The organism is Nonomuraea sp. 10N515B (assembly GCF_052245915.1).
In the GTDB taxonomy this organism is placed as follows: Bacteria; Actinomycetota; Actinomycetes; order Streptosporangiales; family Streptosporangiaceae; genus Nonomuraea.
Map to the genome: position 1 here is coordinate 1 of NZ_JBQQBQ010000029.1, position 55,529 is coordinate 55,529.

General features: G+C 70.0%; 51 protein-coding genes and 1 pseudogene (1 of these 52 running past the window's edge). 29 read left to right on the forward strand and 23 right to left on the reverse strand.

Annotated features, from left to right (window positions below):
* Together ACTWQA_RS34235 and ACTWQA_RS34240 are read left to right on the forward strand one after the other, a co-directional pair.
* Positions 1 to 116 (forward strand): annotated as a pseudogene (locus tag ACTWQA_RS34235) (IS5/IS1182 family transposase); the annotation flags it as partial.
* Between the two features lie 131 nt (positions 117 to 247).
* Complete coding sequence (locus ACTWQA_RS34240; RefSeq protein ID WP_305919667.1) at positions 248 to 643, forward strand: cold-shock protein; 396 nt, start codon at positions 248 to 250, stop codon at positions 641 to 643.
* Positions 644 to 697: 54 nt separating this feature from the next.
* On the opposite strand, the gene ACTWQA_RS34245 is transcribed toward ACTWQA_RS34240, so the two are convergent.
* Complete coding sequence (locus ACTWQA_RS34245; RefSeq protein ID WP_443163132.1) at positions 698 to 2,215, reverse strand: MFS transporter; 1,518 nt, start codon at positions 2,213 to 2,215, stop codon at positions 698 to 700.
* 198 nt (positions 2,216 to 2,413) lie between these two features.
* Between ACTWQA_RS34245 and ACTWQA_RS34250 the strand changes: the two genes are divergently transcribed.
* Together ACTWQA_RS34250 and ACTWQA_RS34255 are read left to right on the forward strand one after the other, a co-directional pair.
* Positions 2,414 to 3,220 (forward strand): DUF3027 domain-containing protein, encoded by an 807-nt coding sequence (locus tag ACTWQA_RS34250; protein WP_327587690.1) that lies wholly within the window; start codon positions 2,414 to 2,416, stop codon positions 3,218 to 3,220.
* Between the two features lie 246 nt (positions 3,221 to 3,466).
* Positions 3,467 to 6,502, forward strand: coding sequence for a sacsin N-terminal ATP-binding-like domain-containing protein (locus ACTWQA_RS34255; protein WP_443163133.1), 3,036 nt, complete (start codon positions 3,467 to 3,469; stop codon positions 6,500 to 6,502).
* Positions 6,503 to 6,559: 57 nt separating this feature from the next.
* Here the strand turns inward: ACTWQA_RS34255 and ACTWQA_RS34260 are convergent, their stop codons facing one another.
* Positions 6,560 to 6,955: an alpha/beta hydrolase gene (locus tag ACTWQA_RS34260; RefSeq protein ID WP_443163224.1), complete on the reverse strand. Its 396-nt coding sequence runs from the start codon at positions 6,953 to 6,955 to the stop codon at positions 6,560 to 6,562.
* Positions 6,956 to 7,376: 421 nt separating this feature from the next.
* Here ACTWQA_RS34260 and ACTWQA_RS34265 point away from each other — a divergent pair, with 421 nt between their 5' ends.
* Positions 7,377 to 9,374 (forward strand): zinc ribbon domain-containing protein, encoded by a 1,998-nt coding sequence (locus ACTWQA_RS34265; protein ID WP_443163134.1) that lies wholly within the window; start codon positions 7,377 to 7,379, stop codon positions 9,372 to 9,374.
* A gap of 388 nt (positions 9,375 to 9,762) precedes the next feature.
* Here ACTWQA_RS34265 and ACTWQA_RS34270 read toward each other — a convergent pair whose 3' ends face one another.
* Entirely contained in the window at positions 9,763 to 9,972 is a 210-nt protein-coding gene (locus ACTWQA_RS34270) for a DUF2530 domain-containing protein (protein WP_443163135.1), read from the reverse strand.
* An 82-nt stretch (positions 9,973 to 10,054) separates the two neighbouring features.
* Between ACTWQA_RS34270 and ACTWQA_RS34275 the strand changes: the two genes are divergently transcribed.
* The 4 genes from ACTWQA_RS34275 (at position 10,055) to thpR (ending at position 13,895) form a co-directional block, all read left to right on the forward strand.
* A complete protein-coding gene (locus ACTWQA_RS34275) occupies positions 10,055 to 11,497 on the forward strand; it encodes an NCS2 family permease (RefSeq protein WP_443163136.1) in 1,443 nt (480 codons plus the stop codon).
* A 125-nt stretch (positions 11,498 to 11,622) separates the two neighbouring features.
* On the forward strand, positions 11,623 to 12,075 hold the full coding sequence (locus ACTWQA_RS34280) for a MarR family winged helix-turn-helix transcriptional regulator (protein ID WP_127936955.1): 453 nt from the start codon (positions 11,623 to 11,625) through the stop codon (positions 12,073 to 12,075).
* Between the two features lie 23 nt (positions 12,076 to 12,098).
* A complete protein-coding gene (locus ACTWQA_RS34285; protein WP_443163137.1) occupies positions 12,099 to 13,325 on the forward strand; it encodes an MFS transporter in 1,227 nt (408 codons plus the stop codon).
* Positions 13,326 to 13,337: 12 nt separating this feature from the next.
* On the forward strand, positions 13,338 to 13,895 hold the full coding sequence (thpR, locus tag ACTWQA_RS34290; protein WP_305919659.1) for an RNA 2',3'-cyclic phosphodiesterase: 558 nt from the start codon (positions 13,338 to 13,340) through the stop codon (positions 13,893 to 13,895).
* Positions 13,896 to 14,004: 109 nt separating this feature from the next.
* Here the strand turns inward: thpR and ACTWQA_RS34295 are convergent, their stop codons facing one another.
* On the reverse strand, positions 14,005 to 14,973 hold the full coding sequence (locus ACTWQA_RS34295; protein ID WP_327587697.1) for an aldo/keto reductase: 969 nt from the start codon (positions 14,971 to 14,973) through the stop codon (positions 14,005 to 14,007).
* 50 nt (positions 14,974 to 15,023) lie between these two features.
* On the opposite strand from ACTWQA_RS34295, the gene ACTWQA_RS34300 reads away from it, so the two are divergent.
* Entirely contained in the window at positions 15,024 to 16,322 is a 1,299-nt protein-coding gene (locus ACTWQA_RS34300; protein WP_443163138.1) for an MATE family efflux transporter, read from the forward strand.
* Positions 16,323 to 16,382: 60 nt separating this feature from the next.
* A complete protein-coding gene (locus ACTWQA_RS34305; RefSeq protein ID WP_443163225.1) occupies positions 16,383 to 17,396 on the forward strand; it encodes a hypothetical protein in 1,014 nt (337 codons plus the stop codon).
* Positions 17,397 to 17,575: 179 nt separating this feature from the next.
* On the opposite strand, the gene ACTWQA_RS34310 is transcribed toward ACTWQA_RS34305, so the two are convergent.
* Positions 17,576 to 17,944: a hypothetical protein gene (locus tag ACTWQA_RS34310; protein ID WP_305919655.1), complete on the reverse strand. Its 369-nt coding sequence runs from the start codon at positions 17,942 to 17,944 to the stop codon at positions 17,576 to 17,578.
* 108 nt (positions 17,945 to 18,052) lie between these two features.
* Between ACTWQA_RS34310 and lhgO the strand changes: the two genes are divergently transcribed.
* From lhgO to ACTWQA_RS34340, 6 genes are all read left to right on the forward strand, one after another.
* On the forward strand, positions 18,053 to 19,243 hold the full coding sequence (lhgO, locus tag ACTWQA_RS34315; RefSeq protein WP_443163139.1) for an L-2-hydroxyglutarate oxidase: 1,191 nt from the start codon (positions 18,053 to 18,055) through the stop codon (positions 19,241 to 19,243).
* A 17-nt stretch (positions 19,244 to 19,260) separates the two neighbouring features.
* Positions 19,261 to 19,953: a response regulator transcription factor gene (locus ACTWQA_RS34320; RefSeq protein WP_127936947.1), complete on the forward strand. Its 693-nt coding sequence runs from the start codon at positions 19,261 to 19,263 to the stop codon at positions 19,951 to 19,953.
* Positions 19,954 to 19,961: 8 nt separating this feature from the next.
* The gene (locus ACTWQA_RS34325; protein ID WP_443163140.1) at positions 19,962 to 21,365 is read left to right on the forward strand and encodes a sensor histidine kinase; all 1,404 of its coding nucleotides are present in this window, start codon (positions 19,962 to 19,964) and stop codon (positions 21,363 to 21,365) included.
* A gap of 44 nt (positions 21,366 to 21,409) precedes the next feature.
* Positions 21,410 to 22,096 carry a response regulator transcription factor gene (locus ACTWQA_RS34330; RefSeq protein ID WP_327590969.1) on the forward strand — a complete coding sequence of 229 codons (687 nt, stop codon included), beginning with the start codon at positions 21,410 to 21,412 and terminating at the stop codon, positions 22,094 to 22,096.
* 75 nt (positions 22,097 to 22,171) lie between these two features.
* Positions 22,172 to 23,914, forward strand: a complete 1,743-nt coding sequence (locus ACTWQA_RS34335; RefSeq protein ID WP_443163141.1) for an ABC transporter — start codon at positions 22,172 to 22,174, stop codon at positions 23,912 to 23,914.
* Entirely contained in the window at positions 23,911 to 25,698 is a 1,788-nt protein-coding gene (locus tag ACTWQA_RS34340) for a YfjP family GTPase (RefSeq protein ID WP_443163142.1), read from the forward strand. The genes ACTWQA_RS34335 and ACTWQA_RS34340 overlap by 4 nt, the downstream gene beginning before the upstream one ends.
* On the opposite strand, the gene ACTWQA_RS34345 is transcribed toward ACTWQA_RS34340, so the two are convergent.
* The 6 genes from ACTWQA_RS34345 to tdh form a co-directional block, all read right to left on the reverse strand.
* On the reverse strand, positions 25,679 to 26,842 hold the full coding sequence (locus ACTWQA_RS34345; RefSeq protein WP_443163143.1) for an MFS transporter: 1,164 nt from the start codon (positions 26,840 to 26,842) through the stop codon (positions 25,679 to 25,681). The two genes, ACTWQA_RS34340 and ACTWQA_RS34345, sit on opposite strands and share 20 nt — an antisense overlap.
* A gap of 22 nt (positions 26,843 to 26,864) precedes the next feature.
* Positions 26,865 to 27,725, reverse strand: coding sequence for a hypothetical protein (locus ACTWQA_RS34350; RefSeq protein ID WP_443163144.1), 861 nt, complete (start codon positions 27,723 to 27,725; stop codon positions 26,865 to 26,867).
* Positions 27,722 to 28,267 (reverse strand): RNA polymerase sigma factor, encoded by a 546-nt coding sequence (locus tag ACTWQA_RS34355; RefSeq protein WP_443163145.1) that lies wholly within the window; start codon positions 28,265 to 28,267, stop codon positions 27,722 to 27,724. Before ACTWQA_RS34355 ends, ACTWQA_RS34350 begins: the two co-directional genes overlap by 4 nt.
* A 60-nt stretch (positions 28,268 to 28,327) precedes the next feature.
* Positions 28,328 to 29,230 (reverse strand): LysR family transcriptional regulator, encoded by a 903-nt coding sequence (locus ACTWQA_RS34360; protein WP_443163146.1) that lies wholly within the window; start codon positions 29,228 to 29,230, stop codon positions 28,328 to 28,330.
* A 92-nt stretch (positions 29,231 to 29,322) separates the two neighbouring features.
* Positions 29,323 to 30,492, reverse strand: a complete 1,170-nt coding sequence (locus ACTWQA_RS34365; protein ID WP_327587712.1) for a glycine C-acetyltransferase — start codon at positions 30,490 to 30,492, stop codon at positions 29,323 to 29,325.
* Positions 30,492 to 31,592 (reverse strand): L-threonine 3-dehydrogenase, encoded by a 1,101-nt coding sequence (tdh, locus tag ACTWQA_RS34370; protein WP_443163147.1) that lies wholly within the window; start codon positions 31,590 to 31,592, stop codon positions 30,492 to 30,494. Before tdh ends, ACTWQA_RS34365 begins: the two co-directional genes overlap by 1 nt.
* Before the next feature lie 239 nt (positions 31,593 to 31,831).
* On the opposite strand from tdh, the gene ACTWQA_RS34375 reads away from it, so the two are divergent.
* The 6 genes from ACTWQA_RS34375 to ACTWQA_RS34400 all read left to right on the forward strand — a co-directional run bounded on the left by ACTWQA_RS34375 (position 31,832) and on the right by ACTWQA_RS34400 (position 36,211).
* Complete coding sequence (locus ACTWQA_RS34375) at positions 31,832 to 33,001, forward strand: Gfo/Idh/MocA family protein (RefSeq protein WP_443163148.1); 1,170 nt, start codon at positions 31,832 to 31,834, stop codon at positions 32,999 to 33,001.
* Positions 33,002 to 33,046: 45 nt separating this feature from the next.
* Positions 33,047 to 33,424 (forward strand): hypothetical protein, encoded by a 378-nt coding sequence (locus ACTWQA_RS34380; protein ID WP_443163149.1) that lies wholly within the window; start codon positions 33,047 to 33,049, stop codon positions 33,422 to 33,424.
* 1 nt (position 33,425) lies between these two features.
* Complete coding sequence (locus tag ACTWQA_RS34385; RefSeq protein ID WP_443163150.1) at positions 33,426 to 34,142, forward strand: nucleotidyl transferase AbiEii/AbiGii toxin family protein; 717 nt, start codon at positions 33,426 to 33,428, stop codon at positions 34,140 to 34,142.
* Between the two features lie 28 nt (positions 34,143 to 34,170).
* The gene (locus ACTWQA_RS34390) at positions 34,171 to 34,758 is read left to right on the forward strand and encodes an RNA polymerase sigma factor (protein ID WP_443163151.1); all 588 of its coding nucleotides are present in this window, start codon (positions 34,171 to 34,173) and stop codon (positions 34,756 to 34,758) included.
* Positions 34,755 to 35,333, forward strand: a complete 579-nt coding sequence (locus ACTWQA_RS34395) for a hypothetical protein (RefSeq protein WP_443163152.1) — start codon at positions 34,755 to 34,757, stop codon at positions 35,331 to 35,333. Before ACTWQA_RS34390 ends, ACTWQA_RS34395 begins: the two co-directional genes overlap by 4 nt.
* Positions 35,334 to 35,695: 362 nt before the next feature.
* Positions 35,696 to 36,211, forward strand: coding sequence for a hypothetical protein (locus ACTWQA_RS34400; protein ID WP_443163153.1), 516 nt, complete (start codon positions 35,696 to 35,698; stop codon positions 36,209 to 36,211).
* Positions 36,212 to 36,286: 75 nt separating this feature from the next.
* On the opposite strand, the gene ACTWQA_RS34405 is transcribed toward ACTWQA_RS34400, so the two are convergent.
* The 7 genes from ACTWQA_RS34405 to ACTWQA_RS34435 form a co-directional block, all read right to left on the reverse strand.
* Positions 36,287 to 37,363: an SPFH domain-containing protein gene (locus ACTWQA_RS34405; protein ID WP_443163154.1), complete on the reverse strand. Its 1,077-nt coding sequence runs from the start codon at positions 37,361 to 37,363 to the stop codon at positions 36,287 to 36,289.
* A 3-nt stretch (positions 37,364 to 37,366) separates the two neighbouring features.
* Complete coding sequence (locus ACTWQA_RS34410) at positions 37,367 to 37,798, reverse strand: NfeD family protein (protein ID WP_443163155.1); 432 nt, start codon at positions 37,796 to 37,798, stop codon at positions 37,367 to 37,369.
* 70 nt (positions 37,799 to 37,868) lie between these two features.
* The gene (locus ACTWQA_RS34415) at positions 37,869 to 39,047 is read right to left on the reverse strand and encodes an Ig-like domain-containing protein (RefSeq protein WP_443163156.1); all 1,179 of its coding nucleotides are present in this window, start codon (positions 39,045 to 39,047) and stop codon (positions 37,869 to 37,871) included.
* An 80-nt stretch (positions 39,048 to 39,127) separates the two neighbouring features.
* Positions 39,128 to 40,231, reverse strand: coding sequence for a fumarylacetoacetase (gene fahA, locus ACTWQA_RS34420; RefSeq protein ID WP_443163157.1), 1,104 nt, complete (start codon positions 40,229 to 40,231; stop codon positions 39,128 to 39,130).
* The gene (locus tag ACTWQA_RS34425) at positions 40,228 to 41,004 is read right to left on the reverse strand and encodes a hypothetical protein (RefSeq protein WP_443163158.1); all 777 of its coding nucleotides are present in this window, start codon (positions 41,002 to 41,004) and stop codon (positions 40,228 to 40,230) included. The genes fahA and ACTWQA_RS34425 overlap by 4 nt, the downstream gene beginning before the upstream one ends.
* On the reverse strand, positions 40,992 to 42,161 hold the full coding sequence (locus ACTWQA_RS34430) for a homogentisate 1,2-dioxygenase (protein WP_443163159.1): 1,170 nt from the start codon (positions 42,159 to 42,161) through the stop codon (positions 40,992 to 40,994). Before ACTWQA_RS34430 ends, ACTWQA_RS34425 begins: the two co-directional genes overlap by 13 nt.
* Positions 42,162 to 42,247: 86 nt before the next feature.
* A complete protein-coding gene (locus tag ACTWQA_RS34435; protein ID WP_305919629.1) occupies positions 42,248 to 42,877 on the reverse strand; it encodes a helix-turn-helix domain-containing protein in 630 nt (209 codons plus the stop codon).
* A 70-nt stretch (positions 42,878 to 42,947) separates the two neighbouring features.
* On the opposite strand from ACTWQA_RS34435, the gene ACTWQA_RS34440 reads away from it, so the two are divergent.
* A complete protein-coding gene (locus ACTWQA_RS34440) occupies positions 42,948 to 43,586 on the forward strand; it encodes a hypothetical protein (protein ID WP_443163160.1) in 639 nt (212 codons plus the stop codon).
* Between the two features lie 110 nt (positions 43,587 to 43,696).
* Positions 43,697 to 44,176, forward strand: coding sequence for a hypothetical protein (locus tag ACTWQA_RS34445; RefSeq protein WP_443163161.1), 480 nt, complete (start codon positions 43,697 to 43,699; stop codon positions 44,174 to 44,176).
* On the opposite strand, the gene ACTWQA_RS34450 is transcribed toward ACTWQA_RS34445, so the two are convergent.
* On the reverse strand, positions 44,158 to 45,420 hold the full coding sequence (locus tag ACTWQA_RS34450; RefSeq protein ID WP_443163162.1) for an MFS transporter: 1,263 nt from the start codon (positions 45,418 to 45,420) through the stop codon (positions 44,158 to 44,160). The two genes, ACTWQA_RS34445 and ACTWQA_RS34450, sit on opposite strands and share 19 nt — an antisense overlap.
* Positions 45,421 to 45,631: 211 nt before the next feature.
* Here ACTWQA_RS34450 and ACTWQA_RS34455 point away from each other — a divergent pair, with 211 nt between their 5' ends.
* Positions 45,632 to 48,172: an MMPL family transporter gene (locus ACTWQA_RS34455; protein WP_443163163.1), complete on the forward strand. Its 2,541-nt coding sequence runs from the start codon at positions 45,632 to 45,634 to the stop codon at positions 48,170 to 48,172.
* Positions 48,173 to 48,257: 85 nt separating this feature from the next.
* A complete protein-coding gene (locus ACTWQA_RS34460) occupies positions 48,258 to 49,538 on the forward strand; it encodes a hypothetical protein (RefSeq protein WP_443163164.1) in 1,281 nt (426 codons plus the stop codon).
* 16 nt (positions 49,539 to 49,554) lie between these two features.
* On the opposite strand, the gene ACTWQA_RS34465 is transcribed toward ACTWQA_RS34460, so the two are convergent.
* The 3 genes from ACTWQA_RS34465 to ACTWQA_RS34475 all read right to left on the reverse strand — a co-directional run bounded on the left by ACTWQA_RS34465 (position 49,555) and on the right by ACTWQA_RS34475 (position 51,912).
* A complete protein-coding gene (locus tag ACTWQA_RS34465; protein ID WP_443163165.1) occupies positions 49,555 to 50,742 on the reverse strand; it encodes a helix-turn-helix domain-containing protein in 1,188 nt (395 codons plus the stop codon).
* A gap of 64 nt (positions 50,743 to 50,806) precedes the next feature.
* Entirely contained in the window at positions 50,807 to 51,007 is a 201-nt protein-coding gene (locus tag ACTWQA_RS34470) for an EF-hand domain-containing protein (RefSeq protein ID WP_305919622.1), read from the reverse strand.
* Between the two features lie 32 nt (positions 51,008 to 51,039).
* Complete coding sequence (locus ACTWQA_RS34475; RefSeq protein ID WP_443163166.1) at positions 51,040 to 51,912, reverse strand: LysR family transcriptional regulator; 873 nt, start codon at positions 51,910 to 51,912, stop codon at positions 51,040 to 51,042.
* 387 nt (positions 51,913 to 52,299) lie between these two features.
* Here ACTWQA_RS34475 and ACTWQA_RS34480 point away from each other — a divergent pair, with 387 nt between their 5' ends.
* Positions 52,300 to 53,280, forward strand: a complete 981-nt coding sequence (locus tag ACTWQA_RS34480; RefSeq protein ID WP_443163167.1) for an aldo/keto reductase — start codon at positions 52,300 to 52,302, stop codon at positions 53,278 to 53,280.
* Here ACTWQA_RS34480 and ACTWQA_RS34485 read toward each other — a convergent pair.
* Positions 53,277 to 54,140, reverse strand: coding sequence for a helix-turn-helix domain-containing protein (locus tag ACTWQA_RS34485; protein WP_443163168.1), 864 nt, complete (start codon positions 54,138 to 54,140; stop codon positions 53,277 to 53,279). The two genes, ACTWQA_RS34480 and ACTWQA_RS34485, sit on opposite strands and share 4 nt — an antisense overlap.
* 80 nt (positions 54,141 to 54,220) lie before the next feature.
* Between ACTWQA_RS34485 and ACTWQA_RS34490 the strand changes: the two genes are divergently transcribed.
* Positions 54,221 to 55,529, forward strand: partial view of an MFS transporter gene (locus tag ACTWQA_RS34490; protein WP_443163169.1) — the 5' portion only. It continues 92 nt past the right edge of the window; the window shows 1,309 of its 1,401 coding nt (coding positions 1-1,309); the start codon lies at positions 54,221 to 54,223; its stop codon lies off the right edge, out of view.

The following is a 55,529-nucleotide window of genomic DNA, read 5'->3' on the forward strand; positions in this document are numbered from 1 at the left end:
GCGCGAATGCCGTCCTGAAGAACTGGCGCATCCTGCGCAAACTCCGCTGTTGCCCGCTACGTGCAGGTCAACTCGTCAAAGCAATCTTCGTCCTGCAAGCTCGCGAGGTGCGGTGAAAAACCTTCACCGGTTGGTCCCAGCGCGACGAACTCCGGTAATTCACCGGCCTTTATGCGCTCGCTCCAGCGCTCATCGGGGCATAACCTACATCCATCCAGCTTTTCGACTGTTTGAACGAGGTCCTCCTGTGCCGAGTGGCAAGGTCAAGTGGTACGACGCCGACAAGGGTTTCGGCTTCCTCACCCGCGACGACGGCGGTGAGGTCTTCGTGCATTCCTCCGCGCTGCCCACAGGCGCAGGCCCGCTCAAGCCCGGCCAAAAGGTCGAGTTCGGGGTGGCCGAGGGCCGCCGCGGCCAGCAGGCGCTCTCCGTCAGGATCCTGGAGCAGCCGCCGACCCTGGCCAAGCCCAAGCCCAAGGCCAAGCGGAAGAAGCCGGACGAGATGGTCGTCATCGTCGAGGATCTGATCAAGCTGCTCGATGAGATCTCGACCTCGTATCAGCGGGGCAAGCATCCGGACGCGGCGCATGCCAAGAAGATCGCGCAGGTGCTGAGGGCCGTCGCCGACGACCTCGACGCGTAAGGGCCGAACCGAGGCCGCGGGTGGGTCACCGGCCGCGGCCTGACCGCGAGTTGCTCAGCCGAAGGGGTTGGTCAGCGGTTTGGTCGAGTCCAGCGTGTCGCCTCGCCGCTGATCGTGGTCATCCGTCTCCGCCGGTCGCGGGTCGTGGTCATGCGGCTGGGGCCACCGCGGGTCCTGCTCATCCGTCTCGGCCTCGGCCCGTTGCCTGGCCAGCTTGGCCTTGGTGGCGCGTACCCGCTTCCTCCTGGCGATCAGCAGCCAGCCGAGTGCGGCGGTCAGCGCGACGGCCAGCGTGATCAGCCCGGCCAGGCTGCTCTGGGCCAGCGAGAGCACCAGCCCGACCAGGCCGCCGAACACCCAGGCGAGCTGAAGCACCGCCTCGACCACGCCGAACGTGGACGAGCGCACCTCCTCGCCGATCTCCCGCTGCACGATCGCGTCGAGCGCGAGCTTGCCCAATTCCTGTGCGAACGCCGTGACGAAGGAGATCGCCAGCGCGGCCCACAGCCCGAAGAAGATCGCGGTCACGATGGTCGTCGCGACCGTCACGGCCAGCGTGACCAGCACGATCAGCTGAGGGGCGTGGTTACGCGTCCAGTTGGCCACGGCCGCGCCCACCAGGCCACCCAGCCCCGCCGCCGCCGCCAGCAGCGCGATCGTCTTGGGGATGTCGAAGAACGGATCCTGCGCCCACGCCTGGTTCACCGCCAGCCACGGCACCGCCTTGTCCTGCACCAGGAACAGCAGGAAGAACAGCAGGAAGCCGGAGAAGACGCGGATGGCCACGTTCGCCCAGACCGCCTCGGCGACCGCGGGGCCGACGTTGAACAGGGTGCGCCAGCGGGACGGCTGGGCCCCCTCTTCCTCCAGGTCAGGGGAGTCGACGTGGCGCGGCAGGCGTACGGCGGCGACGCCGAGCAGCAGGAAGGCCACCATCGCGATGCGCAGCACCGCCGCGCTGCCCAGCCACGCGGTCATGCCCGCCCCGATGGGCACCGCGGCCCCCGCCGCGACCAGCGTGAACAGCGCCACCCGCGCGTTCGCCGACACCAGCGTGATGTCGGCGGGCAGCACGTTCGGCATGATCGCCGCCCGTGACACGTTGTACGCCTTCGACAACACCAGCACGCCCAGCGCCCCGATGAACAACGTCGGCAGGTCGCCGGGACCGACCGCCGCGGCCATCGCGAAGCACAGCAGGCCCCGCCCGAACAACGTGCCCGCCATCACATAGCGCCGCCCCGACCTGAACTTGTCGAGTATCGGCCCCACGAACGGCGCCAGCAGCGCGAACGGCAACATCGTGATGACCAGGTAGAGCGCGACCGAGCCGCGGGCCTCGCCGACGGGCACGCCGAAGAACACCGTGCTCGCCAGCGCCACCGTCACCAGCGCGTCACTGGCGCTGTTGCCGGCCGACAGCTCGATCAGCCGGCCGAGCCCGGTGCGGCCCGCGCCATTGGCGTAGGTGAGCCGGCGCGTCGCTTTGCCGACTTTATGCGCACCCTTGGCAGTGGCCTTGCCGGCCCGCGCGGTGCCGCTGGCCGTGGCTTTTCCGGCGCGCGCGGTCACGCGACCCGCGTCGGCGACTCCACGCCCTACGCGCCGCGTGATCTGACGAGCCCGCTCCCAGCCACCCTCCACGCCTACAAGTCTTACCCGATTACTCCACCGAGTCGGCGGAGGATCCCCCGTTGTGTGCCCGTCCAGGTCCGGTCATGGGTGAGAATGAAGTGTGAGCGAACAGCACCTTTCGCCGGAGGCGGCCCAATGAGCCGCACCAGGGCCCGCGTCTCCGCTCCCGACGAGGCCTGTGCGGCCGCGGTCGATCTGGCGCGCGCCGCGGCTGAGGAGCTCGCGCGCCCGGGTCGACCAGGCGAGCACCTCGGCTTCGAGAGCGAGGGCGACCGGATCGTCACCCACTATTTCGCCTGCCTCGACCGGGCCTACCACGGTTGGCGCTGGGCCGTCACGGTCACGCGTGCCTCGCGCGCCAAGAAGGTCACGGTGAGCGAGGTCGTTCTGCTGCCCGGCTCGGGAGCGCTGCTCGCCCCCGAATGGCTGCCGTGGAGCGAGCGCCTGCGTCCCGGCGACCTCGGCGTGGGTGACCTGCTGCCCACCCCGGAAGACGACGACAGACTCGCGCCCGGTTTCACCGAAGCCGGCGGCGACGCCGACCACCAGGCGGTTTTCGAGTACGGCCTGGGCCGAGCCCGTGTGCTCTCGGCCATTGGCAAGGACCGGGCAGCCAGACGCTGGCACTCGGGCGAGCACGGGCCGCACACACCGATCGCACACGCCGCTCCCGCGCAATGCTCCACCTGCGGGTTTTACTGGCTGCTCGCGGGTTCGCTGCGGCAGATGTTCGGGGTCTGCACCAATGAATACGCGCCGGACGACGGCAAGGTGGTCGCCGCCGACCACGGCTGCGGCGCCCATTCCGAGGCCGCGGTCCTGCCGCCGCCTGTGGAGCAGGCCATCCCGATCCTTGACGACCTGGGATATGACCTGATGGAGGAGGAGGAAGCGGCGGGTTCGGTCGACGAGTCGGCCTCCGAGGAGCTTGGCCACTCCTGACCCGCCCACTGCACCCATCGCCCGGACCGCCCCCGGCTCACCTCCGATCGGCGGCTCACCTCCGGTCGGCGGTTCGCGCCCGGCCGGTGGCGATGCGGGTCACAACCCGGTGCGCACGGGCGGGCGTCGTGCGGCTTGGCTGGGCAGCCCTGGATGTCCCGTTTGGGCGGGGCGAAACGGAGATCGTTGTCGGCCAGGGCCGCTAACCTACCCTGGCCCCCTACTCCTCAACACTGGACGTGATCGATGACCGACACCTTTGGCTGTGACCGGATGCGAGCCGCCGTCCTGGCCGCATGGACGGCCTCGCCGGCCAGGTTCCGCGAGGACGCCAACGCCGAGGAGGACTTCGCGCTCGGCGGCTACCGCGATCGGCTGATCGTCGAGCTCGCCCAGAACGCCGCCGACGCGGCGCTGCGGGCGGGTGTGCCAGGGGTGTTGCGGCTGACGCTGCGCGGCGACGTGCTCACGGCCGCCAACACCGGCGCCCCGCTCGACGCCACCGGCGTGCAGAGCCTGTCCACGCTGCGTGCCTCGGGCAAGCGGGACGAGAGCGGCGCGGCGGGGCGGTTCGGCGTCGGGTTCGCGGCGGTGGTCTCGGTCAGCGACGCGCCGTCCATCGGCTCGCGTGAGAGCGGCGCCGTGCGCTGGTCGCGTACGGAGACCGCCGCCCTGGTCGGCGAGATCCACGCGCTGGCGGGCGAGCTCGCCGACCGGTCCGGGCACGTGCCGCTGCTCAGGCTGCCGTTCGACGAGCCGCCCATGGTCGACATTCCCGAGGGGTTCGACACGCTCGTCCGCCTGCCGCTGCGCGACCAGGGTGCTGTCGAGGCGGTCCGGCGCATGCTGGCCGAGACCAGCCCCGCGTTGTTGCTCGGCATGCCCGCGTTGGAGGCCATCGAGATCGACCTCGACGGCTCGGTCCGCAGTGTGGGCGCCGACGGCTGGCATGTGGTGTCGGTGTCGGGCGAGTTCACCCCGGACGAGGTGAGCAGGCTGTTCGCCGACCGGCCCACGGAGGAGCGCGCCCGCCCCTACTGGTCGCTGCGCTGGGCGGTGCCCGTCACCGGCACGGGGGAGCCCGGGCCGCTGCCCGGCACGGTGCCGCCCGTTGTCCACGCGCCCACGCCCAGCGACGAGCCGCTCGACCTGCCCGCGTTGCTGATCGCGTCGTTCCCGATGGCCACCGACCGGCGGCACGTCGCCAGGGGGCCGCTCACCGACTTCCTCGTCGAACGCGCCGCGGACACCTACGTCAAGCTTCTGCGCGAGCTGCCGCGCACGCCCAAACTGCTGGACCTGGTGCCCTCCCTCATGGGCAAGGGCGAGCTCGACGCCAGGATCCGCCGGGCCGTGCTGGCCCGTTTGCCCGCCACGCCCCTGTTGCCTGCCTTGTCCGCCCCGGCGCCGGTCGTGCAGACGCCGTCGTTCGCCGACGCCGAGGTCTACGAGCCGGACGCCGAGTGGCAGGTCGAGCACCCGGCACCGGAGCCCGGGGCCGACGGGTGGGTGGTCTCCGGCCGTGAGGCGGCCGTGCTCGCGTCGGGGTCGGGGGAGCTGCTGGAGACGGTCGCCGATTTCATACCCGGTTTGCTGCCCGGGGGATGGCCGCCGCGGCATCCCGCCATCACGGCGCTCGGCGTACGCAAGGTGGAGCTGTCCGACGTGGTGGACCTGCTGTCCGGCGAGGTCGTGGAGGCGCGGGAGCCGTCGTGGTGGCGCTCGCTCTATGAGGTGCTGCCCGCCGACGACCCCGAGTCGCTCGGCGCCCTGCCGGTGCCGCTGGCGGACGGGCGGCTCGTCCGCGGGCCGCGCGGCACGCTGATCCTGACCGACGGCGGGGCGGAGCTGGACCTGACCCCGCTCGGACTGCGCATCGTGCACCAGGACGCCGCCCATCCCGCGCTGCTCAGGCTGGGCGCCGCCGAGGCCACACCGCGCACCGTCCTCGAGGACCCGCTGACCAAGGCCGCCGTCGCACAGTCGCTCGACAGCCCGGAGCCGGAGCCCGTGGCGCGGGCGGTGTTGTCCCTCGTGGACGCGGCCGGGCTGGCGCCCGGCGAGGCGCCGTGGCTGGCCGAGCTGGCCCTGCCGGGCACCGACGGCGAGCTCTACCCGGCCGGGGAGCTCATGCTGGCCGACGGGGCGCTGGCGGGGGTCCTGGAGTCCGGCACGCACCTCGGCGTGGCCGCGGCCGAGCTGGAGGAGACCTACGGCGCCCGGGTGCTGGCCGCGGCAGGGGTGCTCGACGGGTTCGCGATGGTGCAGGACGAGGACGTGCTGCTCGACCCCGACGAGTGCGACCACGATCTCGACGGCGAGGACGAGTGGCTCGAGCACGTGCTCGATCTGCTGCCCGAGCTGGACGTGCCGCCCCTGGTGCCCGAGTTCACGGCCGTGCGGGACCTGGAGCTGGTGGCCGACTGGCGGGCCGCGCTGGAGCTGCTCACCACGCCGCCGCTGCGGGCCGCCCTGCATCCGCTGCGGATCGAGGGTGTGGAGGTGCCGTCCTACACCGCCTGGTGGCTGGCCAACCATCCGGTGCTGGGCGGGCGCAAGCCTCGGGAGCTGCGGCTGCCCGGAGCCGACCCGCTCCTCCAGGGCCTCTACGCCGACGCGCCCCCTGGGTTCGACGAGGGCGCGCTGTCGATGCTGGGAGTCCGTACGACCCTGACCGAGCTGCTGGCCTCGCACGGCGGGCCGGAGGAGCTCCTGGACTTGATGGCGGACGAGTCGATGGAGGTGGACCGGGCCCAGTTGCGTGCGCTGTGGGTCGCCCTGGCCGCCGTGGATCCCTCGCGGGTGGCGCCGCCGTCCCGGGTGCGGGCCGTGCTCCGCGGGACGATCGTGGTGGCGGCGGCCGAGGACGTGGTCGTCGTGGAGGCGCCTGACCTGCTCCAGCTCGTCGTGGACCGGCCGTTGGTGCTGGCCCCTGACGATCTGGCCGAGTCCCTGTCCGAGCTGCTCGACCTGCCGCTGGCGGGGGAGCTGACCTCGGGGGAGGTCACCTCGCAGGGGGAGACACGGGAGGTGCCCGCCGAGGTGCGATCCCTGCTGCCGACGGCGCCCTCGACGTATGTGGCGCACGAGAAACTGCTGGTGGACGGGGTGGAGTGCGCGTGGCGCTACTTCGAGGGCGCCGTCCACTGCACGGGGGTCGACGGGCTGGCCCGCGGCCTGGCCTGGGCCACGGGCCAGTGGAACGACCGGCTCGCGGTGGCGGCCCTGCTCCGCGACCCTGAGTCGGTGCCGCTCCTCCTGGCGGAGGCCGACCTGTCCTGACGGCCGGCCACCTGTCCGCGCCCCTGGCGGTCCGCCTGCCCCACCGGCCGCGGCGGGTCAGGCGGGGCAGGTGCTGCTCTGGGTGGGGAGCTTGCCCTCCAGCAGGTATGCGTCCACCGCCTTCATCACGCACCCGCTCCCGCTCAGGTAAGCCCCATGCCCCTCGCCCTCGTACGTGACGAGGACCCCGGTCTTGAGCTGCCGCGTGAGCGTTTCGGCCCACTGGTAGGGCGTGGCGGGGTCACCCTTGCCGCCGATCACCACGATCGGCGCCGAGCCGGTCGCGTCGATGCGCTTGGCCGCGTCGTCCCCCGGCACCGGCCAGTGGGCGCAGACGCCGCTCGACGCCTCCGTCGCCAGGATCGGGAAGACCTCCTTGATCCGCTCGTTGATCTGGGCGGTCTCGGCGGCGGTGGGGCGTTCGGCGGTGTCGGCGCAGTTGATGGCCTGCAGGGTATGGACTGCTCGTCATATTCGCCATGAAAACCCAAGCGTCTGACCTGATCTCGTAGTGGCGCTCTTTCGGATTGGCGGTGACGGTCAGGCCCCGGGGCAGGAGCACTTTGCCCGGCCGGTGCGCGTCGGTGGGGCGCTCGCCGATCTGGTTGTCCCGCGACGCCACCGAGCCTTCACCCCCTGCGACGCGACGGGCGGTGACGGCCGGTTCTGACCAGGCGGGTCAGGGTGAGGCGGGCATCAAGTCGTTCACATGTTCTACCCGCCAGGACCAATTGTTGGTAGTCTTACGGTCACTGACGGTGAAAACCGGAGCCGGGGCGGGGGCGGGCATGCGGGTCGTCGAGCATGGCCGTATGGCGGCCGATGCCGGTGCGAGTCGTCAGCCTCGGCCTGAGCGAGGCGGGGCGGTGGGTGCATGAGTAAGCTCACCGCGACGGCGACCTGTACCGCCCATGGCGCGATCGTGGAGCAGACCGGTCAGGTCGTCTCGCAGGCGCTGCTGGCCCAGCGGGTCGCTTGGCTGACCGGCCTGGCGCGGGAGCTGGCCGCCGACCTCGTGGCCGGCCGGTGGAGTGCGGCGGATCTGGATGCCCTGGCGTCCGGGGTGGGGTTGGACGGGCGGGTGTTGCCAGCCAAGGGCTGGATGGCCGCCCGGCGGCTGGGCTGGGGCGTGAGTCCGGCGTCGGGCGTGCATGTGTGTGATCGGGTGGCGCGGTGTGCCCAGGAGCAGGCGGCCCGGCTGTTGCGGCTGGCTTTGCACCGGCGCGAGATGGTGGCGGCGATCGTGGCGACGTGGCCGCGTGACCCGGGCAGGCGCACCGACGCGGAATGGGACGCGTTGCGGGCGGTGCTGCCGGATGGGGCAGGCGCGGCGGAGGTCCGCAATCGCACCCGGCAGATCCGCGCCTACCGCGACAAGCATGACGGCGTGCTGCCGGCGGATCTCACGCAGCTGGAGGGGCCTCCCGCGTGTGCATCGCAGATCGTGCTGGCCGCGGCCGACCGGCAACTGGCCACCCTGGAACGCACCGGCGAGCGCAGCGCCCGGCTGCGGGTGAAGCTGCCCTTGACCGCCTGCCCCGCCTCCGCCAGGGACTGGGCCTGGCACGTGCTGCCGATCGCCCTGCCGCCGACCGTGCCTGCGGAGGCAAAGCTGTGCGCCCCGACCCTGCGCGTGGTCAAGGGCCGGGTGCGGGTCGATCTGCCGTTCCAGATCCCGATCGGTTTCGCGCCGGCCACCGGTCATGTGATCGGGTGCGGCTTCGACTGGGGCCTGAACGCCGTGCTGACCGGCACGATCGGGCATCTGACGGCCGACGGCCGGGTCGTCTCGGATGGGCGGCCGCTGGCCTACGACGCCGGCGGCGTGTCGGCCAAGCTGCACCGGCTGCGGGCCGAGCGTGAGCACCTGGCCGCCAAGCGCACACATCAGGAACGGTTGCTGGCGGGCCTTACGCCCGCCGATGCCCGCTTCGCCGAACTGGCCACAGCGTGGGAGGTCATCAGCGTCGAGCATGAGCGACTGTGCGCGCGCATCCGCAACCTGAACAAGGCGCTGGCCTGGTCGGCGGCCCGCTGGGCGGTCGACCAAGCGGTCGCCGCCGGGGCGACGGTGATCTATCTGGAGGACCTCGCCACCCTGGAGGCGCGCGGGCGGCGGGGACGCGCGAACGCGCGGCTGTCGGGGCAGGTGCGCGGCCAGGTCGTGGAGGCGATCCGGCACCTGGCGGCCAGGCACAGCATCGCCGTGGTCACCGTCCCGGCGCGCGGCACGTCCAAGTATTGCCCCCGCTGCGGTGACGGCACGTCGATGCTGCGGCATTGCCCGGCCCCGGACCGGCTCGCCGAGCGGGGCTGGGCGTGGGCCTGGTGCCCGGCGTGCGGGCTGTCGTGTGATCGGGACTGGGCGGCGGCCGAACGCATCCTCGCCCGCGGCCTGCTCGGCCAGCAGGCCACCCGCACCGACCGCACCACCGGGACCCGCACCATCCGGAAGGTGGTCGAGGGCAACGTGGCCCGTGCCCGCCGCCCTCGCAAGGCGACCCGGGCCGCCCGCCGCGCCCGCCGTACGCGAACCGACCTGCACCCCCGCCCGGAAGCGCGGGACAGAGCCAAGAACCGGCCCACCCCGAAACGACCCACCCGCACCCCGAAGAACAGTTCGATGACCTCCAGCCGTGTGCCCGACCGGCGCACGGTGCCCGCCCCACCCCCCAACAGGGGTGGACAGCGTCCGGCGGGCCAAGCACCCCAGACGACCCGCCCGCCCGCGGGACGCACAGGACTTGCACGCGATCCTCACCACCGGACCGGCTTCCACCGCGTCGCGGCCACCCCCGTACTCCCCCTGGGACCGTACGCAGACGGCCCGCCACGGCCACGCCCGCCCGATTTGCCCGAAATCCTCGGGTAAACACAGAGGATCGCAGACGCTCGTCATCGCCGTCGTCCCGTCCGCCTTGCGGCCGGTGTAGGAGTCGGCCAGGGTGGCGGTGCCGTTCCCCTTGATGGCGGCCGCAGCGGCCTGCTCGAGCATCGGCCAGGTGGCCTTGGCGTACAGGGGTGTGATGACGGCGAGCTGGGCCAGCCCGTACGTGAGCTCCCGGTCCCCCACCTTGAGCGGCTGGTCCTTCAGTCGGCGAGGACCGCGGCCGCCAAGAGGAATGTCGCGATGGGCTTCTTCATGCTGACAAGCATGGTCGTACAGGGATATGTCGATGTAGTGGGTGGTAACACCGCTTGAGGGTGACTTCGGGGAAGTGCCGGAGATGACGAATGTCAGCTTCGACGGCGTACGCGCGTCAGGTTCTGGGGCGGCGTACCAGCCACATGCCGAGGAAGCCGAAGCCGACCCCGGTCGCGCAGGTCCAGAGCCACCACTCGTTCTCCGGAGCGGGGCGGAAGATCAGCAGAACCACCAGGGCGACGGCCCAGAGGGCGGTGCCCACGGCGATGGCGGCCATGTCATTGGTCTTGATCGGCTCGGGGTTGGGGTGCCACTGCTGCTTCACGGATCCAGCCTAGCTTCCAATCGGGTCTCGATCTCATCACTGCCACTTTTCCGCAGTTCACGCATACTGCCACTCTTCGCGCGTGAGCGACACACGTAACTCAATAGATCGATTTTTCGCAATCTCCGCACGAGGGTCGACCTTCTCCCGTGAGATCCGGGGCGGCCTGGCCACGTTCTTCACCATGGCGTACATCGTGGTGCTGAACCCCATCATCATCGCCAACGGCAAGGACCTGACCGGCCAGCACATCGGTGACGGCGCGACGGCCAACGTCGCGCTCGTAGCCGCAGGCACGGCTTTTGTGGCGGGCGTGCTGACGATCCTCATGGGTGTCATCGGCAAGGTGCCCTTCGCCATGGCGGCGGGACTGGGCCTGAACGCCTTCGTCACCTTCAGCATCGCGTCGGTGATGACCTGGGAGGAGGCCATGGGCCTGGTCTTCCTCGAAGGTGTCATCATCGCCATCCTGGTGCTGACCGGGCTCAGGACGGCGGTGTTCCACGCCATCCCGGCCCAGCTCAAGACCGCGATCAGCGTCGGCATCGGCCTGTTCATCGCGCTGATCGGCTTCGTGGACGCCGGCTTCGTGCGCCGCGTGCCCGCCGGGCCGCCGCTGGAGATGGGCATCGCGGGCAGCCTGACCTCGTGGCCGATCTTCGTGTTCATCGTCGGGCTGCTGGCCACGGTCGTGATGGTTGCGCGCAGGGTCAAGGGCGCGATCCTCATCGGCATCATCGGCACCACGATCCTGGCGATCATCGTCGAACTGCTGGCCAAGGCCGGCAACTTCTCGGCGGAGAACCCCGGCGGCTGGCAGCTCAACCGTCCCATCGTGCCCGACGAGATCTTCGGGTTCCACAACCCGCTCACGCTGTTCACCGAGTTCGACCCGTTCGGCGCCTTCATCCGCGTCGATGTGCTGCTGGCCGGGTTGCTGGTGTTCACGCTGCTCATCACGGACTTCTTCGACACCATGGGCACGATCGTGGGCGTCGGTCGGCAGGCGAACCTGGTCCAGGAGGACGGGACGCTGCCGCGTACCCGGGAGATCCTGCTCGTGGACTCACTGGGCGCGGCGGCCGGCGGCGCGGGCTCGGTCTCCTCGAACACCACCTACATCGAGTCAGCCGCCGGCGTCGGCGAGGGCGCTCGTACTGGCCTCGCCAGCGTGGTGACCGGTCTGCTGTTCCTAGTGGCGATCTTCTTCGCGCCGCTCGTCAAGATCGTCCCGTACGAGGCCGCCGCTCCCGCGCTGGTCCTGGTCGGTTTCCTGATGATGACGGCGGTCCGCGACATCGACTGGAATGACTACGAGATCGCGATCCCGGCGTTCCTCACCATTGTGATCATGCCGTTCACCTACTCGATCTCGAATGGCATCGGCGCCGGCTTCGTCACCTTCGTGCTGATCAAGATCGTGGCGGGCAAGGCGCGGCAGATCCACCCGCTGCTGTGGGGCGTCGGCATCCTCTTCGCGCTCTACTTCGCGATCGGCCCGATCCGGGCGCTGCTGGGAATCTGAGTACGAAAGCATGCCCTGGCCGTCCCGCGCGAGCGGGGCGGCTTGCGGGTATCAAGAGGTGAGACGACCCTAACCGGATTGGGAAATATCTTGCTGTGCCCTATAGTTAGCAAAGGTAATGACTCATGCTAACCAACACCCAGCACAAGATGGACCTGCGCAGCGACGCAGGCCTGGCTTCGGCCTTGCGCGTTTCACTGGCAAGGCTGACCAGGCGCCTACGACGACAGGCGGCGGCGCACTCGCTGACGCCCACACAGTTCGCGACGCTCGCGGCCGTGGAACGCCATTCCGGGATAACCCCCGGCGAATTGGCCGAGCTCGAGAAGGTGCAGCCGCCCTCGATGACGCGCGTGATCGCCGCGCTCGAGGAGCGCGGCCTGCTCGCCCGTACCCCGCATCCGACCGACCGGCGCCAGGTGACCGTGACCGTGACCGAGGCCGCCGAGAAGCTGCTGAAGGAGGAGCGACGCCGCAAGGAGGCGTGGCTGACACAGCGGCTGAAGGAGCTCTCGCCGGAGGAGAGGTCGATCCTCAGGCAGGCCGCGCCGATTCTGGAGAAGCTCAGCAAGATATAGAGCCTGAGCAACGCAAGACCGGGATGTTCCGGTCGCTCCGTATTCGTAACTACCGCATGTTCGCCGCCGGTGGCACCGTCTCCAACGTCGGCACCTGGCTGCAGCGCACCGCCCAGGACTGGCTGGTGCTCGATCTGACCCACGGCAGCGCGGCGGCGCTCGGCACGGCGACCGCGCTGCAGTTCCTCCCGATGTTGCTGTTCGGGATGTTCGGCGGAGTCCTCGCCGACCGTTACCCCAAGCGCCCCATCCTCATCACCGCGCAGACGCTCATGGCCGCGCTGGCGCTCACCATCGGCGTCCTGACGATGACGGGCACAGCCCAGGTGTGGCACGTCTACGTGATGGCGTTCGTGCTCGGCATGATCTCCTGCGTGGAGGTGCCGACCCGGCAGGCGTTCGTGGTCGAGATGGTCGGCCGCCGGGACCTGCCGAACGCGATCGCGCTCAACAGCTCCATCTTCAACCTCGCCCGCGTGGTCGGCCCGGCGCTGGCCGGCGTGCTGATCTACGTGTTCGGCGGCACGGGGCCGCTCTTCCTGATCAACGCGCTCACGTTCGGCGGGGTCATCTCGAGCCTGATCTTCATGAGGAAGGCCGAGCTCAACCCGGCCGATCCGGTGCCGAGAGCGAAGGGACAGCTCAGGGAGGGCCTGAAGTACGTCATCCGGCGCGAGGAGCTGCTCATGCCGGTGCTGTTGATCGGGTTCGTGTCGATGTTCTCGCAGTCGTTCTCGATGTCGATCGCGCTCATGGCCCGCGAGGTGTTCAAGGCGGGCGCATCCTCGTTCGGGCTGGCCTCCAGCATGTTCGCGGTGGGCGCGCTGGGCGGTGCCCTGCTCGCGGCGCGCCGGGCCAGGCTGTCGAAGAAGGTGTTGTTCGCCGGGGCGATCGGGTTCGGGCTGTTCCAGATCGCCACCGGGCTGGCGCCCTTCTATCCGGCCTACCTGCTGCTGCTGATCCCGACCGGGATCGCGCTGATCACCATCAACACGGCCGCGAACGCCAGCGTCCAGCTCGCCACGTCCCCCGAGATGCGGGGCCGGGTCATGGGGATCTACATGCTGGTGTTCACCGGTGGCGCGCCGCTCGGCGCACCGCTCATCGGCTGGTTGTCCGAGCTGGGCGGGCCGCGCGCGGGCGTGATCCTGTCCGGCGTGCTGGTGCTGGCCGGCACTGGGCTGGCGGTGCTCATGACACGCCTGATCGGCCGCCGGGTCGGGAGGAAGCCCGTTCTCGCCATGGCGTGATAATCGGTTTGTATGAGGCTTTTCGCGGCCGTGGTGCCGCCCGACAAGGTGCTGGATGAGATTTCACGCGCGATCGCGCCGCACGTCGGGCAGGTGCCGGGGCTGCGCTGGCCGGACCGGGCCACCTGGCACATCACGCTGGGCTTCTTCGGCGAGGTGCCCGAGGAGGTGCTGCCCGAGCTGGAGGTGCGGCTGGCCCGGGCCGTCCACCGCCACTCGGCGCTGGACCTCGCCTTCGAGGGCTTCGGCGCCTTCTCCTCCGCGCGCCGGGGCAGGGTCTTCTGGATCGGCGTCGTCGGGGACTCCATGACCAGGCTCGCCGACTCGGTCAAGGCAGGCGCCCGCCGCGCCGGAGCCACGCAGACCGACGAGAAACGTTTCCACCCGCACCTCACGCTGGCCCGCGCCAAGACGGAGACGGACCTCCGCCCGCTGGTCGAGTCGCTGTCCGGGTTCAGCGGCTCGCCGTGGCGGGCGGAGCACGTCCGTCTCGTCCGCAGCTATCCAGGACCCCAGGTGAGGTACGAGTCACTCGCCGAATGGGCGCTCGCACCCGCTGAGCGAGGCTAGGCTCCAGGTCGTGGATCGTCCTCGCCCCTGGCTGCTGCCCGTCGTGCTCGGCCTGCTCCTGCTGATCGTGGTCATCGGCGCGCTGCTGAGCTGACAGGCGCGGCCCGGCCTACCAGGCGTAGTCCTCCGGGGCCGTCTTGTGGCCGGGGAAGATCTCGTCCAGGCGGGCCAGAGCGGCCTCGTCCAGCTCGATCTCCAGGGTCCGCATGCTGCCGTCGAGCTGCTCCAGCGTGCGCGGGCCGATGATCGGCGCGGTGACCGCCCGCTGCTTGAGCAGCCAGGCCAGGGCCACGTAAGCCGGCTCCTCGCCCAGCTCGTCGCAGAGCTTCTCGTACTGCTCGATCTTGTCGCGGTGCTTCTCGAGCTGCACGACCATGTGGTCGGCGGCCGAGCGGCCCTTGTCGATCTTACGGAGCACGCCGCCGAGCAGGCCGCCGGCCAGCGGGCTCCACGGGATCACGCCGAGGCCGTAGTCCTCGCACGCGGGCAGCACTTCCAGCTCGACCGCGCGGGTGAGCAGGTTGTAGTGGGACTGCTCGCTGATGAATCCGTTGAAGTTACGCTTGGCCGCCGTCTCCTGCGCCTTGGCGAGGTGCCAGCCGGCGAAGTTCGACGAACCGACATAGATGATCTTGCCCTGCTGGCGCAGGATCTCCATGGCCTCCCAGAACTCCTCGAACGGGGTGTCCCGGTCGACGTGGTGGGCCTGGTAGATGTCGATGTAGTCGGTCTGCAGCCGCTTCAGCGAGGCATCGCAGGCCTTGCGGATGTTGAGCGCGGACAACTTCTTGTCGTTGGGCCAGTCGCTCATCGCGCCGTTCAGCTTGGTCGCGATGACGGTCTTCTCCCGGCGGCCGCCACCCTGGGCGAACCACCGGCCGATGATCTGCTCGGTGACGCCCTCGCCCATCTTCCAGCCGTAGACGTTGGCGGTGTCGAAGAAGTTGATGCCCAGTTCCAGGGCCCTGTCCATGATCGCGAAGGAGTCTTCCTCCGAGGTCTGCGGGCCGAAGTTCATGGTGCCGAGGCAGAGCGGGCTGACCTGTAGGCCACTGCGTCCGAGGTTGACGTATTCCATGGTTCCAACCCTAAAGACCTGGAGTGCGCTCCAGGCCATAGGGTGTTCAGGTGATCGTTCTGCTTCGTGCCGCGGTTCCGCTGTTCGTCGCGATGGTCACGGGCACGGTGGGGTCGCTGGTGGTCACGTCCGTGCTGGGCAGACACGACACCGTCACGCTCGCCGCGTTCGCCGTCATGACCGCCGTGCTCAATCCCGCGACCGCCGCCATCCAGGGCGCGTTACGCGGGCTCGGGCCGTTCGTGGCCCCGCATCGAGAGGATCCCGCGGCGGCCGTGCCGATCGTGCGGGACGCGCGCTGGCTCAGCCTCGCCGCCGGCGCCGTCGGGGCTGTGGCGGTGCTGTGCGTGCCGCTGCTGGCGGGTGCCGCCGGGGTGCCCGGCGAGGTGGTGAACGAGCTGGGACTGCTGCCGTACTTCCTGGCGGGCTATCTGCTGGTCTTCGCCTCCACCGGGGGCACGAGCACCATACTGATCGCGCTCGGGCGCAACCCCCAGGTGTTGTGGGCGAGCTTGACCGCCGCGGGGCTGCTGAGCGTGCTGGCCGCCGTGCTGGTGCCGCCGCTCGGGCTGACCGGAGTCGGCCTGGCCTGGCTGATCTCGGGGACGGCGGCAGCGCTCGTGGCGACCTTCAACCTGCGTCAGGCGTTCGGGCAGGGCATCGGGCAGTCGCGCCCCAGGATGGGGGAGATCGTCCGGCTGGCGCGGGTGAGCATTCCGCTGGCGGCGACCGTACTGATCAAATTCGGGGTGCTCGGTGTCGTCACCTTCGCCGCGAGCACCACCGGCACGCGCGACACCGCCGCCCACGCGGTCCTGACCGCGCTCACCGCCATCATGCTGGTGGCGTCGGTCGCCGTCGCCCAGGCGTCGGTGCCCGACGTGGCCCGCGCCCGCGACGCCGCCGAGGCCCGGCGTGCCGGCCGGACCGCCATCCTGCTCGCGATGATGGGTGCGGGTGCGGGGGCGCTGCTGTTACTGGTGTTCGGCGCGCAGATCATGACGGTGTTCAGCGACGACCAGGTGGTCCGTGAGCGGGCGCTGGCGCTGCTGCCGGTGATGCTGCTGTCGTCGTTGTTCGACGCCGCGCAGGCGGTCAAGGGCACCGGGCTCACCGCGCTCAAGCGGTCGAGCGCGAGCCTGTGGTACTTCGCCGTCTGCTACGGCGTGCTGCTCGCGGCCGCCGTGCCGGTGGCCAGGACCTGGGGGATCACCGGGTTGTGGGTGGCGATGGCGGCGGCCAACGGGCTGCTGGTGGTGCTCCAGAGCCTCGGCTTCCACCGCCACAGCGCCCGGATCGGTCAACAGCCCGGCAGTGATGTCGAGCCACGCCAGGTGCGCAAGGTGTAGACGGCGAGCTCGCGCACGCGGCGGTGCGCGTCCGCGTTGGAAGGCGGCGCGTGAGGCATGATGACTGGCGTGGGGGATGTCGTGATCAGGGTGCTGGCCGTCGCCGCGGCGACTTGCTGTCTTGCCGCCGTGCCCGCCCATGCGGCGGACGACGGGGCGGAGAAGCTCTTCACCTTCAAGGACCCGGGCATCACGGAGTCCAGCGGCCTGGCGGTGTCCCCGACGCACGACGGCGTCTACTACACCCATAACGACAGCGCCGCCGCTCCGACCTTCTACGCGGTCGACGCGAACGGCCGGACCCGTGCCACTTACCAGGTCCGCGGCGCACAGGCCCGGGACTGGGAGGCCATGGCCGCGACCAAGGACCCGGCGACCGGCCGCGGGGTGCTCTGGTTCGCCGACATCGGCGACAATCTGGACGGGGCCTGGCCGGACATCTCCATCTACAAGGTGATGGAGCCTCGCACGCTCGGCGACGCCACCCTGCCCGCCACCCGCTACCGCTTCCGGTACGCGGACGGCGCCCGCAACGCCGAAGGCATGATGATCAACCCGAAGACCGGCCGCCTCTACGTGGTGTCCAAGGAGTTCGCGGGATCCGTCTACGCCGCCCCCAAGAAGCTCCGCGCCGACCGCACGAACATCCTCCGCAAGGTCGCGGGCGCCCCCATCATGGCGACGGACGCGGCCTACGCCCCCGACGGCTCCTCCTACGTCATCCGCACCTACTTCTCCGCCACCCTCTACAAGCCCTCCGGCGAGTCGATCTCCAAGGTGACGATGCCGGAGCTGAAGCAGGCCGAGTCCATCACCTACACCTCGGACGGCACCGCCCTGCTCACCGGCACTGAGGGCCCGAAGAGCCCGGTCTACCGGGTCCCGCTCCCGGCCCGCGCCAAGCCCACGGCCACACCCAGCCCGGCCAGGGCGGAGAACACACCGGACCCGTCACCCCAGGCCGCGGCCGACGGCGGCGGGGGAGGCCTGACGGCCAAGGACGTCCTCATCTGGCTGGCCGCGGCGGCGATGGCAACAGGGGTGATCACCTTCATCGCCCGCCGCACCCGGTGACGTCACGGACGGGGTCACCTTTTGTTGCCCGCCGCACCCGGTGACCGCTTCGCCTTGGCACTCGGCCACGTATGCGCCGTTGCGGCGACGCGCCGGTGAAGCTGGTGAGCGTCTCCCTGGAGGGCCGGTCACCGGCGTCGGCGATTGGAGTGTCGCTGGGCGACCGTAAAAGTATGGGTCTAGTTGCGCGCGAGAGTGGTGAACATGTCGCCGCGGAGCGCCGCCTCGACGGCGGCGATGCTCCGGGACAGGCGCACCAGGCGCGGCCCCTCCGCCCGATAGGTGTCCAGCACCGCCTCGATGGCGTGCGGCGGGAGATGGCCTTTGAGATCCACGGCGGCGTTGCGGTAGCCGGCGCGGGCGGCTTCGATGGCGGAGCTCACGTGATGTCTGGCCATGCTGGCCAGGGCCACCGGATGCCGGCGGAGCACCTCGTACGCGCGGTAGTCCGGCGGCACCGCGTCGAGCAGCCACGCCACCGCCGACGTCTCCCAGTCGGGAACGCTGGGCGGGCGCACCTCGGCGGGCCAGTCAGGCGGGAGATACATCACATCACCTCGGCGGGCCAGTCTGGTGGGAGGTGCATAGGTGCATCGTACTCATGTTCGATTCGTCCAGATATGGCGGGGACGGCCGGTTAGCCGGAAAATCGTCATGTGACGGAGAAGATCGGGATTGTGGGCGCGGGCATCGTCGGGTTGGCGGTGGCGCGCGAGCTCGCCATCACCAGAGGCGCCGAGGTGACGGTGCTGGAGAAGGAGAGCCACGTCGCCGCCCATCAGACCGGCCATAACAGCGGCGTCGTGCACGCGGGCATCTATTACCCGCCGGGTTCGCTCAAGGCCAGGCTGTGCAGGGAGGGCGTCGCGCTGCTCAAGGACTACTGCGCCGCGAACGAGCTGCCGTACGACGAGGTCGGCAAGCTGGTGATCGCCAGCACCGGCGCCGAGCGCTCGCGGCTGCACGCGCTGGCCGAGCGTGCCCGCGCCAACGGGGTGCCGGGCATCGCCGAGCTGGACGCGCTGGCGCTGCGGGAGATCGAGCCGCATGCGGTCGGCGTGGGGGCGATCCACTCGCCGCACACCGCGATCTGCGACTTCGCCGCGGTCGCCCGCCGGCTCGCGCTCGACGTGGTGGAGCTCGGCGGTTCCGTGCGGCTCTCGCACCCGGTACGGGCGATCAGGGAGCGTTCAGCAGGCGTGCAGGTGCTGGCGGGACGGCGGCGCTTCACCTTCGACCGGCTGGTGGTGTGCGGAGGGCTGGGGACGGATTCGGTGGCCAGGATGGCTGGGCATCCGGGGGATGTCAGGATTGTCCCGTTCCGTGGGGAGTTCTATGCGCTGAGGGGCGCGGCGAAGGATCTCGTTCGCGGGTTGATCTATCCGGTGCCCGATCCGCGGTATCCGTTCCTGGGGGTCCACCTGACCAGGCAGACGGATGGCGGCGTGCTTGTAGGGCCGAATGCGGTGCTCGCGCTCGCGTACGAGGGCTACGGATGGCGAAATATCAGGAATTTCCGGCAAATTCTTGGTTGGCCGGGCACCATGCGCCTCGCCCGTCGCCACTGGCGCACCGGGCTCAAAGAGATCCGCGGATCGCTCATCAAGAGCGCCTTCCTCAAAGGCGCGCAGCGTTACGTTCCCGAGCTGACCGCCGCCGACCTCACTCGGGCCCGTAGCGGCGTCCGCGCTCAGGCCGTGGCCAGGGACGGCGACATGGTCGACGACTTCGTGGTCGACGTGCACGACAACGTCGTCCTGGTACGCAACGCGCCCTCCCCTGCCGCCACGTCCAGCCTGGCCATCGCCAGGCACATTGCCGGAATTGTCCCAGCACTCGTCCAATGAGGGCATCCTTGGATGTGATGGAATCACGCCTGCTAATCGTCGAGGACGATCCGAACATCCTCGAACTCCTCGCCGCGAGCCTGAGGTTCGCGGGATTCGACGTGACCACGGCGAAGAGCGGCCTCGACGCCGTCGCCGCCGTGCAACGTCACCGCCCTGACCTCGTCGTGCTCGACGTCATGCTGCCCGATCTGGACGGTTTCGAGATCGTCAAGCGGATGCGCGGCGGCGGAGTGCACACGCCGGTGGTGTTCCTGACCGCCCGTGACGAGACCGAGGACAAGATCCGCGGGCTCACGATCGGCGGCGACGACTACGTCACCAAGCCGTTCAGCTTGGAGGAGGTGGTCGCCAGGATCCACGCGGTGCTCCGCAGGACGGCCGGCGAGCAGCAGGCGGCGCCGCCGCGGCTGACGTTCGCCGACATCGAGCTGGACGAGGAGAGCCACGAGGTGTGGCGCGGGGGCAACGCTGTGGCGTTGTCGCCGACCGAGTTCAAGCTGCTGCGATACTTCATGACGAACGCAGGGCGGGTTCTGTCCAAGCCGCAGATTCTCGACCACGTGTGGGACTACGACTTCAGGGGCGAGGTGGGCATCGTGGAGTCGTACGTCTCCGTCCTGCGCCGGAAGATCGACAACCGCAGCCCCCGGCTCATCCACACCCTGCGTGGTGTCGGATACGTTCTTCGCCTGCCGCCGAGTCCCTGATGCGCGGCATGCCGCTGAGGATCAAGCTGATCGCGTCGATGCTGGCGTTGCTGGGATTCGGCATGACCTTCATCGGCCTGGTGAGCGTCTCGGTCCTGCACGGCTACCTCATCGACCGGGTGGACGGCCAGCTCCAGCTCCTCAGCGTGCGCATGTACAAGAAGGTCATCGCGATCGGCAAGAAGGACCTGGAGATCTCCGACCGGCCCATCCTCATCGAGTCCGATGCGATCGTCCTGGTCAAGGAGCCCGGCGGCGAGTTCGTGCCCATGCTCACCGACCGCGACGTCGACCTGAAGCCCAAGCCGGTCCTGTCGCCCATCCCGGACCACGAGCCCTACACCACGTCCGCCGTCAGGGGCGGCGGGGAGTGGCGGGTGATGGAGAGCATGATCGACGGGCGCACCCTCGTGGTCGCGGTGGACCTGGAGGAGGTCGACGCGATCACCCGGCGCCTGGTGCTCATCGAGCTGCTGGGCGGCGGCGGCATCCTGCTCATCCTGGCCGTCGTGGGCGTCACGATCGTACGCCGCAGCATGCGCCCGCTCGGCCAGATCCAGCACACGGCCGAGGCCATCGCGGGCGGCCAGCTCGGCCGTCGGGTGCCTGACGCCGATCCCCGTACCGAGGTCGGCCGGCTGGCCAAGTCGCTGAACGGCATGCTGGCCCAGATCGAGACGGCTTTCGCCGCCAGGTCGGCCTCGGAGGCGGCGGCTCGGCGCTCCGAGGACCGCATGCGCCAGTTCGTCGGCGACGCCTCGCACGAGCTGCGCACCCCGCTGACCTCCATCCGGGGCTTCGCCGAGTACGCCAGGCAGAACCCCGGCGCCGACCCCGCCGAGCTGATGCAGCGCGTGGAGAAGGCCGCCGGGCGGATGAGCCTCCTGGTGGACGACCTGCTCCTGCTGGCCAGGGTGGACCAGCAGCGGCCGCTGCAGATGCGGCCCGTGGACATGCTGGCGCTGGCCGCGGACGCCGTACAGGATGCCAGGATCCTCGCGCCCGACCGGCTGATCAAGCTGGACGTGGTCGGAGGCGCGGCCCTGATCGTCTCCGGCGACGAGGTACGCCTGCGCCAGGTCATCAGCAACCTCGTCACCAACGCGATCGTGCACACCGAGCCCGGCTCGCCGATCATCGTCAGAGTCGGGGCCGGCACGGACAAGGTCTTCCTCGAGGTCGTCGACAACGGGCCCGGCCTCACCAACGAGCAGGTCGAGCACGTCTTCGAACGCTTCTACCGCGCCGACTCCGCCCGATCCCGCCGCCGCTCGGCCGAGGATCGGGGCAGCGGGCTGGGCCTGGCCATCGTGCGGGCGCTCGTGCGGGCCCACGGCGGGACGGTCACCGTCGACAGCTCGCCGGAGCACGGCTCCACCTTCCGCGTGGAACTCCCACTCGCCTTGGAGTGACTCTTCAGCTAACCCTCAGGTGGCTGCGTCACGCTAAGTAGGTGATGAATCCCGAGCTCCGCGAAGCGCTGATCATGGTGGTGGACGACGAGCCCAGCATCAGGGACCTGCTGTCCGCCAGCCTGCGCTATTCGGGGTTCGAGGTCCTGACCGCCGCCGACGGGCAGGAGGCCGTGGAGGTGGCCGAGCGGGCCTCGCCCGATCTCGTGGTGCTCGACGTGATGCTGCCCGACCTGGACGGGTTGGAAGTGGCCAAGAGGATCGACGCGCCCGTGTTGTTCCTGACCGCCCGTGACGCCACCGAGGACAAGATCGCCGGGCTGCGGGTGGGGGACGACTATGTGACGAAGCCGTTCAGCCTGGAGGAGGTGCAGGCCCGGATCCGGGCAGTGCTGCGGCGCACCCGTGCGGAGGGCACGCCCGCCAGCAAGCTGAAGGTGGCCGACCTGGAGCTGGACGAGGACGCCGGCGAGGTGTGGCGGGCCGGGCGCCAGATCCGGCTGTCGCCGACCGAGTTCAAGCTGCTGCACTACTTCATGGTCAACGCCGGGCGGGTGCTGTCGAAGGCACAGATCCTCGACCACGTGTGGAACTACGACTTCGGCGGCACCTCAGGGGTCGTCGAGTCGTACGTCTCCTACCTCAGACGCAAGGTCGACGACGTTGAGCCACGGCTCATCCACACCCTGCGCAGCGTCGGTTACGTGCTGCGGGAGCCGCCCTCGAGCTAGCCCCGAATGCCCACGAAATGCCATGGGAGGGCGGCGCGACCCCGATCGTGCGAAGAACAGGGCTAACGTGGGCTTATGGACCTGCTGGGCGCGTTGGAGTCGCTGCGCCGGCCGCTCGATCGTGACCTGCTCCCGCTGACGATCGGCGAGACGGCGGCGGACCGGCGTGCGCTGCGGGAGCTGACCGGCCAGCTCGACGACTACCTGCTGCCCCGGTTGCGCGCCCTGGACGCGCCGCTCCTGGCCGTCGTCGGCGGGTCCACGGGAGCGGGCAAGTCCACCCTGGTCAACTCGCTGGTCGGGGCCGACGTGGCCGAGCCGGGGGTGCTGCGGCCCACCACGCTGGTGCCCACGCTCGTGGCCAGCCCGGCCGACCGCGCCTGGTTCATGGGCCAGAACGTGTTGCCCGGCCTGTCCCGCGCCACCGGCTCCGGACCTGGCGCGCTACGCGTGGTGTCGTCGACGGCTCTGGGCGACGGCCTGGCATTGCTCGACGCACCCGACATCGACTCGGTGGTGACCTCGAACCGGGAACTCGCCGCCCAGCTCCTGGCCGCCGCTGATTTGTGGCTGTTCGTCACGACCGCAGCCCGGTACGCCGACGAGGTGCCGTGGAGCTTCCTGCGTTCGGCACGGGAGCGCAGCACCGCACTGGCGGTCGTCCTCGATCGGGTGCCGCCGGACGCCGTCGAGCCGGTCGCCCGCGACCTCTCTCGCCTCCTCACCGAGAACGGCCTCGACGGCACCCGCCTGTTCACTGTCCCCGAAGCGGCTCTGCCCTCCGAGAAGGCGCGGCTGCCGGTCGCGTCGGTCCAGCCCATCGCCTCGTGGCTGACCGGGCTGGCTGCCGACGCCGCGGCACGAGCCCGCGTCGTACGTCAGACGCTGTCGGGAGCGCTCGACAGCCTCGACACCCGGGTGCCCGCGCTGGCTGCGGCCGTCTCGCGCCAGCAGGCCGCCTTCGACGGGCTGCGTTCCATCGTGTCGGGCGCGTACGCCGGCGGGATGGCCGACTTCGACGAAGGCATGCGGGACGGGTCGCTCTTGCGGGGGGAGGTCCTGGCCCGCTGGCAGGACTTCATCGGCACCGGCGACCTCATGCGCTCCCTGGAGAGCCGCGTGGGCTGGCTCCGCGACCGTATCGTCGGCTTCTTCACGGGGCGGGTGCCGGAGGTGCAGCTCAGGGATGCCCTGGAGAGCGGTGTCGAGACCTTGCTCCGGGGCGCCGCCGACGGGGCCGCCGAGCGCGCGCTGGAGGGCTGGTCGGCCGCCCCCGGCGGTCCCGGCCTGCTCGAACGGCTCGGCGCCATCGAGTCCGCCCGGCTCGGCCGCGCCTCACCCGGCCTCGGCAAGCAGGCCGAGGCGGTGGTGCGGGGGTGGCAGGAGTACGTCCTGGACCTGGTGCGGGCCGAAGGCGCCGAGAAACGGACCACGGCGCGGGTGGCGTCGTTCGGGGTGAACGGGGCGGGGCTGCTGCTCATGCTGGCCGTGTTCGCGTCCACGGGTGGGCTGACCGGGATCGAGGTGGGGATCGCGGGCGGGACGAGTGTGTTGTCGCAGAAGCTGCTGGAGGCGGTGTTCGGGGACCAGGCGGTGCGGACGCTGACGGCTCGGGCGCGGGAAGATCTACGTGAGCGGGTGCGCGGGCTGCTCGATGCGGAGGCCGCCCGGTTCAACGTTCTCCTGGAGGACGTCGAGCCGCCGCGAGACACGGCGGACGCGCTGCTCGCGGCCTTGCGATCGGTACGCGCCCACCGCGCCGACCTCCCGACGGCCGCAACAGCCGAGGGTGGCGTGACGCAGGAGGAGGGGCGGTGAAGCTGCTGCGCCGTAAGGAAGGCCCGTCACTCGACTCCAGGCTGGCCGCCCTGCTGGAGGCGGCCTCGCTGGGCGAGGGGCGGCTGGCCGAGCAGGCGGTGTCGAGCGCGCGGACGGTCGCGGAACGAGCCGGCGTACGTCGCAGCCTGTCTCTCGACCACACCGTGGCCGCCCTGGCCGGCGCGACCGGCAGCGGGAAGTCGTCACTTTACAACGCCCTGGCCGGCGAGGACCTGTCGACCGTCGGCGTCACCCGGCCCACGACCTCAACGGCCCAGGCGGCGCTCTGGGACGGGCAAGGCTCCGGCCCGCTGCTGGACTGGCTCGAGATCCCGCAACGCCACGCCGCCGCCTCCGCCACCACGCCCGACATGTCCGGCCTCGTCCTCCTGGATCTTCCGGACCACGACTCCATCCGCCTCTCCCACCGCCTGGAAGTGGACCGCCTCGTCGAGATGGTCGATCTGCTGGTGTGGGTGGTGGATCCGCAGAAGTACGCCGACGCCGCACTCCACGAGCGCTACCTGCGCCCGCTGGCCGGTCACCGGGACGTGACGGTGGTGGTGCTCAACCAGGTCGATCGCCTGCCCCCGCAGGCCGTCGACCGCTGCGTACGCGACCTGCGCCGACTGCTGGACGACGACGGGTTGGAAGGTGTGCCGGTGCTCGCCGTCTCGGCCCGTACCGGCACCGGCCTGGCCGAGCTCCGCTCCCTCCTCGCAGACCGGGTCGCCCACCGCAGAGCCTGGTCCGCCCGCCTGGCCGCGGACATCACGACCGCCGCCGATCACCTCACGACCGGGTCTGCCGCATCGGGCGCAGATGCGGCAGAAGCCGTGGTGTCCGGTGCTGTCGGCGGAGGCGGGGTATTCGGCAAGGCCGGTGAGGGCGCGGCGTCTCGTGCCGATACGGGGGCTCGCTCGGAGGGCGGCCGTGCGAAGAACGGGCGCGCCAAGCGGACGGCAGGATGGGGGCGGGCGCTCACGGCCGCGCTCTCCCAGGCAGCCGGGGTGCCGCTGGTCGTGGAGGCCGTGGCCAAGGGCCACCGGCATCGGGCCATCGTCGCCACCGGGTGGCCGGTGACCCGATGGGCCCGGCGCTTCCGGCCGGATCCGCTTCGCAGGCTGCGCATCGGCAGCATCGCCCCGTCGCGCGGGCCGGTCGGCCGGGCGTCGAAGGAGCTGGCGGGGAGGCAGGCAGGGGAGGTCGTCGGGCGTACCTCCGTGCCGGCTGCGTCCGCCGTGCAGAGGGCGCAGGTCGAGACGGCGATCAGGGACGTCGGCGAATCGGCGGTGGAGGGGCTGCGGGGGCCGTGGGCCGCGGCGGTGCGGCAGGCGGCGCGGTCCCGTTCCGAGGACCTGGCGGACGCGGTGGATCGGGCGGTGGCCATGGCATCCATCGACGCCACCCGACGCCCACGGTGGTGGCGGGCGGTGAACGTGCTGCAGTGGCTGGTGTTCGCCGGTATGGCGGCCGGTGCTCTGTGGCTGGGCGTGTTGTTCGGGATGGACTACCTACGCCTGCCCCAGCCGCCGCTCCCCACGGTCGGCGATGTGCCGTGGCCGACGGTCCTGCTGGTGGGCGGGGCGCTGACAGGTGTGGTGATCGCGATGTTGTCGCGGCTGGCCGCCTGGGCGGGTGGCAGGCGCCGCGCTCGGCGTACGGCCAGGGCGCTGCGTGCGGCCATCGGCCAGGTCGGCAAGGAGCACGTGCTGGACCCCGTGGAGGAGGAACTGGACAGGTACGCCCGATTCACCGACGCACTCAACCGCGCCCGCGCCTGAGCAGCACTGTGGCGAACCCTGCGCCGAGCAATGCGGATGCCGAGGCCACCAGGAACGGCGCCGAGGCGCCGAACCGTTCCCCGACCACCCCGGCCACCCCCGATCCGATCGCACCCCCCATCCCCAAGGCGGTGGACACCCATCCGAACGCCTCCCCCTGCGCCCCTGGCGCGAACTCGTCCACCAGCAGCGACGACGTCGTCAGCGCCGGGCTGAACATCATCCCGCTCACACACAGCACCACCCAGAACACCGGCAGGGCACCAATCAGCATCAGCGGAGCCAGTACGACCCCGAGCCCCAGCATCAGCGCAACCAGTCGCACCTCGACCGCCGACGTCCAGGAACGAGCACCATAGGCGACCGCCCCCGCGATCCCGCCTAAGGAGAGCGCCGCCACCAGCACCCCAGCCGCGGCCGGAACGTCCCGGGCGGCGGCCAGCGCGGGCACTCCGACCTGCAGCGCCCCCAAGACCCCGCCGTGCATCAGTGCCACGGCCAGCAGCACCGGCATCCGCCGGTCGGCGAACACCCGTCCCCGCTCCCGCGCCCCAGCGGCCTGACCTGCGCGAAGGGCTCGTGAGAAGGCCAGCGTCGCGGCCCCGGCGGCTACCGTGACCACGCCGAGCGCCAGCGAGGAGGACGCCACCGCGATCATCAGCCCGAACAGCAGCGGCCCGACGAGCATGGCCAGCTCCTGCACCAGGAACACGAGGCTGTAGGCGACGGTGCGCCCTTCGTCCGCGACACGACGGCCCCACTCGAACCGCATGGTCACCGAAATCGGCGGCAACCCGGCCCCCGCGACCAGGGCCAGTCCGGCGAACGTCCACACGGGCCACTCAGCCACCGCACCGGCGACGAGTGTGACGAGCCCGGCGACGTGCATGAACGCCGCTCCCGCCAGCACCCGCCGCGACCCGCGCCGGTCGATGAGACGGCCCTGGAAGGGCCTGGCCACGCCTGCGCCCACGGAGAAGGCGGCGGCGCAGAGCCCCGCGACCGCCAGAGACCCGGTCGCCGATTCAACGACCAGCACCATCCCCACCGGCGCGACCTGCTGCGTGAGCTGGGCGAGGAAGCCGAGCACGGCCTGCGCGGGCACGCCGGGCAGGCCGAGCAGCTTTCGGTACGGGACGGTCATGCGGACGAGGCTAGCCCCATGATCAGGACGAGGGGCAGCCGTTGACCTTGTTACGCTTGTCGATGAACCTCTGCGGCATCGGAGACGAGTGCACGTTTACCCTGGTTCGACCCGGCTCGGTAAGGAAGCCGCCGTGCACCAGCAGGGTGTCCGGGACGGAATCCGCCTCCTCGTAATCCAGGGCGTCCTTGCGGTTGGGGTCGGCGACGATGAACTTCTCGATGGTGATGCCGCGCTCCTTCAGCATCGCCCGCACCTCGGCGACGGTCTTGTTGTAGTAAGGGACGCAGTGCATGGGCTCGCCCTTGGCCTCCCACGAGGTGGTGCTCTGAAAGTGCTCGCCCGGCCGCGCCTTTCTGCCGACGTCGATGTTGGCCGTGCCCTTGAAGCCGACGGGGATCTTGACCCCGATGGCGCAGCCATCCAGCTTGTCACACGGCCCCGGCGGGTAGATCCCCGTGATCTCCGTCAGGTATCGATTGTCGGGAGAGGTGGGGAAGACCTGGCCCTCGAAGGCCGCCGTGGCGGGGATCACCCTGAGCGTGATGTCCAGGCCGGCCGTGCGTAGCTGGGTCTCATAGAGCTCCGGGTTGGCGTAGAGGTCCTTGATCTCGATGACGTAGGAGCCGCCTTCCTTCCTGATGTCGAGCGCCGCCGTGGCGGTGGTGTCCGGCATCACCCAGGTCACCGCCATGATGGCGGCGCTCAGCAGGGCCACCGCAGGGATGGCCAGCCGGAGCCGTAGCCGGCGCGGTGCCCGCCGCGGGGCGGGTGCGGGCTCGTTCTCGACGATCTCGCGCAGCAGTTCGCGAGCGCCTTCGCTGACGTCCGAGACCGGTTCGGCGGCGAATCGGGCGACGATGTGGTCGAGCTCCTGGTTCATGAGCGGCCCTCCGCGAGGGAAACGGCTCGCGAGCCGTAGGTGGTCAGGTCGATGTCGAGGTCGGCGAGCTCCTTGGCCAGCCGCTTGCGGGCGCGGTGCAGCCGGAGCCTGGCGGCGCCGCGCGAGCAGCCGAGCACCTTCGCGATCTCGGGCCCGGTGAGCCCTTCCCAGGCCACCAGGGCGAGCAGTTCCCTGTCGTCGTCGGAGAGTTGTCTGAACGCCTGATAGGCCACGTCGTTGCCGGCGGCCGATGCCGTCCAGGTGGTGATCTCCTCGCGCAGCCGCAGCGCCAGGGCGGCCCGGCGTTCCTCGGTGCGGAAGTGGTTGGCGAGCACGCGCCTGGCCACGCCGTACAGCCAGAGCCGGGCGCCGTCGCCCGCAGGGACATCGTTCAGGCGGCGCCAGGCGGTGGTGAACGTCTCCGCGATCACGTCCGCGATGTCGTCGGGCGAGCCGGCGCGCCGCCGGACATACGTGGCTATGGCGGGATAATGCGCTATATAGATCTCCTCGAAGCGCTGTTCGGGCTCAGGTGGCCCCATGCGACGGTCCTTCCAGTGGGCGAACACACCTGAGGAGATGTCCGGATAAGGCGGGGTGTTTCATCCCGATCCGAGTGACGCCGCCACCGCGCGGAGGGCGGACAACAGGGGCCGTACGACGGGATGGAAGTCCGCTCCCCTGCGTACGGCGGCGAAGACCCGGCGCTCCGGCCCCGGCGTCTGACGCACCACGACACCGGGCAGCGCCATGTCGCGCAGGGCCAGCCGCGGCACCAGCGCCACCCCCGCGCCCGCGCCGACCAGGGCGACCACGGCGCGGAAGTCGTCGGAGCAGTGCGTGACGTTCGGCGTGAAACCCGCCTGCTGGCACGCGAACGTGATCACGTCGTGCACCGGATTGCCCGGATAGGGCCCGATCCAGGTCTCGGTGGCCAAGGACACCAGCGTTGCCGACCCGGCCAGGGGATGGTCGCGTGGGAGCACCAGGTCGAACGGCTCGGCGTACAGCGGAAGGCGGGACAGACGGCGGTCGGAGGCGTCGGGCGCGCCGCGGTACTCGACCGCGATCGCCAGGTCGGCCTCGGAGTCCAGCAGCATGGACAGGCTCTGGTCGCCTTCGGCGTCGAGCACGCGTACCTGGATGCCGGGGGCGGTGTCGCGTAGCACGGTGATGGCGGGGGAGAGCACGGCGCTGATCGCGGTGGCGAAGCAGGCCACGGTGACCTCGCCGACTTCGCCCGCCGAGTACGCGGCCACCTCCGCCTCGGCGCGTTCGAGCTGCGCGAGGACCTCGTTGGCGTGGGCGAGCATGATCTTGCCCACGGCGGTGAGGTGCACACCGCGCCCGTCCCGCGTGAACAGGCGGTGCCCCACCTCGTGCTCCAGCGCGACGAGTTGCTGGGATACGGCGGAGGGGGTGAGGTGCAGGGCGGCCGCCGCGGCGGTGACCGTGCCGTGGTCGGCCACCGCCCGCAGCGTGCGGAGCCGCCGCGTATCTATCACGCAGCGGAGAATACTCACCTGCAAGCCCTGATCGCGCACACAGGCGAACGGTGAGTGCTCCCCATGCCGGGAAGCGAAGCGGGATCAGGTGATCAGCCGCGGGCCTGGATGAACGCCTGGATGGCGCGCTCGACGTCCGCCTCGGAGTGAGCGGCCGACAGCTGGACGCGGATCCTGGCCTGGCCGTGCGGCACCACCGGGTACGAGAAGCCGATCACGTAGATCCCCAGATCGAGCAGGCGGTCGGCCATGGCGGCGGCCTTGGCGGCGTCCCCGATCATCACAGGCACGATCGGGTGGTCACCGGGCAGGATGTCGAACCCAGCCTTGGTCATCTCGCTGCGGAAGCGCGCGGTGTTGGCGCGTAGCCGCTCGCGGGCGTCGTTCGAGGTCTCCAGCAGGTCGAGGATGCGGAGCGACGCGGAGGCGATGACGGGCGCGAGCGAGTTGGAGAACAGGTACGGCCGGGAGCGCTGGCGCAGCAGCTCGCAGATCTCCTTGCGGGCCGACACGTAGCCGCCGCTGGCCCCGCCCAGTGCCTTGCCGAGCGTGCCGGTGATGATGTCGATCCGGTCGGTGACGCCGTGGAGCTCCGGCGTGCCGCGGCCGGTCGGGCCGACGAAGCCGACGGCGTGGGAGTCGTCGACCATGACCATGGCGTCGTACCGGTCGGCCAGGTCGCAGATTTCCTGCAACGGCGCGACATATCCGTCCATGGAGAACACACCGTCGGTCACGATCAACCGCCGCCGCGCCTCCGCCGCCTCCTTCAGCCTGGCCTCGAGCTCGGCCATGTCGCGGTTGGCGTACCGGAATCGCTGGGCCTTGGAGAGCCTGATGCCGTCGATGATGCTGGCGTGGTTGAGCGCGTCCGAGATCACCGCGTCCTGGGCGTCCAGCAGGGTCTCGAACACGCCGCCGTTCGCGTCGAAACATGAACTGTAGAGAACCGTGTCTTCCATGCCGAGGAAGTCCGACAGGCGCGTTTCGAGCTCCTTGTGCACCTCCTGGGTGCCGCAGATGAACCGCACGGAGGCCATGCCGAACCCCCACCGATCCAGCGCCTCCTTGGCCGCCTCGATCACCTCAGGGTTGTCGGCCAGGCCCAGGTAGTTGTTGGCGCAGAAGTTCAGCACCTCGCGCCCGGCCACGCTGACCTGGGCGCTCTGCGGGGTGGTGAGCACACGTTCGGGCTTCAGCAGCCCGGCTTCGGTGATCTCGTCGAGCGTTGTACGCAACTGCTCGCGCACATGAGTGAACATCAACGACTCCTGCTTATGGTCGCGGCCGCTTCGGCCTCCGTTGGCTCGTTCCTCGCTCTCTCCGGCCGAGCTCCTCCGCTCCAGTCCAAGATGACCTTGCCCGTACGGCCACTGGCGGCTGTGTCGAAGGCGGCGTCGAAGTCTTCGTACGAGAACCGGTCGGTGATCACCGGGGTGAGGTCGAGGCCCTTCTCTATCAGGACCGACATGTTGTACCAGGTCTCGAACATCTCCCGGCCGTACACACCCTTGATCGTGATCATCGACGTCACGATGGTGGCCCAGTCGACGGCGAACTCCTCGGCCGGCAGCCCGAGCATCGCGATCTTCCCGCCGTGCGTCATGTGCGCGATCATGTCGCGTACCGCCGCGGGATGGCCGGACATCTCCAGCCCCACGTCGAAGCCCTCGCGCATGTGCAGCTGCTTCATGCCCTCCTCGATGGAGGACCTGGTGACGTTCAGCGCAAGGGAGACGCCGAGCTTGCCCGCCAGGTCCAGGCGCTCGTCGTGGACGTCGGTGATCATCACGTTGCGCGCGCCGACGTGCGTGGCCACGGCCGCCGCCATAAGCCCGATCGGCCCAGCGCCAGTGATCAGCACGTCCTCGCCGACCAGGGGGAAGGACAGCGCGGTGTGGACGGCGTTGCCGAACGGGTCGAAGATGGCCGCCACGTCGGGGTGGACGGGGACCCGGTGCACCCAGACGTTGGAGGCGGGCAGCGTGACGTACTCGGCGAAGGCGCCGTCCCTGTTGACGCCGAGGCCGACCGTGTTGCGGCACAGGTGCCGGCGCCCCGCCATGCAGTTACGGCACTTGCCGCAGACCAGGTGCCCTTCGCCGCTGACGAGATCGCCGACCGCGACGTCCTCGACGCCCGGTGCCACCTCGACCACGTGGCCGGAGAACTCGTGGCCGACGATGAGCGGGAGCTTCAGGGTGTGCCGCGCCCAGTCATCAAATTTCCGGATATGCAGGTCAGTGCCGCAGATCCCGGTCCGCAGGACCCGGATCTTCACCTCACCCGGTCCCACCTCCGGCTCGGGCACGTCGACAAGCCACAGGCCAGGCTCGGCCTTCTCCTTGACCAGTGCTTTCATGGCTCCCATTCCCCCTAGGTCGAACCTAACGCACTGTGCCCTCTCAACTCCGAGCATGTCCATCGCGGGATTCTTAAGTGCCCCCACAGCTCTCCTTCACGCCGCAGCAATTCTGGACGTCCCTGCTCAAAGCTGCTCTGTCTTCTCTAGTTATTTGCATAAATACGTACTAGCCTCCACGTCGACGCGTACGGACTGGGCTCCTGGACCGCGCCGGGGCTGATTCGGAAGGGACCATCGTGGAAGACCTGCGTATGGGAGTCATCGGCCTCGGCCTGCGGGCGAACCTCGCCCTGGCCGCGCACCGGCCGGGCAAGGGCTCGATCGTGACCGCCTTGTGCGACTACGACCCGGCGGTGCTCAAGAGGCAGGCGGGGAGGTTCGAGGCCGAGTTCCTGACCGGGGACTATCGGGAGCTGCTCGACCGCCGCGACCTCGACGCGGTCATCGTCAACACTCCCGACGACACCCACGAGCGCATCGCCATCGACTGCCTCCAGGCCGGCAAAGCCGTCTACCTGGAGAAGCCGATGGCGATCACGGTGGAGGGCTGCGACAACATCCTGCGCGCCGCCCGCGAGACCGGCACGCGCCTGTATGTGGGGCACAACATGCGTCATATGGGCGTGGTCCGGCTCATGCGCGACATCATCCTCAAGGGCGTCATCGGCGAGCCGAAGACCGTCTGGGTGCGCCACTTCGTCTCGTACGGCGGGGACTACTACTTCAAGGATTGGCACGCGGACCGCGCCCGCACCACGGGCCTGCTGCTGCAGAAGGCGGCACACGACCTCGACGTGATCCACTGGCTCGCGGGCGGCTACACCACCCGGGTGAACGCGCTGGGTGACCTCATGCTCTACGGCGACCTGCCGCGCCGCGCACCCGGCACCCCGCGCCCCGACGGCTGGCTCCAGGAGTACGACTGGCCGCCGACCGCGCGCCGCGACCTGCACCACGTCGTGGACGTCGAGGACGTGTCGGTGATGAACATGCGCCTGGACAATGGCGTCATCGCCGCCTACCAGCAGTGCCACTTCTCGCCCGACTACGTGCGCAACTACACGGTCATCGGCACGGAGGGGCGGCTGGAGAACTTCGGCGACGGGCCGGGGGACACGGTCAAGGTATGGAACAGAGGGCCTACGGGACACCGGGACGATTGCGACATCGCGTACAAGGTTCCTCCGGCTACGGGCTCGCACGGGGGCGCGGACGCGGAGATCGTGACGGAGTTCTGCAGGTTCGTCCGGGACGGGGGACTGACGGACACCTCTCCGGTGGCGGCGAGGATGAGCGTGGCGGCGGGCTATATGGCCACGATGTCGTTGCGGGATGGGGGCATGCCGTACGACGTGCCGGCTCTGGATCCGGAGCTGGCCGCGTACTTCGATGCCGGGCAGGGCTGACCGGGATACGCTGGGGGAAGAGATGTCTCGGGAAGGGGCCGGGCGATGACCACCTTCGAGGATCTGCCACATGGGTCACGGGAATACGCTGAGAGTGTCCTCCCATCCTCCCTGTGCGACCTCCACGGCCCCGTCCACGGCGTGCTCACGCTGCCCGGCCACATCGCCTGGTCGGGACGGCGCGAATACGACCTCGCCGTCTACCGGCAGCGCCTTGAGGCCTATGCCCGGATCATCCAGGCCGGGCGGCGTGAGGACATGGTGGAGCTGCTCAACCACGCTCTCCTGCTCGGCCATTGGTTCGATCTCTGGTGGCGGTTGGATCCCGTCTACCGATCGGTGTGGGAGCTGACCTTCCCCGAGCTGGCCGCGATCTCCGCTCCAGAGGAGATCCGCCGTATTCCACGGCTGATGGCCTCCTGAGGTGCGGATTCCCGGTTGGCACGCCCGAGCCATCGAAGACGTGGTGCCCTTTCTCAACCGTCACGGGCTGCTCCTGGTCGGCGGCTACAGCATGCAGGCGCACGGCATCGTCGACCGGCCCTCGGCCGATCTCGACTTCGCCTACGCGGATGGCGAGCCGTGCCTGCGGGTGGCCGCGCTGCTGGCCGACGAGTATCGCGCGCATGGCTATTCGGCCGAGGTCATCGCGGGCCTGCTCGTCTCGCGTCTCCGCGTCACGGCCCCTTGGTTTCCCGCCGGCCAGATGCTCGAGGTGGACGTCATCCAGCGGCCCGCCCACACCCTTGACCTCGCGGGGGCGCCGGTCGAGGTCGAGATCCGTCCCGGGAGCCGGGTACGCACGGTCTCCCATGAGGACGCGATCGGGCAGAAAATGATCGCTCTCCTGTCGCGCTTCGAGTCGCGTGACTACTTCGACGTGCACGGGGTCGCCGGCTCCTACACCTTCGAGGAGCTGGAGGCGCTCGGGCTCGCGCGCATGAAGGATCGCGACCCCGGCGAGGTGCTGGATCTCCTGGCCGCCATCCGGTTGCCGCGTGCGGCCGACCTCGTCACCGAGGATCTCGCCGCCTACGGCGTGTCCGAGGAGGAAGTGGCGGAGCTGCGGGTGTGGATCGCCGCCTGGCGGGACGATCTCGGGCGCCGGCTGGGAATGCAGCAGTTGCCGGGAACCCGTTGAATCAGCCGGACAGTAGATATGTGTGGACATGTCATTGCGGGCCCGGATACGGGACGGGGATAAAGCCGCGTTCGGTGAGCTCTTCGACCAGTGCTCCAAAGCCGTCTACAACCACGCCTTTCGCCTGACCGGCAACTGGTCCACAGCCGAGGACGTGACGGCGTTGACGTTCCTGGAGGCGTGGCGGCTGCGAGGAAAGATCGACGCCGAGGGCGGCTCGCTGCGGCCCTGGCTGCTCGGCATCGCCACCAACGTGGCCCGCAACGTGCGCCGGGCCGCCCGGCGGCACGACGACGCGCTGGCCCGGCTGCCCAGGGGCGAGGTAGTGCAGGACTTCGCCGAGGAGGTCGTGGGCCGCATCGACGACGCCGAACGGCTGGCGGCGGTGTGGCAGGCGTACGGCAAGCTGCGCCGCGCCGAGCAGGACGTGTTCGCACTGTGCGTGTGGGCGGGGCTCGACTACGCACAGGCGGCCGAGGCGCTCGGCATTCCCGTGGGCACGGTCAGGTCCCGGCTCTCACGGGCTCGCAAGAAGCTCGCCGATGCAGGGGAACCTCCTCCGGCACGGCGACAGGTAGTAGGTGACCGTGGCCCTGAGAAGGAGGAGATCCCATGAGCTGGCCGACAGAACGCGATCTTCCCGAGGGGCGTCGCCGACTGCTCAAGGAGTTCGTGATGACCGAGATCGACAAGGCGCCGAGGAAGCGCCGCCTCCCGCGCCTCGCCGTCCTGGCGCCTGCCCTGGGGCTGGCCGCCGCCGCGGTGGCCGTACCGCTGCTCGCCGGCGGCACGCCCGCGTACGCGGTGACCAAGGGAGCCGACGGGCTGATCGACATCACCATCAACGAGGCCAAGGACCCGAAGGGCCTCCAGGCGGAGCTGCAGGCGATGGGGGCGAACGTCGTCGTGGACTACATCCCCATGGGCAAGAAATGCAGCCCACAGCCTCGCGCGGCTCGGTTCTTGAGCAAAGAGGAGGCGGAACTGTCCGTCTGGCCCGCACCAGAGGGGCACTTCGGCGGCTTCACCATCGACCCGCGCGTGATCGGCCCGGGCCAGACGGGGGTTCTGGAGTTCAGCTCGTCGGAGAACAACGGCGGGGTGATCGCCGGCATCTGGGCCAGGGTGGCCGAGGGGCCGATCGCGGAATGTGTGCTGGTGGACACCACGGAGGCGCCGCTGTCGCACTGACCAGGCGAAAGAACGGTGCCCGCCGCACGAGCGTGTGCGGCGGGCACCGTTGTCAGTTAGTGGGGGTTCCAGGGTTGGAATTGCCGTTCTAACTATGCAACACTGTTGCAAGCTTGCTACATGGTGAGTCGAGGTCGACATCAACACAACGAGATCAACGCGGCCCTCAGAGTGATCCGCAAGGTCGAGTGGTTGACCGTGGTGGAAAGCCACAACGGTCACCGCTGGGGATGGGCCGACTGCGTCTGTGGACGCGATCCGTACACAATCTGGTGCACGCCGCGCAACCCAGGCAACCACGCGAGAAGCATTCTCAAATGGATCGACAAGCACGCCAAGTGCGCCAAGAGCGAGGAAGAGTCATGATCACCTGGGACTTCGACATCACTCTGAACCGGGCGCCCACCGATGAAGAGGCGGATGCGCTCTTCGAGGCCGGTCTCGATGACTGCTCGATAGCGGGTGCCAACCTCATGTGCGACCGCGAGGCCGAGACCTTGCTGGACGCGATCGAATCCGTTCTCATCCAGATCAGGACGGTCCCGGGTCTCTGGGCCACCGGCGTGGGCGAGGACGACGGGGTGACGCTGGGGGACGCGGCGCGCCGCCACGGAGGGCGCACGCAGGCCAGCCTGCGGCAGCTCGCCATGGGGCAGCGCGGTCCCGGCGGTTTTCCGAAGCCGCTGATCGAGGCCGACAACATCAGCCTCTACTCCTGGGCCGAGATCTCAGAGTGGCTGCGCACCACGATGGGGGATGACATCCCGCCGGTGAACCGCGACATCGTCATCGCCGATGCCGCGGTCAAACTGGCCTGCCGTGCCCGGGAGGCGCAGCAGCAGGCCCAGGTGGGGCACATCTACGAGATCGCCTGCTGACTCCGGCGGACGGCTCACTCCTCAACTTACCTGCCGTCCGCCGGGGCCACAGTCCTTGACATAAAGCCGAAAGCGTCAGCGCTCGGCCTCCTTCGTCTCACGCTCCACGTCGGGGAACGGGGACGGCTCCTGGACGCCCTGGGTGAGCTGGCGCGGCCCGTTCGGGCTCTCCGCCTCCTGGGCGTCGGCGACCGCCTCGGCCGCGGCCTCAGCCGCCTTGGCGGCCTCCTCCTCGGCGGCCGAGCTCTCCGGCGCCTCCTCCCGCGTGGCCGCTGACTGCGGCAGCGCCTCGGTGAACGCCTTCGAGACACCCTGCAGCGCCGAGGTGACCTCGCTCGGGATCACCCAGAACGTGTTGCCCGGGCCCTGCGCCAGCTGCGGCAGCATCTGCAGGTATTGGTACGCCAGCAGCTTCGGGTCCGGGTCGTTGCGGTGCACGGCCTGGAAGACTTGGTCGATGGCGCGCGACTGGCCCTCGGCCTCCAGGATGGCCGCGGTGCGGCCGCCCTCGGCCCGCAGGATGCGGCTCTGCTTGTCGCCCTCCGCCGTGAGGATCTGCGACTGGCGCTGGCCTTCGGCGTTGAGGATTGCGGCCCGCTTGTCACGCTCGGCCCGCATCTGCTTCTCCATCGCGTCCTTGATGGTCTTGGGCGGGTCGATGGCCTTGATCTCGACCCGGTTGACGCGCAGCCCCCACTTGCCCGTGGCCTCGTCGAGGACGCCGCGAAGCTGGCTGTTGATGGTGTCGCGCGAGGTCAGGGTCTTCTCCAGGTCCATGGAGCCGACGACGTTACGCAGCGTGGTGACCGTCAACTGCTCGACACCCTGAATGTAGTTGGCGATCTCGTACGCCGCCGCCCGCGGGTCGGTGATCTGGAAGTAGAGGACCGTGTCGATCTCGACGACCAGGTTGTCCTCGGTGATGACCGGCTGCGGACGGAAGGACACGACCTGCTCACGTAGATCGAGCTTGGGATAGACGCGGTCGATGTACGGGATCACGAAGTTCAGGCCGGGCTTGAGCGTGCGATGGTAACGGCCGAGGCGCTCGACGTTGGCCGCCCGGGCCTGTGGGACGATCCGCACGGCCTTGAGCACGGTGACCACGGCGAAGAGGATGACGAACAGTCCGACCAGCAAGAGCGCATCCATGGCTCACTCCCGGGGATATACGAGGGCTGTCGCGCCCTCGATCTCAATGATGTCGACGGTCGCCCCCGCGGGGATCACCAGGGTTTCGTCGTAGGCGCGCGCCGACCATTCCTCGCCCCCGACGCGTACCCGCCCGTCGCGGCCGGTTACCTCCGACACCACGTAGGCGGGTTTGCCGACGAGTGCATCGACGCCGAACCGCTGCAGCTGAGGCTGCCTGATATGACGCATCGCCAGCGGCCTGATCACGATCAGACCGGCTGCTGATGAGGCCGCGAAGAACAGTAACTGCAGGGGCACGGGCAATCCGACGGCGGCGGTCGCGGCGGTGAGGAGAGCCGCGGCGCCGAGGAGTCCCAGCGCGGCCGTGAAGGTGAACAACTCGGCCACGCCGAGCACGACCGCGAGGATTACCCAGATGATCCATTCATCCATGTCGGCCCTCCTCTTGGGACAACGGGCCTGAGTGGGTGGGTGGTTCCCCTCCTCTACCGTAATCCTGGTTTCAGCGCTGCGGCACCCACCCACCTGCGTCATCAGGGGCATGCAGCGCGCTGCCTTGTATCCATTTCTCCCACGGGAGTTGCCAGAAACCCCATCCGTTGTTCCATTCGAGCTCGCGGTCGGTGCCGGTGATCGTGACCGGATCGCCGCGCAGGGAGGTGGCGTAGAACCAGGCGGCCTGGTCGGGCCGCGCATTGATGCAGCCGTGGCTGACGTTTTCCCGGCCCTGGGCCCACACATTGTTCTTGGCGTGCACGTATTCGCCGCTGTTGGAAATGCGCACGGCGTGGTCGATCATCAGGTCGTAAAAACCGGGCTCGCCTTTTCGCCGTCCGGGGGAGACCATGCGGACCGGGCTGTCTTTGTCCATGGTCAGGTGCACGCCGCTGGTCGTGGTGTATTCGGGGGTGGTCGCCACGCCGGCGCTGATGGCCATGCGCTGCGCGGGCGCGCCGTCGCGCTCGACGACCATCTGGTGCGTCCTGGTGTCGATCACGCTGGCCTGCTCGCGGGCGACGGTGAAGGCGAAGGTGGAGTCGGTGGCGCCGTAGACGCCGCCGGGCAGGCGCAGGCCGGCCAGGTGGGCGGTGACGGTGACCCGCTGCCTGGGGTCCCAGAAGCGGCGGGTGCGGTAAATCACCTGAGTGTCGCTGGTCCACCGCCAGGCGCCTTCGACCGGCTGTTCGCTCTTGACCTCCAGCGCCTCCTCGACGGCCGCCTTGTCCGTCACGGGCGTGTCGAAGTCGATGATGATCGGCATGCCGGTGCCGACGATCTCGCCGGGCAGGGGCGTGGTCGCGACGATCCCGAACGTGCGCTCGGCCGGGCGGGTGTGGATGCGGCCCACCGCCACCGTGGCGGGGCCGCGCGGGCCCGCGGCCGTGGCGGTCACCGTGTATTCGGCCGCGGGCTTGAGCGTCCAGTCGGAGCGCCAGGTCGTGCGGGAACCGTCGAGCCTGCCCGGCACGGGCTCCCCGCCCTCATAGACCTGGACGTTGCTGAGCGTGCCACCGGACGCGCTGATCAACAGGCCGCGATCGGGCCGCGCCCGCTTGCTGTCGAGCGCCGGCGAGATGTGCACGACCGGCGCCGTGACCGGCGCCTCCGCCGTCACGGGACTGCAGCCGCAGATCAGGAGGAAGGCGACACACATCATCGCGCGAGCTCCGGCACGCCGCATGGGGTGAATCCTGCTTTCTGATGGAGCGGGGAAGCGCTCCAAGAGTAGCGTTCAGTCCGCGAGCAAGCACGCTGAGTCACCTATACGACAGTTCCCGAAACCTCCCCCAATGTCAGGTCGCCGGCCGTGGCCCGGATGGTCACCGTGTCGCCATCCTGCAGGAACGCGCGGACTTCGCCGCTCGCCAGCTTGATCGGATCGGTCCCGTTCCAGGTCAGCTCGATGAGCGAGCCGCGATCGCCACGCTCGGGGCCCGAGATCGTGCCGCTGGCGAACAGGTCGCCGGTGCGCAACGAGGCCCCGTTCACGGTCATGTGGGCGAGCATCTGGTCGGGTGTCCAATACATGCTCGCGTACGGCGGTCGCGACACGACCTCCCCGTTGAGCAGGACCTCGACCGAGATGTCCAGCCCCCAGTCGCCCTGCCTGCGCAGGTACGCGGCCGGCTCGGGGTCCTGCGGCCGCCCGGGGATCCTGGGCAGCGCCTCCAGCGGGGTGACCCATGGCGAGATCGACGTGGCGAACGACTTGGCCAGGAACGGCCCGAGCGGCCGGTATTCCCACGCCTGCACGTCCCGCGCGCTCCAGTCGTTGACCAGCGTCACTCCGAACACATGGTCCTCGAATGCCCCGGCAGGCGTGCCAAGCTCGGTCGGCACGCCGACCACGAACCCCAGCTCCGCCTCGAAGTCGAGCTTCTCGCACGGCCCGAACCTGCCCGGCCCGAGCTGCCCCTGCGGCCGCTTGACCGGCGTGCCGGACACCACGACCGTGCCCGACCTGCCGTGGTATCCGATGGGCAGGTGCCGCCAGTTCGGCAGCAGCGGCTCGGTGTCGGGACGGAAGATCCTGCCGACGTTGCTCGCGTGGTCGATCGAGCAGTAGAAGTCGACGTAGTCGGCCACCTCGAACGGCATGTGCAGCCGCACCTGCTCCAGCGGGATCAGGTGCGGCTCGGTCACCGCCAAGTCGCCGGTGAGCTTGTTCTTGATCAGCGTCCGGGTGTCGTGCCAGGCCGCGCGGCCCCTGGCCAGGAACGGATTGAGCGACGGGGCGGCGAACACCTCGTCGTGCAGCGCGGCGGTCAGGTCGAGCACCCGGTCGCCGTACCGCACCCCCACCCGGGGCGACTCTCCAGGCGAGGAGAAGACCCCGAAGGGCAGATTGTCCACACCCCAACTCACGCATCCTCCTCGATCAGTCCAAGTGCGCGCAGGTCCTCGAGGGGCGTGCTGGTGCTGCACGAGCCGTAGCTCACCAGCAGCCGCCGCGCCCGCTTCGCGGTCTCCTCTGGTACGTCCTGCGCCAGCCGTACGAGATGCCCCACGTCGGTGGCGCGCAGCACGGGCGCCGGATCGCGCCCTTCGACGGCCTCGCACACCGCCAATGTCAGGTTGAGGAACCCGTGCCGATCCACGCCGAGCGACGGGTCGAAGTGGCGTACGGCGTGGTGCAGTCCGGCCGTGGCCTTGAACGGCACGTCGTGGTCCACGCAGAACCTGATGAACATCGCGAGCTGCTCCACCGCCGGGAAGGCGTCGGCCACCTGGCCGCCGCAGCGCACCTTCAGCCCCGTGCCGTCGGGCACGGTGATGGCCAGCTTTCCCGGGGTGACCTCGGCGAAGAGCCGCACCCCTTCGGGCAGCCCCAGCCGGTCGGCCAGCGCCGCGACCGACGTGTCGCCGGGCAGCGGCATCTCGACGATGTCCACCGGCAGGTCGTCGAAGGCGGGCACCTCGGGCGTGTCCACGATCAGCCCGATCCGCCGCGGCCGGAAGTCCTTGCCGCGCAGCCGATCCAGCCGGCTGGCCGGACACAGGAAGCGGTGCGTGAGCACCGGGTTGCCGCGCTCCTGGTCCCGCCGGTGGCGGGCGAGCGCCTCGTCCATGTGCAGGGACGTCGGCGGGAACAGGCCCGCGTCGTCCACCAATGCCGTGTAGAGAATCATCGTGCCCATGTCCACGCGTAGCCGGGATCTTCGCAGGACAGCGCGCCCTGGCCGAGGTCGAGCGGGCGGAAGGTGTCCACCATCACCGCCATCTCGCTCGTGGTCGTGACACCCCGGGCGACCGCGTCGATCACCGCCTCCACCGCGCCCGGCTGCGGCCCGTGCGTGAACCCGGCCGGATGCAGCGAGATCGACCCGACGTCGATGCCCGAGCCCGCGCGCGCGGAGTAGTCGCCGCCCACGTAGAACATGAACTCGTCGGAGTCCACGTTGTGGTGGTTGTACGGGATCGGGATGGCCTCGGGGTGGTAGTCGAGCGGCCGCGGGCAGAACGAGCACACCACGAACCCGGGCCCCTCGAACGTCTGGTGCACCGGCGGCGGCGCGTGCGTCTTCTTCACGATCGGCTCGAAGTCGTTGATGTTGAACGCGAACGGATAGAGGTAGCCGTCCCAGCCCACCACGTCGAACGGGTGATTCCGGTAGACGAGCCTGGTCAGCCCGCCGCGCGTGCGCACCAGCACCGGCACCTCCTCGCCGTCCACGAGGAGCGGCTCGACGGGTGCGCGCAGGTCGCGCTCGCAGTATGGTGCGTGCTCCAGGAACTGCCCGTACTGCGACAGGTATCGCTTGGGCGGCCTGATGTGCCCGGACGCCTCGATGGCCAGCACGTTGACCGGGCCCCTCGGCACCCACCGGTGAATCGTCCCGGTCGGGATGACGACGTAGTCGCCCTCCCCGGCCTCGATCACGCCGTAGGTGGACTCGAAACGCACCTCACCCCGCTGGACGTACACGCATTCGTCGCCCATCGAGTTGCGGTAGAGCTCGCTCGGCCGGTCGCTGGTGGCGTACGACAATCGGACGTCGCCGTTGCCCGCCAGCAGCATGCGGCCCGTGACCAGGTCGCCGGCGCTGGAAAGCTCCTGGGTGCGGAAATGGCGTGGCGAGAGCGGCAGATTGGGCTCGAGTCGCGTTTCCGTGCCGGGTTCGGCCGCCTCCGCCTTGACGATCGCGGTCGGCAGGTGGCGGTGGTAGAGCAGCGAGGAGTCGGACGAGAAGCCCTCCTCGCCCATCAGCTCCTCGGCGTAGAGACCGCCGTCCGGCCGCCTGAACTGCACGTGCCGCTTACGCGGCACCTCCCCAACGACGCGGTAGTACGGCATCGGCCCCTCCCTTGCCCTTGCCTGTCCACTTATCGGACGAAGGTGTCCTCTATATGTGACTACCGTCCGCCATGGGTAGGGAGATGTCAACCCAGTGCCGCGGACAGCTCGGCGGCGGCGGCCACCACCCGCGGGCCGGTCGACTCCTCCAGGGGTCCGAACGTCACCACCCCCACAGAGGCCTCCAGCCACGGCAAGCCGGTCACCGGGGCGGCAAGGCCCCGCGCACCCTCCTGCAACTGCCCTTCCGTGACGAAGTAGTCGTCGCGTCCCTCACGCAGCGCCAGGATCGCCTGGCCCGCCGCGCCTTTCGCGAGCGGATGGCGCGCGCCCTCCCGGTAGGCCACGTGCATATCGGTCCAGGAAGGCTCGACCACCGCGACGGCGAGCCCGTCATCGCCCTCGGCCACGGTCAGGTGCGCGGTCGCGCCCACCTCCTCGGCCAGCCGCCGCAACGTCGGCAGCGCAGCCGCCCGCAGCAGCGGCTGCACGGCCTGGGCCAGCACGAGCACCCCGAACCCGAGATGCACCCGTCCCTCGGCGTCCCGGCGCACGAACCCCTCGTTCATCAGCGTCGTCAGCAGCCGGTAGACCACAGGACGGCTCAGCGACAACTCGCCGCTCAACTCGGTCGGCGTGCGCCCGCCCTTGCCGTCGGCAAGGAGTCGGAGCAGGCGGAGCCCGCGCTCGAGGGTCTGAGCGGATTCAGCGGCCATGCGACTGATTATCTGTGACGCTGCGCAGTCGGGGGGTACGTAGGGGGATAGGCACAGCCAGGGGGTAACGATGCGGCAAAGGTGGGTGTTCGTGCTCGCCGGCGTGGCCGTGTGCGTGCTGACCGCCGCCGTGCCGTCGATCTCCACCATGTCGATCAACACCATGGCGCTCATATCCCAGCAGACCCCCACGGATCCGCCGGAACGCCATCTGGTCGAGGACACCGTTTACGTCACCGAGGGCATCGAGGTCACCAGCCGGCTGCTGCCCACGGCCAAGGGCCTGGCGTTCCGCGCGAAATACCTCGCCGTCGGGGTTCAGCTCGACCAGGGCGGCCGGCTGTCCGGCACGCCGCGACGCCCCGGCACGTACGTCGTCCCCGTCCAGCTGTGCGCCGGGCAGACGTGCCGGGAGCAGGAGGTCACCCTCGTGGTGCTCCGCAACGTGCCGTGGGTGCCGCGCCAGCTGACCTTCCCCGGCAAGGTCGGCGTCCCGCTGGACGGCGAGATCGGCATCAGCGGCGGCCCGCCCGGCGTCCTGCCCACCTTCTCCGTGAACGACCACGCCAGGTTGCCCAGGGGCGTGAGCATCGGTCCTGACGGCCACGTGGGCGGCGTGCCCGCCACGCCGGGCATCTCCGAGATCCCGGTGCGGATCTGCGTGGCGGGCAACTGCGCGGGCGTCGTCGTACGGCTGATCATCGTCTGATGCCGGGTAGGGCGCACCCCACCTGAACTGGGGGGACGGCGGGCATGACCGGTGCGGCCCCGCGGCGGAGACTTCGAGGAGCACGCCCCGCACCTATGGAGGTATCCGTCATGAGCACTGTCACCGGCCTGCGCAGAAGCGACCCCACGCCGGCCGGACCGCCGCCCGTCGTGCACGCGGCCGCCATGCTCTGGTTGTCGGCGGTCGCGCTCGGCGCGTTCGAGGCCGCCCTGATGGTCACCCGAGAGCTGCTCGAAGGCACGTCCGCCCTGGCCGAGCTGCTGCCGGGCGTCGGATTCCGGCTGGCGGTCTTCGCCGGCGCGATCGTCCTGGCGCTGCGGCTGCGGCGCGGCCAGAACTGGGCGCGGTGGACGCTCGCCGGCACGCTGGGCGTGTTCGGCACGTTGTCGCTGGTGATCGAGCCCGCCCGGTGGCTGCTGGAGGGCGGGTCGATCGCCGAGGCCGCCGCCGGCCTGGACGCGGCGGGCTGGGCCTTCGCGGCCAGTCGGATTCTGCACGTGGCGGCCGTGCTCGGGGCGATGGCGCTGATGTTCCAGCCCCGGGCCAACGCCTACTTCGGGTCCGACTGAACCGGCTCGAGCCGCGCGCGGGCTCCGGCGCGCAGGTTGCGCACCCCCGGCGCCAGCAGCGCGCCCAGAGTGCTGACCGCGATGAGGACGGCGCAGCCGAGCAGCGACTCCTCCGTGCCGAACACCTCGGCCGCCGGTCCGGCCAGCATCAGCCCGATCGGCCCGAACATCAGCGACCCGAGCATGTCGTACGAGCTGACCCGCGACAGCGACTCGGCCGGGACCTCCCGCTGCATCGTGGTCTGCCACAACACGCCGAACACGTCGAAGCAGACCCCGAGCACGAAGGCCCCGGCCACGATCGCCCAGATCGGTGCGTCGACCCCGAGCAGCACATAGGGCAGCGCGGTCGGCAGGCAGAGCAGCACCGCCACCAGGATCGGCCGGCTCGGCCGCAGCCGGATCGACACCAGCACCCCGGCGATCATGCCGATGGCCTCGCCCGCAAGGAAGGCCGTCCAGACCGCCGGGCCGCCCATGCTCTCCTTGGCCCACAGCGGCCCGAGCACCCCGTGTCCGGCCTGGATGGCCATGACCAGCAGCGAGAACTGCGCGACCACCACCCAGATCCACTGCCGCGAGCGGAACTCCCGCCAGCCGTCGCGCAGGTCCGCCAGCACCGAGTGCCGCTCACCCGCGGGTCGCGCGCCGGGCTCCAGCCGCAGCAGCGCGATCAGCACGCCTGCCGCCGCGAACATGGCGCCGCTGGCCGTCAGCGCCCGGCCACCGCCGAAGAACACCACCGTGCCGCCGCCCAGCACCGTCCCGGCCACCCGGGCGGCGTTCTGGCCCAGGCCGAGCAGCGCGTTGCCGGTCTGCAGCCGGTCCTTCGGCACCACCTCGGGGATGATCCCGGTCAGCGCGGGGAACGTGACCGCCGTGGCCGTCCCGCCCAGCGCCGCCGCCGTGACCAGAGCCGGCAGCGGGGTCCAGCCGACCAGCAGCATGGCCCCCAGCGCGAAGAACGCCGCCGCCATCATGAACTCGCCCGTCATCATGACCCGCTGCCGCGGCAGCCGGTCCGCGATCACGCCGCCCACCAGCATGAACACGATCATGGGGAGCGACTCGGCGGTGAGCACGATCGACAGGGTCGTGGCGTCCGCTCCGGGCAGGTTCAGGATGCCGAACGCCAGGGCCACGGGTGCGAACGCGCTGCCCAGGACGGAGATCGTCCTGGCGGTCAGGAGCAGCGTGAACCGGCGATCCCGGAGCAGGCCTAGATCGCGTCCATAACCGAGCACCTGCGTGAACCCCCTAGGAGACCGGCAAACTCCCCTATTTTGCCGTACTTCTTGTCACCCCGTAACAAGACAGAAAGAGGAATGTGCAGGGGTTTGGCAAGAATCCGGCCCTCCTTCTCCCGTAATTTGCTAGGTCCCTGAACGAGGGGACTCGGCATGCAGGAGACGTTGATCGCCCAGGTGGCGGGGCGGGCGTACCTGGAGGGCGCCCTTGTTTGAATCCGCTGGCCGCCTGGTCTATCGCGGCAGGTGGACGCTGCTGGTGCTGAGCCTGGCGGCGGCCGTCCTCGCCGCGCCTCTGGGGCTGGAGCTGTTCGGGCGGATGGCCGACGGCGGCTTCGAGGATCCGCGGGCGGACTCCACGACCGCCACCCGCTGGACCGACGACTGGTACGGCCACGCCTCCGACGTGGTCGTTCTCTACCGGCACCCGACGGTCAAGGCGCGGGACCCCCGGTACAAGAAAGCGGTGCACGATTCGCTGCGGGCACTGCCGAAGGAGCATGTGCGCGGGCTGGCCACGTACTGGACGACCGGGTCGAAGCGGATGGTGTCGGAGGACGGGTGGGCGACGTACGCGCTGGTCACGCTCGAAGGCGACAAGCAGGCCGCCTACGCCGCCGTGGCGGACCGGCTCAGACGCGTCCAGAACCTCCACGTCGAGGTCGGCGGGCCGGTGCCGCTCCTGAAGGAGCTCAACGACCAGACCGCCGCCGACCTGGCCCGCGCCGAGGTCATCTCCATGCCGGTGCTGCTGGTGCTGCTCGTCATCGTGTTCGGAAGCCTGGTGGCGGCCGGGCTGCCGCTGCTCGTGGGGCTGTTCGCGGTGCTCGGCGCGCTGGTGTTGCTGCGGCTGCTGGCCGAGGTCACCGAGGTCTCGGTCTTCTCGCTGAATGTCGTCACCATGCTCGGGCTCGGCCTGGCCGTCGACTACTCGTTGTTCGTGCTCAGGGCGTTCAGGGAGGAGATCAGGAGCGGGGCGTCGAGCGAGCAGGCCGTGGTGCGGACTATGGCCACGGCCGGGCGCACCGTGGCGTTCTCCGGGCTCACGGTGGCCACGGCGCTGCTGGGGCTGCTGCTGTTCCCCCAGATGTTCCTGCGCTCGATCGGCCTCGGGGCGGCGGCCGTGGTGCTGGTGGCGATGGGGGCCGCGCTGGTGGTGCTGCCGGCCGTCCTCGGCATTCTGGGGCGGCGCGTGGACGCCCTCCGCATCACCCCACAGTTCGGGTACGGGCGGCGCGACGGCGGCATGTGGCACGCCATCGCGTCCAGCGTCATGCGCCGGCCGGTGCTGTACCTGGTCGCCGTGGCCGTCGTGCTGGTGTCGCTGGCTCTGCCATTCATGCACGTCACGTTCGGCAATGTGGATCACCGGGTGCTGCCCGCCGCCTCCGAGAGTCGTCGCGTGGCCGAGGCCGTGGACCGGGACTTTCCCAGGAACTCCATGGCGGCGATCGACGTCCACGTCCTGGTCGGGCGCTCCTTCACCGAGTCGCCCGTCGTCCCGGGGCCGCTCGGCCAGGGGCATTCGCCGATCAGCGCGGTCACGCCCGTGACACCGTCGGACGTGAAGCCGTTGACCGACCGGCTGCGGCGGCTGCCGAACGTGACCGGGGTCGATCTGGCGGGGGTGTCGCAGGACAACGGGGCCGTGCGGCTCGCCGTCCGCTACGACGCGGACCCGATGTCGGACGCGGCCCAGGAGCTGGTCAGGTCGATCAGGGACCTGACGCCTGGGCCGAACGTGCGGCAGGTGGTGGTCGGCGGGCAGACCGCCGCCCAGATGGATCTGATGGACAGCCTGGCCGCCACGTTGCCGTGGATGGTGCTGGTGGTGGGCTCGGTGACGGGGGTGCTGCTGTTCGCCGCGTTCGGGTCGGTGGTGCTGCCGGTCAAGGCGCTGCTGATGAACGTGCTGTCCATCGGCGCGTCGTTCGGGGTGATCGTGTGGGCCTTCCAGGACGGGCATCTGGCGTCCGCACTGCGGTTCACCCCCACCGGGTCCATCGACGCCACGGTGATGGTGCTGATCCTGGCCGTGGTGTTCGGGTTGTCCATGGACTACGAGGTGTTCCTGCTGTCGCGGGTGCGGGCGGAATGGCTGCGTACGGGGGACAACGCGGCGGCCGTGGCCACCGGGCTGCAGCAGACGGGCGGGGTGATCACCAGTGCGGCGCTGTTGCTGCTGGTGGTCATCGGGGCGTTCGCCACGGCCGGGATCACGATCGTGAAGCTGCTCGGGGTGGGGTTGTTCGTGGCGATCGTGGTGGACGCCACGCTCGTGCGGGCGCTGCTGGTGCCGGCGACCCTGCGCCTGATGGGCGGCGCCAACTGGTGGTCTCCCCGCGCCTTCCACCGGCGCGTGGAGCTTCACGAGCGGCCTGCCGGGAGAGCTCCCGCCGTGCCGCCTCCGCCCGTCGCGCTGCCCCAGGCCGGGGTCCGGCGGTCGGTCGAGCTCGATCCGGTTGCTCCGGAGCAGCCGCCCGAGCCCGTGGTGACCGTCAACGGGCGGCCCGCCGTCTTCGGCGCGGACACCGATCCAGTGCCGCTGGCGGCCGAGCACGAGCCGCCGGCCGGCGGGCGTGAGCTCGTACAGGCCAGGTCCTTCCGCAAGCACCCCTACTCCGCCCCCGAAGCGTCCGCGCCTGCCGAGGACGGTCCCCGGTGGGTGAAGGTCACGGCGGGGCGTACCCGGGTGGTCCGGGCCACTCCGGACGGCCGCGGCTGGACATGGGTGGAGGTGGACTCATGAGCGTGAGCCGTCGATCTCATTGATCGATGTTGATCGTCCGGATATGGTGCATATGCCCACGATCACCCCCCGGAAGTTAGGTGCCATGCGAAAGCGGCTGCGGCAGCTCCTCGTCATCGGACTCGCTCTCTCGTTCCTGGGCGTCGGCGTTCCCGCGTGGTCGGCGGACGACCCGCGCAGCTGCAACGACCTGCTCGCCGACGACACCCCCGCGTACGTGGTCTGCACCTGGATGGCCACCCCCGAGGAAGCCGCGGACATCGCGAGGTTCTGGCTCGACAACGACGGCGAGAACCTGAAGGACTCCGGCCCGGTGAACGGCGTCACGATCGACTGCACCGAGCCCGGCAACCAATGCGCGACCGACGGCGAGGGTGACGGCGAGCCCCGCGACGGCGGCGCCCCGGACGTCGACGGGGCCGAGGACGGCGGCACGCCGGAGTGCCAGAACGGCGAGGAGTGCTACGTCGACCCCGACGGCATCTCCGCCGCAGAGAAGAGCGCCGCCCAGCAGACGCCGGCCGGCCAGGCCGCGCAGGCCGCCGCCCAGACGAACATGCGCCTGTGGATCGAGACGGAGCTGGCCGACGACTACAAGGCCGGCACGCTCGCCGAGGCCGCCAAGAAGATCGCCGCCCTGGCCGCCGCACAGCCGGGCGTCGTCGGCATCCGCTTCACCTCGCAGCTCGGCTACAACCAGACCTTCGCCACCGCGGAGGAGCTCGACAAGTTCGTCGCCGAGGCCGCGACCGCGCTGCGTGGCCTGGCCCCGGGCAAGAAGCTGGCCGCGCACACGCTGGTGCCGGTGTTCGGCTGCGGCGCCAACGAGGCCTGCAAGGCCGAGATCGCCAAGAAGTACCCGCTGCTCGACCCCGACCGCATCGGCGTCTGGCTGGCCAAGGGCTACCTCGACCAGCTCGCCCTCGACAGCGGCCACTTCGGCACCGAGTACGCCACCTGGAAGATCGACGCCGCCGAGGCCCAGCGCAACCAGGCCATCCAGGTACGCGGCCGCGCCTGGGACGCCTACGCCCAGATCGCCGTCGAGGACGCGAGCTTCGCCGGCGCCCCGCTGAACGAGGAGCAGGCCACCAAGGCCATCACCGACCGCATCGCCGCCCCGCTCCAGGACGACGCCGCGGAGACGGTCACCCTGTGGACCCGCTGGCAGAACGACCAGGGCCAGGTCAGCCGGGTGTACGGCGAGAAGTGGGCCGCCAACACCACCTGGGACCAGCTCAAGAAGCTCGGTTCGGTCCGCGCCCGCCTGGCCACCATCTACGACCCCGCCAACCCTGAGGTGGACCTGGCCACCGACCTCAAGAACCTGTCCGAGGTGTTCGGCCAGGTGTACCTGCACGCCTGAGGGACGCACGCGGGCCTTAGCGGGACCGGCTCCCGATGACGGCTTGCCGCGCCCGAAGCGCGATCTCCAGCTCGAAACGAATGTCCGGATCGGCCAGCTGATCGCCGTACAGCTCCTCGAGCTGCCGCAGCCGGTATCGGACGGTCTGCGGGTGCACGTGCAGCCGGGCGGCCACCTCGCCCGCGCCTCTGCCGTGCCGCAACCAGGCCAGCAGCGTCTCGGCCAGCCGATCCTGCTGAGCGGGCCGTAGATGGGCGAGGGGCGCGAGACGTACGTCGGCCAGAGCGCTGACCAGCTCCTCGTCCTTGAACACCACCAGCGTCGCCATGTGGTCCTCGCACCGCAGCAGCCCGCGCGGCAACACGCCGCGCCGTGACAGCTCCAGAGCCTCCCGCGCCCAGCGCAGCGACGTCGCAGCGGCGGCCATCGGTACGGCCGGCCCGATCGTGCCCCAGCGTCCACGCAACGCCTGCTCCAGCATCTGCGCCTGGCCGGGCCCACTGGGATCGGGCACCAGCAGGCACGGCACCGGCCGCTCCAGCCCCGCCAGCACGTCAGGCGGCAGCAGGGGCATACGACAACCCCCAGGCCGAACGTCGAGTGCCACGCAGGCCACCGTCCTCGGCAACCGCCAGCCCGCCGCCTTGGCCAGGTCCGCGATGGCCTCCGGACTGGCGGGCGGGTGGCTCAGCAGCAGGTCGAGGAGGCGGTTACGGCGGCGTTCCATCTCGCCGGCGGCGTGCGTCCTGGCCTCCTCGAAGCCCTCGGCCGCCGCGTCCGCCAGCTGGTCGAGGTAGACGAAGATGGCCTCGCCCAGGTCGTACAGGGATTGGGGAGTCAACCTGAGGGGGTCGGCGAGCTCCGTCAGCCACCGCCAGCCGACCCGGGCGCCGAGGCGCATCGCGGTCTGGAGGGGCTCCAGGTTGCGGCCCTCGGCAGCCTCGCCTCTGCCGATCGCGCGGAACGGCTCCGGATCCCACGGGACGGCCGGGTGCTCGATGCGGTCGAGAAAACCCTCGATGGCCTGCTCGACCGCCATCCTGACGACCTTGATGTAGAGCTCGTCGTCCGGCCGGTCGTACTCGGGGATCCGGGCCTGGATCTCCTTGATCACCTCGTCGGAAACCCGGCCGATGCGCGACCTGAGCGTTGTCACGATGTCCGCGGGTGTACGGCTTTCGGTGATGTCACTCTTGATGGCCATCGTCCCTCCTGTCGCCATTGTGACGTAGGCAACAGAGGATGTGTAGCAAATGCTTGCTTTGCTATCACTTCTGTATAAAGGCGCCGAACTCCTCCACGTTGATCAGCCCATCGCCGTCCTTGTCGAGCCTGCGCACCCCTTCCTGCGCGGCCTCCAACGTCACCGGCTGGCCAAGCACGTCCATGAGCCGGACGAGCTCGTCAGCGGAGATACGGCCGTCGTTGTCGGCATCGATGAGGTCGAAGGTGATCGTGTAGTCGCTCATGAAGTCGCCCTTCCGCGGATCCGATGTTCGCGTCAGACCTTAGTGGCGACCTGCCGTAGCGCGTCGATGAATGCCGCGACTTGTGGACTCTTGTCCTCATTTCTCCATGCGATCGCGAGCTCTCCGGGCGGCAGCCCCGCCACGGGCCGGTACACCATCCCGGGCCGGTTGTAGAGCGCCGCGTTCCCCTCGGCCACGAGCACCACGCCGAGCCCGCTGGTCACAGCCTCGAACACCTCCTCCGGCGTGTTGGCGGTGACCCCGACGACCGGCTCGTCGTCCCGCGCGTCGAGCCCGAGCCAGAAGTCCCGCAGCGGCCCCGCCACCATGGGCAAGGCGATGAACGGCTCGTCGCGTAGCGCCTCGAACGGCACCTCCGCCAGCCCTGCCAGCCGATGATCGGCGGGCAGGGCCACACCTCTGGCTTCGGTGGCCAGCACGTACGTGCTCAGCCCCGCCGGTACCGGCAACCAGATGAACGCCACGTCCGAGGAGCCGTCCAGCAGCCCGCCACTGGGATCGTCCCAGCCGACCAGCCGCAACGACACCTCCCACCCCGGCATGGCTGTTCTGAACCGCCGCAACGCCGCCTGCTGCAACCCGCGTCCCACGGCCGTCTGCATCCCGATCACCAGTGTCCCGGTGGGAGCGGCCGCCCGAGCGCTCTCCAGCCCCGCCGCCCACCGCTCGAGCAACTCCCGGGCGACCGGCACCAACACCTCGCCCTGCCGCGTGAGGACGACGCCGCTGTGCACCCGCTCGAACACCCGGAATCCGAGCTGCCGCTCCAACACCCTGAGCTGCTTGGACAGGGCCGGCTGCGACACGAACAACCGCTCGGCCGCCCGCGTCACATTGAGCTCCTCGGCCACGACCACGAAGCTCTTGAGCAACTTAAGGTCCATGTATCTACCATGGAGCACGCAAGCCGAGGGCTATCCTCCGCAGGTCACGACACGGGAGGACCATCGCTGAGCTCGCCGCTGTTGCCTGGGCCTCCGTCCTCCGCGGGCATATGGAGAGACCACTCCAATGTCGCGTCAGCGTTGGCAGAAGCAGGCGAACCTAGCAGGGCGACACTCAGCGCGATGATCGCGAGGCCGCCGACACGTCGGATACTGCGCATGACCTTCTCCTTGGCGGTATGTCCATACGGGACGCGGGTGACTCTAGAGAAGCCCGGTATATCGCCGGTATGTCGCCGGTATGGGGCCGCCGACGCAAGTCCATAACCGCTGGTTATCGCAAGGGGACTTGGACACCGGGCACGCGCCCGCTGCAGGATCTGTCCCATGAAGACACGCCAGCTCGGAAATTTGCAGGTCCCTGCCATCGGCTACGGCGCCATGGTGCTGTCGCCGGGGATCTACGGAGACATTGACGACACCCGCGCGGAGGCGGCGCTCAAGGCCGCCCTGGACGGGGGCGCCACCCACGTGGACACCAGCGACGCGTACGGCGTGGATGGCCACAACGAGCGCCTGGTGGGCCGCGCGATCAAGGGCCGCAGGGAAGAGGTGGTGGTCGCGACCAAGTTCGGCCTGGCGATCCCGGAGGGGGAGCAGAGCCGGTCGCAGCCGGTCGGGTTCGCGTTCGGCGAGCTACGCGTGAACGCCGAGCCCCGCCTCGTCCGCCGCTACGCGGAGCGCAGCTTGCGTAACCTGGACACCGACGTGATCGACCTCTACTACGCCCACTACCCGGACCCGGGCGTGCCGATCGAGGACACGGTGGGCGCCATGGCGGACTTGGTGCGCGACGGCCTGATCAAGCACGTGGGCCTGTCCAACGTGACGGCCGCGCAACTGCGGGCCGCACACGCCGTGCACCCCGTGACGGCCGTCCAGAACGAGTGGTCGATGTGGCGCCCCGTGGACCCCGGCCTGCTCTCGGCAGCGCGCGACCTAGGCGTGGGCATCGTGGCGTGGAGCCCGCTGGGCACGGGTTTCCTGACCGGCACGGTCCAGTCCTTGAGCGAGGGCGACTTCCGCCACAACGCCCCCCGCTTCTCCGCGGACAACCTGGCGGCCAACAACGACCGCTACGCCCCCATCCGCAGCCTGGCCGCCCAGTTGGGCATCACCCCGGCCCAGCTCGCCCTGTCCTGGCTCCTGCATCAGGACGAGCACGTGGCCACGATCCCCGGCAGCCGCACCCCGTCCCACATCGAGGAGAACCTGTCCGCCGCCGACCTGACCCTCCACCCGGACACCCTGGCCAGGATCGACGAGGCCCTCGCCACGTTCGAAGTGACCGGCGGCACGCTCCTCTAGGCCACAGGAGCGCTGGACGGCCGGCGTGTGGTGGTGGCGGCCAGGTGGCGCAGCCTGTCCTCCGACTCCGAGCCCGGCTCGGCGGCGAACAGGTCCATCCCCTGTAGCTCCGGATCGCCCGGAAAGCCGACGAGTTCGGCGGACAGCCGCAACTCGCCCACTACGGGGTGGTCCAGGACATAGTCGCGGTGCGTCGCCGCCGCCACGTGGTGCTCGTTCCACAGGCGGCGGAATTCGGGACTTCGGCTGCAGATCGCGTCCACATGCTCCATGATCTGCGGGTGCTTGGGGTAGCGGGCGGCCAGGAGACGGAGCTGGGCCACGTGCTCCTGCGCGAGGCGCGGCCACCCCTCCCCGTGCATGCGCTTGATCTCCTCATCCAGGAACACCAGGTGGCCGATGGTCCTGCGATCCTCGGGGATGGCGGCGAAGTCGGCGAACACCGCGGCCGCCAGTCTGTTCCAGGCGACCACGTTGGCGTGCCGCCCCAGGACAAAGGCCGGGGTGAGGATCATGGAGTCCAGCAGCCGCTGCAGCCCCGGCCGCACCGGGGTCTGCGGGCAGTCGCGGCATCGATGTGCCGGGTGGGCCAGGGCGTGCAGATAAGTCCGCTCGTCCGCGGTGAGCCGCAGCACGTCGGCGATGGAATCCAGCACTTCAGCCGACACGTTCTGGCTGCGGCCCTGCTCCAACCGGGTGTAGTGGGCGACGCTCACTCCGGCGAGCAGCGCCAGCTCCTCGCGGCGCAGCCCGCGCACCCGCCGCGTTCCGTGGTTCTTGTACGGCAGACCGGCGTCCTCCGGTCGCAGCCGTGCCCTGCGGGACTTGAGGAACTCGCTCAGTTCGGCTTCACGATCCACATCGATCCACCCTAAGCAAGGTTTGAGTAGTCAACACACGGGACTGGCTGGGATCCGGGGCCACGATCAGGCTGTCCGGCATGCAACTTCTGATCCCTCTCGTGCTTCTGGGCCTGGGCAGCATGATCACTGCCCTGGACTTCACCATCGTCTACGTCGCGCTGCCGCAGATCGCACGCGACGTGGGATTCTCTGCCTACTCGCTGCAGTGGGTGGTCAGCGCTTACGCGGTGCCTTTCGGCGGTTTTCTGCTGCTCGGCGGCCGGCTGTGCGACCTGGTCGGAAGGCGGCGGATGTTCGTCCTGGGCATGCTGCTGTATGGCGTCGGCTCCCTCCTCGGTGGGCTGGCCGCCTCTCCAGGTCTGCTGATCTGCGCGCGGGCGGTGCAGGGGCTCGGAGGCGCGGTGCTGATGCCCGCCACCTTGTCGCTGGTGGTCACCATGTTCGACGAAGGGCCGGCGCGCAATCGGGCGATGACCGTGTGGGCAGTCTGCGGTGCCAGCGGACTCAGCCTCGGCGCGCTGCTCGGCGGCCTGCTGACCGGGGTGTTCGGGTGGCCGGCGGTCTTCTTCGTGAATGTCCCGCTGACCGCGGTGGGCGCTGTGGCGGCGTTCGCCGTGCTCACCCCTGACGCCGCCCGGCGGATGAGCGGGTTCGACCTGCCCGGCGCGCTCACCGGCACCGCAGGTGTCACGGGGCTGGTGTTCGCCATCGCGCATGGCGCCGAGCAGGGCTGGTTCTCCGCCGGTGCCGTGGCGTCCTTCGCCGCCGCGGCGGCGCTGCTCGCTGCCTTTCTGGCCATCGAGGCCCGTAGCCGCAATCCGCTGATGCCGCTGCGGCTCCTGGCCAACAGGCACACGAGCGCCGCGGCCGGAGCGATCCTGGTCTACGGCCTGACCCTGCAGTGCGTGCCGTACTTCCTCACCCTGCACTTCCAGGACGTCCTCGGTTACGACGCCATGCGGTCCGGCCTCGCCTTCCTCGGCCCGACGCTCGGGATCACGGCGGGCAATCTGATCAGCGAGCGGCTGATCCCGCGCCTGGGGCTGCGCGGCACGATGATCCTCAGCGTTCTCGTGGGAGTGGCAGGGACCGTAGTGCTGGGGCTGAGCTTGTCCGTCGGCGGATCGTATTCGGGTCTGCTGGCCGGACTCATCGGCTTCGGTCTGGGCGCGGGACTGTCGTTCAACACCATGTTCATCGTCGCCGCGACCGGCGTGGCCGCGCACGAACAGGGCGCGGTCTCCGGGCTCGCCTCCACCGTCCTGCAGGCGGGCAGCAGCGCGGGCTTGGCCGTCCTGGTGGCCGTGGCCGGCCGTGACACCAATGGCCTGACCGGGGAGGCGGTACGCGCCGCGACCGTCGACGGGCTGCGGTCAGCGCTCCTCG

Excerpts from the sequence above, each read along its gene's own strand:
- ACTWQA_RS34250 (WP_327587690.1), top strand. The coding sequence starts at position 2,414 with ATGAGCCGCACCAGGGCCCGCGTCTCCGCTCCCGACGAGGCCTGTGCG.
- ACTWQA_RS34255 (WP_443163133.1), top strand. The coding sequence starts at position 3,467 with ATGACCGACACCTTTGGCTGTGACCGGATGCGAGCCGCCGTCCTGGCC.
- ACTWQA_RS34265 (WP_443163134.1), top strand. The coding sequence starts at position 7,377 with ATGAGTAAGCTCACCGCGACGGCGACCTGTACCGCCCATGGCGCGATC.
- ACTWQA_RS34280 (WP_127936955.1), top strand. The coding sequence starts at position 11,623 with ATGCTAACCAACACCCAGCACAAGATGGACCTGCGCAGCGACGCAGGC.
- ACTWQA_RS34285 (WP_443163137.1), top strand. The coding sequence starts at position 12,099 with ATGTTCCGGTCGCTCCGTATTCGTAACTACCGCATGTTCGCCGCCGGT.
- thpR (WP_305919659.1), top strand. The coding sequence starts at position 13,338 with ATGAGGCTTTTCGCGGCCGTGGTGCCGCCCGACAAGGTGCTGGATGAG.
- ACTWQA_RS34295 (WP_327587697.1), bottom strand. The coding sequence starts at position 14,973 with ATGGAATACGTCAACCTCGGACGCAGTGGCCTACAGGTCAGCCCGCTC.
- ACTWQA_RS34305 (WP_443163225.1), top strand. The coding sequence starts at position 16,383 with ATGACTGGCGTGGGGGATGTCGTGATCAGGGTGCTGGCCGTCGCCGCG.
- ACTWQA_RS34310 (WP_305919655.1), bottom strand. The coding sequence starts at position 17,944 with ATGTATCTCCCGCCTGACTGGCCCGCCGAGGTGCGCCCGCCCAGCGTT.
- ACTWQA_RS34320 (WP_127936947.1), top strand. The coding sequence starts at position 19,261 with ATGGAATCACGCCTGCTAATCGTCGAGGACGATCCGAACATCCTCGAA.
- ACTWQA_RS34325 (WP_443163140.1), top strand. The coding sequence starts at position 19,962 with ATGCCGCTGAGGATCAAGCTGATCGCGTCGATGCTGGCGTTGCTGGGA.
- ACTWQA_RS34330 (WP_327590969.1), top strand. The coding sequence starts at position 21,410 with ATGAATCCCGAGCTCCGCGAAGCGCTGATCATGGTGGTGGACGACGAG.
- ACTWQA_RS34335 (WP_443163141.1), top strand. The coding sequence starts at position 22,172 with ATGGACCTGCTGGGCGCGTTGGAGTCGCTGCGCCGGCCGCTCGATCGT.
- ACTWQA_RS34345 (WP_443163143.1), bottom strand. The coding sequence starts at position 26,842 with ATGACCGTCCCGTACCGAAAGCTGCTCGGCCTGCCCGGCGTGCCCGCG.
- ACTWQA_RS34350 (WP_443163144.1), bottom strand. The coding sequence starts at position 27,725 with ATGAACCAGGAGCTCGACCACATCGTCGCCCGATTCGCCGCCGAACCG.
- ACTWQA_RS34355 (WP_443163145.1), bottom strand. The coding sequence starts at position 28,267 with ATGGGGCCACCTGAGCCCGAACAGCGCTTCGAGGAGATCTATATAGCG.
- ACTWQA_RS34365 (WP_327587712.1), bottom strand. The coding sequence starts at position 30,492 with ATGTTCACTCATGTGCGCGAGCAGTTGCGTACAACGCTCGACGAGATC.
- tdh (WP_443163147.1), bottom strand. The coding sequence starts at position 31,592 with ATGAAAGCACTGGTCAAGGAGAAGGCCGAGCCTGGCCTGTGGCTTGTC.
- ACTWQA_RS34380 (WP_443163149.1), top strand. The coding sequence starts at position 33,047 with ATGACCACCTTCGAGGATCTGCCACATGGGTCACGGGAATACGCTGAG.
- ACTWQA_RS34390 (WP_443163151.1), top strand. The coding sequence starts at position 34,171 with ATGTCATTGCGGGCCCGGATACGGGACGGGGATAAAGCCGCGTTCGGT.
- ACTWQA_RS34395 (WP_443163152.1), top strand. The coding sequence starts at position 34,755 with ATGAGCTGGCCGACAGAACGCGATCTTCCCGAGGGGCGTCGCCGACTG.
- ACTWQA_RS34400 (WP_443163153.1), top strand. The coding sequence starts at position 35,696 with ATGATCACCTGGGACTTCGACATCACTCTGAACCGGGCGCCCACCGAT.
- ACTWQA_RS34405 (WP_443163154.1), bottom strand. The coding sequence starts at position 37,363 with ATGGATGCGCTCTTGCTGGTCGGACTGTTCGTCATCCTCTTCGCCGTG.
- ACTWQA_RS34410 (WP_443163155.1), bottom strand. The coding sequence starts at position 37,798 with ATGGATGAATGGATCATCTGGGTAATCCTCGCGGTCGTGCTCGGCGTG.
- ACTWQA_RS34415 (WP_443163156.1), bottom strand. The coding sequence starts at position 39,047 with ATGCGGCGTGCCGGAGCTCGCGCGATGATGTGTGTCGCCTTCCTCCTG.
- ACTWQA_RS34425 (WP_443163158.1), bottom strand. The coding sequence starts at position 41,004 with ATGGGCACGATGATTCTCTACACGGCATTGGTGGACGACGCGGGCCTG.
- ACTWQA_RS34430 (WP_443163159.1), bottom strand. The coding sequence starts at position 42,161 with ATGCCGTACTACCGCGTCGTTGGGGAGGTGCCGCGTAAGCGGCACGTG.
- ACTWQA_RS34435 (WP_305919629.1), bottom strand. The coding sequence starts at position 42,877 with ATGGCCGCTGAATCCGCTCAGACCCTCGAGCGCGGGCTCCGCCTGCTC.
- ACTWQA_RS34440 (WP_443163160.1), top strand. The coding sequence starts at position 42,948 with ATGCGGCAAAGGTGGGTGTTCGTGCTCGCCGGCGTGGCCGTGTGCGTG.
- ACTWQA_RS34445 (WP_443163161.1), top strand. The coding sequence starts at position 43,697 with ATGAGCACTGTCACCGGCCTGCGCAGAAGCGACCCCACGCCGGCCGGA.
- ACTWQA_RS34460 (WP_443163164.1), top strand. The coding sequence starts at position 48,258 with ATGCGAAAGCGGCTGCGGCAGCTCCTCGTCATCGGACTCGCTCTCTCG.
- ACTWQA_RS34465 (WP_443163165.1), bottom strand. The coding sequence starts at position 50,742 with ATGGCCATCAAGAGTGACATCACCGAAAGCCGTACACCCGCGGACATC.
- ACTWQA_RS34470 (WP_305919622.1), bottom strand. The coding sequence starts at position 51,007 with ATGAGCGACTACACGATCACCTTCGACCTCATCGATGCCGACAACGAC.
- ACTWQA_RS34475 (WP_443163166.1), bottom strand. The coding sequence starts at position 51,912 with ATGGACCTTAAGTTGCTCAAGAGCTTCGTGGTCGTGGCCGAGGAGCTC.
- ACTWQA_RS34480 (WP_443163167.1), top strand. The coding sequence starts at position 52,300 with ATGAAGACACGCCAGCTCGGAAATTTGCAGGTCCCTGCCATCGGCTAC.